Below are 56,115 nucleotides of genomic sequence, written 5' to 3' on the forward strand. Positions count from 1 at the left end.
ATAGAATTGGGGCGGGATTTTAACAAATCCCACCCCAACTATTGACAAAGAGCCAGAAAAAAGACAACCGCCTCCTATTAGGAGGCTAGTTGTCTACAGTCTGAGAATATTTTCCTCATTCTTTTTTCCAGCCGTCCTTTCTAAATATCTTCAAAAACTCATTCAACTATTCCAATTGATTGCACCGATAATGTTTTGCAATAAAAAGATATTTTCTCTTTTATCTCATACTCTTTCTTCCCCTAATTGTTTCTATTCTTCATCTTTTACTTTCGTTTTTTTCACTTTTTATCAAGTTTCTCTGTTGCTTTTTCCGATACTTCTTCAATGATATCTGTAACATCCGCAATCGCCTTTTTTGTTTTTCCCACGCCCTGCTCAAGCCAGCCCTCAGCTTTAGTCACAGTATCTCCGGTGAGATCCCCGACAATCTTCTTAGTTTTTCCTTTCAACTGATCTGTAAGACCTTTATCCACCATATTTTATCCCCCCTTTCCTTATATTTTAACATCGTTAAACATTAATAATATCCTTTACTTCAAGCTATCACCAATGCACTCAATTGAAACAGCCAAATAGCTTCAGAAAAACTCATTATCCTGAGAGAAGCACTGTTCATTTTCAACACTAATCGCTTTTTTCTTTCACATCAGTCTGCCACATATACCTTAATACATTGTTCCCAGTAATATTCCCTACAATCTCTTTTATCTGCTCATTTAATTCATCATAATCAGTCCTCCACTTCTTCCAGGCGGACACCACCATACTCCCAAAGTTCCTTTCTTAATTCATCCATATCCAATTCTCCTTTCTGCCACTGCTCATAATAGGACAAAACATAATTAATAAATTCTGGCATCCGTTTGGTGTAGGATTTGTTCCAGTAATGGTCCATTAAAACTTTCAAAGGCAAAGTTAATAACAGAAGCATAGCAGTATTGATCGCTTCCTCCATCGCCTCTTGCCTCATGTGATCCAGTTCATCCTCAACTCTTTCATGAACCATATGATTGAGCTGTTCCCTCGTCAGATTATATGTAGCTTTCTTTTCTTTCCTCTCATTTTTCGCATTTCGCCGTCTCTCTGCACGCCCCATTTTTCCTTCTCCTAAACTGTATAAAACTATTGAGCAACGACCTAATGATTGAATCAGCCACTCCTGATGTCCCACTCTCCAAGTTGTTCATAAAACTTGTTTGGGATGATTCTGGGCTCTCCCTCTTACTACCCTCGCAATGCAAAAATTTCCCTCTTTCTCTGAATCAATCATTTCTATATCTAACGGGCTTTCCCATGAAATTATTTCTTCCTCCATATCTAAAGGCAACTTTTTGGACCACAGCCCACAGTAAACAATAGAATTAAAACTATTATCTTAAAAATGAATAGTACAATGTTCCGTATTTTGGCTTATATCTAGCAAGGACAACTTGTTTCTTTCACGGCAGAATAGTCCTATAACAAGCTCGTTGTGTTCCCGAATATGATTTTTATAGTACCAGTGAAGGAGCCCTATATACTCGTCCAGCTAACTCACTGTTCAACATGTACAGACTACGTGGATCACTTCCATACAGTTCCATTTTAGTAATCTGTTCTGACGAACTTTTTTCTTCCTCTCCCTGTTCTTTAATAAACCAATTCAAGAATTGCATAGTGCGAAAATCATTCACTTTCTGAGCCTCTAAGTAGATTTCATTAATTAATTCTGTTACATATTTTTCGTGCTCCAGACTAAATTTTAACGGATCTATCAAAGTTACAAATATTTTTTCTGATTTTCCAATCGTCCCCAATGCAACATCCATATCATTATTATGAAGATATTTATACACCAGCATAGCATGGTCCTGTTCCTCGCGCGCCTGTATTTGATACCAGTTTGCAAATCCATCCAATCCCTTCTTCGTGTAAAAATTTGCAATATCTAAATACAAATATGCAGAATAGAATTCCTGATTAATCTGATTATTAAGTAAATCTGCAATTTTTTTGTTCATCATAAATTCCTCCTAGTCTATTTATCATAAATTTGCTTATATATTAGTATTATTCCTCAACAAGAACATGTAATTTCCCCCCAACCTGCCGACACTGTTCGATTGCTTTGGTGATACCTTGAAATAAAATGATATACTCATCCGCTAACTCATGAGAATCTTCCTGATTCACAAACTCTCTTTCTGCCTGGAGCTGTAGCTCGCTTAAGAAATCGCTCAGTTTTACAACTTCCAGGTAGATATCTGAAATCTGTTTTCTTGCATTTTTTGCTCTTTTGTTTGGTTTCATTACAATTCTTCCTATTTTGTTGTCTATTAAAAAACACTTTACACTTGGCTTCTAGCTACTTCTCTACCATACTCATCATGCGCATTAATTCCAGTGCACTTCTAAAATGTACTGTAATCCCTTTTGTAAGTTTCCCTCTCACACTTCACTGCAAACTGGCATTCTGCCTGTATTTCACCCAAATCACAAGCAGTTCTTTAGCATTTGCTACCCGTTCGTAAGCAATCCCTCCTCCACCAACCTCACCATCTGCTTTCATGTTTTGCTCAGGAGGGTCTGAATAGGATTCCCTATACTGTTTCTCCATTTCCCTGCTAAAAAAACGGAGTTCTGTTGTCGCTCTCGGGGTATTCAGCCAATTGCATATTTGATCTATTTTTAATACCATATCTCCAATCCCGTTGAACGGAATATTCTCCTTGAAATTATGATTATAAATATCTCCATACACGCCATGCGCCGACACTCCATGGATGCAGAGCAGAACAATAGCCGCTCTGTCAAACTTATCTAAATCTTTCATCTTCAGCGTTTCTAATCTATCCCGCAATATTCTTTCTCCCATCCCTTCGTTCCTCTCACTTACCCGACTTAACAGTCTTCTTATCATCCCTTATAGGTTATATCTGACGCTCCAAACAGCAATCCTGTAATCTCTTTACTTAACTGTTTCTCCAACTGCTCTTTACTCGATACGGTGATCATACTCCCCATGTTTTTCACATTCTTGTGTTCCTCTCCAAAAAAGAAGACTTTTGTATGATTGGGATCTTTTGTAATGGTATTGACAAATTCGTCATATTTTTGTTCACAAAAAACATCCGCTACCACAACCAAATCGAATCCGCCTGGCATAAATTTCATTCCGCGAAAGATAACATCCACATTTTTCGTTAATGTAATCCCCAGATTACACTTTGTTTTACCCCTAAAAGCATATAAAAAATTTCTGCAATCCCATAAAAGCTTATTGCTATATGCCAATACGGCTATGTTTATCTTCACTTCACCTGTTGCCTTAAACTGCATTCTTATTTCTCCCTAAATCGCCCAGTTCCCAGCGTCTCTCTCCTTTCAGTTCTTTTGGAAGAAGAGTTCTCTTTCCCTTGCTATCAGATTGTGTTTTTACCTTTCAAATATCCCCACATCCTCTGGGGATATCGCATAAATATGTTCGGATATCTTTAAGATATTTCCATTTTGGCTGTATATCGCCCCTGATAGAAAATCCACAATCCTCTCCTCATTTTTTCCTTCTGCCTGCTCCAAGGATAGAATCACTGCATCTCCATCTAAAAATCGTTCGCATATCTCCTGGACATCATCCATCGTCCTCGGCTTATAGGTTACTATATTCAGCAGGAAATTGCCTTCGTTCTCTTCCATTCTATTTCCAAAAAGTCCCGCTCTCTCTTCCCTGTCATCGGCATCCTCATAATGCCACAGGTTCAAACGATCCATTATCTCGCTCAGCATGTTTTCAGACACCACCTTATATGCCCCCACTTCTCTATCCCATCATGCGATTCCAGCTAAGACAGAGAAACATTTTTATAAAGGAGGGAGTTCCCTGCATTTGATGCTGAGATTCCCTCCCCCTTGATTTCTTAAATCATTCCTAACTCTGCGCACTTTATTTTGCAGATAACGCCGCCATTGTTATGTAGTTATAAGGCTGATTAAAATGAGGAAGGAAAAAGAGATCTAAAAGCTTTAGCTGATCAATCGTCACTTCCTGTTCAATCGCCAGAGAAAACATGTGGATCCCCATTGATATGTCCTCGGTTGATGCCATCTGGGCCCCGACAATCCGGCGTGAGTTCCTTTCATATACAATCCGAACTTTTACCTTCGCATTCTTCTTCATGAACCCCGGTCTTTGCAAATCTTCAAAATCCGTATAGGTAACATCCAACCCGCTTTTTTGTGCGGCCTTTACACTCAATCCAGTAGAAACCATATGATAACCAAATACGGAAATTCCATTGGAGCCCTGAACCCCAGTCTCCTCCAATGCGGTTCCCCCCACATTATGACCCGCTACAATCCCGGAACGTACCGCATTCGTTGCCAATGCAATGTAGGTTTTTCTCTTCAATGCATTGGAATAAATTGCAGCGCAGTCCCCTACTGCATATACATCCGGATCACTCGTCCGTTGATGACGATCCACACAGTATGCTCCATTTTTGAATAACTTCAGATGTTCCATTCCTAGCACGGTATTCGGTCTGAAACCAATCGCGCTGATCACCAAATCCGTTTTATATTCTCCATGGTCCGTTACAATCCGTTCCACCGAGGTTGTTCCCAAAAACGCAAGGACCTGTTCTTTGAAATGCGTCTCAATTCCTTTTTCTTCTAAAAGGCGGTCCATATCTTTTGTGAACCATTCATCATAGTAGCTCGCTAAAGAGGTGTCTGCAATGTCAAACAGCTTAACCTTTTTTCCTCTTCGGATTGCCGCTTCTGCAATCTCAACGCCAATATACCCCGCTCCTATCACGGCTACATGTTGCACATCCATGCGGCCAATTAAGTGGTCTACATTCTGACCGTCCTGAAACAGCTTCAAAAAGCTGATATGTTCCAGATTCTGACCTGGCAAATCCGGAGCAATAGGAAGGGAGCCCGTTGCCAGAATCAACTTATCATAAGACTCCTCAAATGTTCTTCCATCCGTCTTTTCACAGAAAACAACCTTTCTTTCAAAGTCAATCTTCCTTACCGTTGTCTCCATATGGACGGAAGCTCCCTTTTTTTCAAAATCTTCTTTTTTTGTGTAAAATAAATCCTGATAGGAGTCGATCTGCCGGCCAACCCAAAGGGCTGTCCCACACCCCAAGTAACTGATATTGGTATTCTGGTCAATCATAACGACCCGATGATCCGGATAATGGTCCAAAAGTGTATTAGCTGCTGCAATTCCTCCATGATTGGCTCCTACAATCACTGTCTTCATCAAAGGTTCCTCCCGTTCTCTAATCAAACGAAGTCCTGGCTCCGCTTGTGTGGCTTCCATCCTGTTACCTGCTGTTCACTGCCCGTTTCAAAGTTGACCCCGCTTTAAACACAGGGATTTTTCTGGCCTTTACTTCCATTTCTTCTCCTGTTTTCGGATTCCGCGCCATTCTGGCCTTCCGGTCTGCCACAGAAAACACACCAAATCCAATCAACGAGACATTTCCTCCGGAAGATAATTCGCTATGTATGACATCCATCAGTCCATTCAAGGCTTTTTCACTCTGTTTCATTGTCAGACCACTTCCTGATGACATGCGATCCACCAATTGTCTTTTGTTCATTTTGTGACATACTCCTTTCTCACCACCGCCATAATCGCTTTCGTTGCAGCCAATCCATCTCTCGTTCCAAATACCATTCCAGTTTTGCTTTGTTAGCTACAGAGATTACCTTTTTCTCGTATCCTTTAAGGACTTCCCCTGTCCCCATAAAGAACACCTTCGCACGACTTCTGCGCCCTTCCAACTGCTCGATAAACATCTGATACTGATACAGATTCAGTGGCGCTGCTACGATAATAAAGTCAGGCTTTCTGTTAAAAGGCCTGATGCTTTGAAGAAGGGCTCCTTTGCTGGTTGTTAGGACCACCTCTATCTTGTAATGATTGCGCTCCGCGAAATCACACAACTTATCTCTGTAATACCAAAGGGTATCCGTATCCCCCGATAATACGGCGATATAAATACAGCTTCTTTTTAACCATGGAAACACGTTTCTCCCCCCGCACTTCTCTACTCTACCAATTACAGAACCAACCTTGTTTCTCACTCATCTCCTATTTCTTATGAAAAGCATAGGGGATGCCACTGATAGCAGCACCCCCAGCTAAAATCTTACATCTGAATCGGATGGTTTTTAATGGTTTTTCCCATCCCAGACTCCATTCTGATCAACAAAGTAATTGTCTGGTGTCATCTCGTTCTGATACATAGAGCCGTAAGGCCTTCTATTATGATTGTCATAATACCAGTAACCATTCTCTCTCTGGAAATAGGTCTGTTCTGGAACCAGAGGCGCTTCCGTGAAGTAGTAGTACTTTCCTGACAGGGAAACCCAGCCATCAAGCATAGCTCCGGTCTTTTCATCCAGGTAATACCACTTTCCATCCATTGGCTCATGGTACCAGCCCTTATGAAGAATACCAAGATTTCCGTCTGATACGGCATGGGTATGATACCACTTTCCATTCTGGCTCTTGATCCAGCCAAACTCCATAATTCCATTGGCATCAAACTTAAACCAGCTGAATCGTCCTTCCTCATCCTTTGCATATGGATTTCCAATGAACATCCAGCCATCTTTCGCCATGACACCGGAGGACGTTGTATAGGTCCATTTATGGTTCTCTGCATCCACCAGCGTCCATGTTCCTCGAAGCGAGCCAGTCGTCACGCTCATGTCAGGGTTCGCATAAATTCTGTCATTGCTCACATTGCTACCCCTGGAACCAGAGCCTCCACCAGAGCCTCCACTCGAATGTCCACCGCTCGAACCACCTGAACTACCTGAACTACCTGAACCACCCGAACCAGACGTTACCGGTTTTACCGTTACCGGAACCTTTACTTTGTCCTCGGAACCATCCGGATACTTCACAACAATAATAGCAGTATAATCCTTTGTTTTGTCAACATTGTCAGGAGTTTCATCACGGTATTCTGTTCCGTTGGGAAGTTCATCTTTATTTTTAATCGCATCTTCCGGCTCAAACGTTCCCCCTTTATCTATCACGATAGGATTTGGCTTTGGATCATACTTGTCGGCATCTGTCTTTTCTGACCCGCCTGGGCGTACCGTAACCGGAACCTTTACCTTATCCTTGGAACCATCCGGATACGTCACAACAATGATAGCTGTATAATCTTTTGATGTATCTACCTTGTCAGGGGTCTCATCGCTGTACTCTGTACCTTCTGGAAGTTCATCCTTGTTTTTAATCCCCTCTTCCGGTTCAAATGTTTCTCCCTGGTCGATAACAATCGGATTTGGCTTGGGTTTATACTTGCTGGCATCTGTCTTTTCTGCCTCACTATCTGTCGCCTTATCCGGTTCGCTAGGAGTAGCTTTACCAGGTTCACTCGGTGTTGCTGTGTCTGTGTCTGCATCTTTCAAAACGCGTATAGGTACGGTTAGTTCTTTTGTAGAGCCGTCTGGATACTCAATTTCAATTCTTCCTTTATATTTACCAGGTCTATCCAGGTTTACCCCATCTTCTCCATACTCTGTAATGTCAGTTACAATCGTACCTTCTGGCAGTTCATCTTCCAGATTTACCACATTATCCGTCAAATCAGCTAGTTCACCTGCGTAGATGATTTCTGGTACAACTTCGGGATCGTATTTTTTCGCATCCGGTGTTCTTTTCTTAACTTTCACCTTAACTTTTACGGTCTCGCTGGAGCCATCCGGATAAATTACTTTTATAGTTCCTGTGTAATTTCCAGGAGTATCCGGATCAATCTCTCCTTCTGGTGTTACATCTTCTACCGTGGTTCCTGTAGGAAGGCTGCCCATATTTTTTACATTGTCCGTTAAGTCGTAGGTCTGCCCTTCCTCAATTAACTCACGTTCTGTCACCGGTCTGTAACGTTCCGCATCAGTCTTATCAACGACTTTCACTGGTACTTCTACAATATCCTTGCTTCCATCAGGATAGGTGATTTCTACCTTTCCTGTATAATCCCCCGGAACAGACGTATCAATAGGCGTATCTGTTACATCCTTTACTGTTGTTCCAGTTGGCAGTTCATCCAGGTTGGTCACATTATCTGTGAGATCAATATCGCTTCCTGTCTTGACTGTCTCATCTTCTACTTCCGGTTCATATTTATCGGAAGCACTTCCATAATTCACCGTTACTTCCGCTTCATCAACACTTCCATCCACATAGGTTACTTTTACTTTTACCTTCTGGCCTTTACCTGTTTCCGGAATGGTTCCCACTACTTCTTTTGATCTCACTTTATTATCAGGAGCCGTTGTGGTTACCTTTTCTATAATTTCATCTTTTGTGGCTTTGTCACCATATTCCTTATTCAGAACGCCTCCGGACACATCATAGGTTTCAGCATCATTTTTGCTATCTTTGATCTGAACCGTCACTTCTACCTCGTCCTTTGTCTGATCCGGATATGTAACGATAATCCTACCCGTTTGCGTTCCCGGATTTGATGTATCAACTGGCTGCTTCCATTCATAGGTGGTTCCGGTCGGAAGATCGTTCTTATTCTTAATTCCTTCAGACGCCTCCGGTGTGTCTCCCTTTCCAACCGACACATCTTGACCTACAGCGGTATACTTCTCAGTTGCAGTTTCATAATTTACCGTTACTTCTGCTTCGTCAATGCTACCGTCCGCATAGGTTACCTTTACCTTTACCTTCTGGCCCTTGCCTTCTGTCGGAATATCTCCCACTACTTCCTTGCTTTTCACTTTATCATCAGGAGCTGTTGTGGTTACCTTTCCTATGATTTCAGCCGCAGTAGCAGTTTCTCCATACTTCTTATTCAGAACATCTCCGGTCGCATCATAGGTTTGGGCATCTGTTTTTGTATCCTTAATCTGGACATTTACCTCTACCTCGTCCTTTGTCTGATCCGGATATGTAACGATAATCGTACCCGGCTGCGTTCCCGGATTTGTTGTATCAACTGGCTGCTTCCATTCATAGGTGGTTCCGGTCGGAAGATCGTTCTTGTTCTTAATTCCTTCGGACGCCTCCGGTGTCTCTCCCTTTCCAACCGACACATCTTGGCCTACAGCGGTATACTTCTCAGTTGCAGTGCCGTAATTCACCGTCACATCCACTTCATCAAAACTATCATCCGCATAGGTTACCTTTACTTTTACCTTCTGGCCCTTGCCTTCTGTCGGAATATCTCCCACTACTTCCTTGCTTTTCACTTTATCATCAGGAGCTGTTGTGGTTACCTTTCCTATGATTTCAGACGCAGTAGCGGTTTCTCCGTATTCCTTATCCAGTACGCCTCCGGTTGCTTCATATTTCTCAGCATCCCCTTGTTTAAACTCAAACGGCGTTCCCATCGCAGGATTCATACCATTCGGGCTGTATGCTACCAGAACCACTTTCGTTCCTTCTGGAACCGTATTGGCTGGAACGCTCATGGTGAATTCGCCATTAACAAGATTGTCAAACGGAATCTTTGCTGTGCCGTATTCATCCTGCGTATAGCTCTTTGATGCATCATCATATCCCTGAAGCTTCACAATCGCATCACCGGCATCTTGACTTGTAATATTAATCAACTTTGTTTCATCTGCCGGATCTTTTTGCAATGGTTTTGGAACAGTACCAGTGATTGTGACAGCTTTTGTCGGGTCAAAAGAGGTTATATTAGTAGTCGGAATAGAAACCAGATAATCCTTGGCATCACTAGGGTTTGTCTTATCCTCCATAAATTCTTTGCCATCTGGGACACCATCTCCATCCGTATCCACCTTTCGAGTATCGGTTCCTATCTGCCACTCAACAAAATCAAACAATCCATCCTTGTCCGTATCGTTTGTATCCAAATAGGCATTCGTATAGGAATCTTGCAATTGCTGCGGAGTTGCTCCTCCATCCCTGGCATTCAGATAATCTGCCTCCATCCAATGTTCAAACAGCACTCGGGCATTTTTAGCAGTAACATAATCATTCATCTCTCTTGCAAACTGATCTAACGTCACATCATCCCGCAGTTTGTAGGAAATAGTATAATTTCTGCTCTGCCCCAATGTTCCCCAAAAGATTTCATTCGTATTCGATCTTGCCGCACTCAATTGTGTACTGGTATCATTTCCCACAATGCTTAATTCCGGAACCTCGCTGGTATCAATATTTCCCGCATCATCAATGGTTACCCTGAATATCTTTCGGTTTTTCTGAGCTTCCCCTTGATAATCGGAACAGTAGATATAAACCTCATCTCTGTCAATATACTGTAACAGTTCTACCGGTATGCGTTCCTTTACATAAACAACCCAGTTGTAATCTGTCTGAAGGTAATTCTCAATCGGCTTAAATGTATGAATCGATTTCAAGGACATCGTTTTTGCATCAAACACCACTCTTTGAGTCACTCGTCCATTGGTAAAATCAGTCTGCTTTTCATTTTTCACATTCGGATTATTCTGTAGGATAAATCCATTGCTAACACTTTCTTCCGCAATCGCTCCATTGCTTTTAATCCACAAGCTATTAAATGATATTTCTTTATCGGCCAACCCAAGTTTTTCTAAAGTCTGTCCATTCTTTAACATAATTTTTATATCGTGATTTGTGTTAACCCCAATCAGACCTGTTTTAAGGTTTCCTACAGCCGGAATCATCCAAAGGGCTCCGTCATCAACCTTTTCCATACTGGTATCATCAACCGTCACACGGTCAATTTGTTTGTAAAACATATCATTAGAAAAACTCAGAATATACTTTCCTGCAAATTGATTGGAGGCATCTGTCGCAAATTCTGACGCTCCGTTTGTCACAATCCACTTATTATGTACTAAACGAATCGTTCCATCTGCATCCACTTTATCAAAAGCAGTTGTCGCATATCGAAGATTTGATTCCTCAATTCCATTTGCCGTGAAATGGCTGGTTGTGTCCATCCCCTTGTCTCCGATGCTGACACCATTACTTCTGTATGGCACAGCAGCGTAAGACGGCAATCCCATAGAGGGCACCATTACCGCAAGACTTAATGCAAATGCACATGCCTGCCGCCCTGTCTTTTTTAATTTTCGTCTTTTTTGTTCCAGACTGTTCTTCATACTTTTTATATCCTCTTTCTTTATTTTAAATGACTGTTTATTATGGGCCTTTTTCTACCCCCCCCCCCCTAAAAATTTTACATGGAGTTCTTTCTATCGCATGCCTTTTCTTTTGCATCATCTATCATCTCCTTCCTTTTTATTTTTCCATGGTTTATCACATCCTGTAGAGTGGCCTGTCCAAAATAACCTTCCAATGTCTCTTGTACTTCTGCATAATAAACATGCATGGGACACGTTTCATATCGTTCACAACACCCTTCCGCTTCCAAACAGCGATTGATTTTCATCGTCTTTTCAAACAGCAGGATAATATCAAGCAATACAATTTCTTCTGGCTTATTCGCCAGCCAGTATCCGCCCGTCCCACCCTTTAAACTGGAAACGAATCCAGCATCGCGCAAAACACGTAATACTTTTTGGACAAATATATTGTTAATCCCCACCGCTTTTCCTATTTCCGGTGAACTGGACACTCCCTCTTTGCCCGCCAGATATAACAGGCAACGCAATGCATAGTCTGTTGTCATTGTTAACTGCATGTAGAACTCCTTCTCACCTCCTCCCATGTACCCTTGCAATGTGAATCCATACCATACTTTTTTAGTATGCGACATAACAATACCTGTTATGTCAGATTCTTTTCTTTACAGGTGCATTATAACGATATTCGCAAAAAAATGATTGTAAATTCATTGCCTTTTTATGTATGTTTCCATATTTTTATTTTTCCTTAACTTGATTTTAGCGAGGGGCCTATGCTAAACTCGAACCACTTCCTACCATATGCTTAGATTTGGTAATCATTTGAAAACGATTTGTAGACCCTTGCAAACCATACATCCATTTCAAACAAACGATATCCATATCAGGGAGTTTTTTATGAAGAACAAATTACTCAAACTAATAAAGTCGATTCATGTTATATCGCATCTGCCCATCTATGTGTTCAATCAGGATTTTCATTTGGAGCATCTGTTTGTGGCCGACCGGGTTCAGGTGCTTCCTTATGATTTTACTCAATATTATGGTTCCGACTCCTCCTCTACGTTTCTCTTTTCAGGGATACTGGATGAGGCTTTTATTACGTATTCCCATTCGGATACCATTCTTATCATTGGACCTTTTACCACCTCTCGCCTTACGGATACAGTGATTCAAAACCGGGTTTATGGCTATACGCAAGACCCAAACCTGCAGGTGTTTCTTTCTCAGTATTTGGAACTTTTACCTTACTTTTCTCTTGGAGATGTTAGGGATTTTCTGATTCATTTGAATTTTTTATTTAGTGGCAGTTCAGAGTGTCCTTATTCGGACGATCTGCATCTACAGGTCCGCAAAAATAAGTTTTTACTAACACAGGAAAAACTAAAAGAACATGATTGGAGGGCATTCCAGCCAGACTACTATACCTATCGGTATGAAGAACAGATTCTTGCTCTCGTTCAAAGCGGCGATACACAACAGCTTCGCGAGAGCCTGGCAGAGTTGAGCAACAGTGTGATTCCAGACAATGCCCAGTCCCCTCTTCGCTCTAAAAAAAACTATACCATCATTATTTTGGAGAAATTATCCTCCTTAGCCATCCAATCCGGATATGATATTTCCGATTCCTATCGTTTAAGAAATTTCTACATACGCCTGATAGAAGAAAAGGAAAAATTAATGGATGTTTTATATGTTCGGGATTGTGCGATTATCCATTTCACGGAACTGATGCATCATTTTGTTAACAAGGATTTCTCTCCTTTGGTCAAATCAGTCATGCAGCATATTGGGTTAAATCTTTATACCGTTTTAAAGGTAAATGACATCAGTAAATCTTTCTTTGTTTCAGAAGCGACTTTAAGTTCCCGATTCAAAAAAGAAACCGGGCTCAGTGTGATGGCATATATCCATAAGCGGAAGGTCTCAGAAGCAAAACTGCTGCTTCGCGCTGGGCTTTCTCCCAGCGAAGTCGCAACCACTCTGTGCTACTATGATTACGCCCATTTTTCTCATACCTTTAAAAAGATAACTGGCGTCACACCAAAAGCCTTCCAGCTCCACCCAAAAGTGCTTTATCCTAATTTTTTACCACCACATCAGCAGACATTGGAAGATAATGAAACACCTCTCATTTAAAGCGGGAATCTTATGTAATCAATCTTTTTTCATAACAAAAACGTTCGACAGCCAATTGAAAAAGCGCTATGCCACTCCTCATAGAGGGGAGACATACCGCTTTTTCAATTATATGTCTCTTTTCCAATCGCCGTCTTTGAATCCGGAGTGGCACAATGTCTTAAAAATCAGATTTGTGCACCTGGTATACCTGAATGCCTTTTTCTCTTATGGCGTTCAGGGCGTCATCGAATGCCTTCTCATCCGTGTCATTGAATATCTCTGTGGTCATTCCTAACTCTGCGCTGATACCAGAGCATCCCACAAACGCTTTCTTTGCATATACATGCTGCAAATTTCTCAGAGTAAAGTCCCCCACCATGGCATCCTTGGTATGGCGCAATTTTCCTCCCGTAAGTACCACATTAACACCCGGACAATATTCCCGCCCTATAGCCTTGCCATTATTGGTAATAACCGTCACCTGGAGTGCATTGCTGCTGGTGTTGATAAATATTGTATCATTTTCTGACACAAAGGCTGCCGCATACCTAGCGATAATCTTGCGGTACAGCTGCACCTCGTCCTTCATATTCTTAGGGGCCATAGTTGACACAACCCCTCCATAATTACGAACAAGGAGCTTCTATTCCTCCAGATACTGAAGATCTCTCCTAATTGTAATCAAGGACACCCCCAGTATTTGCGGAAGTTCATCTACCCGAACTTCCGGTTTCTCCTCCATTATCTCCACAATCCGGTTTCTGTGACTTTCCACAAAAGCTCTTTCTCTTTTCATATGTCACACCTCGCATTTAGGAATATATCACTTTGCGGAGCAATTACTGTTTTGCCTCAAGATCAGCGCCTGCTATTTATTTTTTCCCTCATCCTGTTTTTGCACAAACACTATTTTAATGGTTACTTCCCAGTCACCTCTGAATATGCTGCGTTTTTAAATGGTCTTATTCTTTTTTCTGTTTAATAATCTATCTCGCAATGGGATGTTCCCTTCATGCGTCATTGTGGCATATACCATAAGACACCAAGGAGACAGATTTTCCCCTTGGTGTAATCCCATCATTTCAAAATGGTGTATAGTAAGCTGCTCTTCCCTCCCTTTCTCCGAAAACGCTGTTCTGTTTTAATGAATCCGGCCTTTTCTAAATCTGCAACCGCCCGCTGAATCGTTCTCCTCGAAAGGTTCAGTTCTTCTGCGATGGTGCTCATGGCCGGATAACACTGGCTCTTTTTATCTGCCCGCTCTTTTAAATACATATACACCGAAATCGCACGGTGTGGTAATTCCTCCGAATAGACAGAATCATAATATCCCATATACCTCCCCCCTTAGTCTGTCCGGAGTGATTGTCTGGTTCCTGGGGCTGCCGACCGTTTTGGCATCGGTACATGCGTCAGACCTCCGCCTGAAGTCCCCTCTATTCCTGACGGTTCATTAAAGTCTGCCTCACCATCCTCATCAAATTGTCTCCGGATAATCTCCTGTTCCACTTCCAGCCGATCCGCATAAGACACCGGCCGCGCTACATGCTGTTCCACTTCATATTCTTCCTCAAATTCAATCCCCCATTTAAAAAATAAGCGCAGTTCTACCCGCATCGGATGACAACCGGTCTTCGCCAGGATAAAGTGTCCCTTTGGCAGCGACTTAAGTTCATCCGGGGTCATGAGCGGACGCCCAATCATCTGCAGGCTCTGGCTGGGATCATTTTTCCCCCGGCTGATGGAACCGGACAACACCGTTTTGTTTCCCAATGCCTTTGACAGAATCTCCGCACTTTCCGAGTTGGGTGCAAACCCACCAAATAAAACCCCCTGACAGTTATCCACGATAATTTCACTGCCCTCTTTTCCATAGTTTTTCTGCAGTTGGGCGAAGCTTTGTATGATGGGTACCATACTGATCCGCCTGGAGCGCCCGGCTGAAAAAAGCATCTCCAAGGACTCAATCTTGGGAATGGTACCTATCTCATCTCCAAAAACCACCACACGGTTCGGAAGTTTCCCTCCATGCTCATCTGCAATGGACAGCATTTCCCGGTAGATCTGCTGTAAAAACAGGCTTACCATGAAATACTTTGTGCTGTCTTCCTCCGGAAGCACAATGAAGATAGCTGATTTGGAATTGCAGAACGCCTCCGTATCCATCGTGCTGTCGAAACACAGAATCTGCTCCATCTCGGAATCCAGAAATGCATTCAATCTGGACATAGCGGTGGAGAGGACCGAAGCCATGGCCTGTTCCGCTGTGTTAAGTGCCGCGCCGGCAAACCATTTTGCCTTGTGGTCGGCTGGCAGCTTCTGCATGAGCAGCTGGAACTGGTTCTTCCCTTTTACCGGTGACGGAGCCAACAGATCCTGGATTAATTTGAACACACTTACGATATGACGCTGTTCCTTAGGACAGTATTCGGAGATCAGTAAAATCACACTTGTCAGAAGCCCCTCCGCTGCGTCATAGAAAAATGCGTTCTGTCCATAACTGGAGGAATCTCCGCCTCCGGAACTAATGATGGTCTTGGCTGTGATCTTTGCATATTTCTCTGCCTTGGCTTTCACAGCCAGATTCTCCGGATTCTCTAAGTATAGATCCATGTATTTATTCACCATGCCGAGGATGTTATCGCCATCGGAACAGGTCGGATTGCGCAGATCCAGGATGGAAGTCTGATACCCATAATACTTCTGAGCTATTCCCGCGTAGTTGCGGAACAGATCTCCCTTGGTGTCCGTACACAGCCAGCTCATCCCGCTGGCACAGGCATACTCAATGCAGGGATATAAAAAGTTGGCAGTCTTACCAACACCAGCCGCGCCGATCATCAGGAGATGGATGTCACCGGAGTCAACCAAAGCCGTCACTCTGGTTCTGGAAAACAGCCCTCCGACTACGATCCCCTGTACCTTGGGCAGATGTTTTCCCTGCCGCCACAACACCGGCTCATAGGGAACCTGTGCAAAGGTCCGTTTGATTTCTGCCTCGCTGGCAAATCTGGCCGTGCCATATTGGCCGTCCCCTACCGTCTTTGACTTAATCCCATTCAGAGAATAGTGGTTCGCAAGCAACGGGATCACCCCCATCAGGATAAACATCCCTGCGCCGGCACAAATGAGCAGCACCATCTGAATTGTTTCCATGATACCTCCTTTCTGGAACCGGGTACGATAGATGAAAGTTAGGAACTGACTCATTCCATTTTCAATAATTCCTGTTTCGTTTCCTGCTGATTCCCCGGAAGTTCTTCAGCTGGAATCGCAAGCTGCCCATGAAGGGCTTTTAAATCTTCATTCCAGTCCTTATACTGGGACAAATCCGTTTCCGTATCTCCATATCCCATTTCCAGAAGCTGTTTCTTGATCCGTTCTGCCGCTTTCATTCCTGAGATATCATGATCCAGACACAGCCGTATTTTTTTCATGTTCGGAAAATCCTGCAATAATTGAAAGATCGGCTTAGAGCCTACGCAGCACAGTGCAACATAGCTATGCTGCTTCCAGTCTTCTTTGTGTAGGGAAACATAGGAGAGTAAGTCAATAGGGGCCTCAAACACATAGAGCGTATCGCTGGTTCCTACCCACTGGAAGCTATACTTCGGATCACTGCTCGTTAAGTTTCCCCGGAAGCTCGAACCGTAGGTATAGATTCCTTTTTTGTGCGCGTGCCTGGCCACTCCCTCCTTATCTCTCCCGACAAAGATTGCATTATGGTACTGCCTCGTTCCGTCCTGAGAATCCTCCAGGCTTTCATACAGCAGGTCTGCCTTTGCAAAATCTGTTACAATCTGTTTGTCCAGATACCGCACCTTTAACAAGTAGGCAAAGGTCCGGCGCATATCACGGTTCTTTGGCGGAAGTGAAAATGATGCAGATGGTTCTTTCTCCTGTTTTTGACTCTGGCTGTATGGAATCCCCTGTTCTCCGCCAAGCAGCATCGACACTGCATCCGGATACGTTTTCCCATAGAAGTATTTTACAAAATCAATGGCCAGCCCTCCTTTTTCTATCGCATGGTCATACCAAATGTTCCCTCTGACCGTGATGCTGTGGTCGCTGCTTAAACGTTTGTCCCTCCCGGATGGAAGCATTTTTTCTCCCTGGCGCTGTAAAAAGTCCACCAGGTCGATGGAATTCGCCCGCTCCTTTTGCTCTTCTGTGAAATAAACATATGACATATCCGATACCCCCTCATGATAGATTCTGACGCGGAGTTTCATCATCCGCTTTATGCCCCATTGCTTTCTTTTTCTCCCGGATTCTACTACGGAGTTTTCCTTCCACCTGCATGGAATTACCTCCTGCTTTCCATTTTTCTTCTTCAAACATCTGTGCCAGGCGGTGCATGAGCCTCGTTGTCGCAAGAAAAACAGACGGCTCATAGAACGAATCCAAATGATCTAACAGAAACTGCGCATAGATATTTCCTTGGACTGCCGATGCTTCTAAGTACTGAAGGGCTTTCTCCTTATTCCGCGGCACTTCATGTCCGCACAGGTACAGTTTTCCGAGGGCATATTGAGCATACTGATTTCCCTGTGAAGCAGACTGCTCCAGCCACTGGACGGCCTCTTTTACATCCGCTTCCACGTCCTCCCCCAGCAGGTAAAACCGTCCCAGACGGTATTCTGCAAACGCATTGTTCTGGGCAGCGGATTTTTTCAAGTAGGTGATTGCTGTCCTAATATCCTTTTCCACTTTTTCTCCGTCCAGATATAATTTTCCCAGAGAATACTGGGCGTACTGGTTATTTGCAGCGGCGGATTGCTTCAGCCACTTTATTGCAGCTTCCACATCTTTTTCTGTCTCTTCCCCCTGAAGGAATTGTTTGCCCAACTGGTAGGCTGCGTAGTCATGGCCTTGTTTTGCCGCTCTCGTAAACAGCTCCGTGGCTTTGGTAACATCTTTGGCAACGGCTTCGCCTGCCAGATAAATGTTTGCGAGAGCATACTGTGCTGACGCATGTTCTGCTTCTGCCGCTTTCTCAAGCCAGGCAACCGCCTGTTTCTGATCTCCTGTTCCATGTTCCAGCCAGAGCTTTCCCAATGCATACTGGGCATTCATATTTCCAAGCTGTGCGGCCCGTTCCCAGTATGCTTCCGCTACTCTATCATCCTTTACCGTACCGGTTCCTGTATGCAGCATCTGCCCCAGGCGGTACTGCAGCTTGTCATCATGGCTCTGCGCTTCCAGTCTGCAGAAACCGGAAAATGCCTGTTCAAAGCAACTTTCCGCATTTTCCACGTTAACGGCAACTCCAATTCCGTCCCGGTACATCTTTGCCATTTCATAACTGGCATAGGGATTTCCCTGCTCTGCGGACCTCTGATATAAGTTAAATGCTTGACTGTAGTTCTGTGTGACTCCCTGCCCCCGGTAATAGAGACCTCCAAGTGAATACTGGGCGTATTTGTGATCGGCCGACACTGCACGGGAAAACCACGCAACCGCTTTTTCATAATCCCTTACTGCTTTCCCGTCCCCGCCTTCTTCATCCGGCACTACAGGCAGCTCATATCCCAATCCAGCCGCATACATTTTTCCAATCCGGTACTGTAGATAGGGACGCTGCCTTTCCTCTGCACATTGCTCCGCTGCAACAAATGCAGTCAGCGCTTTCCCATACCATTCATGCGCTTTCGCGGGATCTGCTTCCCTTCCCAGGCCATCTGCATACATACGTCCCAGATCAAACATGGCAAGTGCATTTCCCTCTTCTGCCTCTCCCGAAAACAGACGGAAGGCTTCCTTAAAATCCGGCTCCTTCTCATCGCTTCCATAGAGACATTGACAGGCTACTTTATAGGTATCACTCCACTCTGCATGTAAATCTATATCATTGTCACCTGGAAGTTCATTGTCCTCCGGTTCATCTGCCGCATCTCTTCTTTCTGATTCTCCTCTTCGTTCATCTCCCGCTATGCTACCCATCTCGGTTACCGCTCTATCGATCCATATATCAGTCTCTTCTGCAGATGATTCTTCCAACAAAAAATGGTGACTCCCGATCTTCATTGCCTCGGTAATCACCATATTTTTAATCCGTTTCAGTTCTTTTTGCTGGGAGAGTGGTGCCAGCGGTATTGGCTGATCAGAATAGGTCTGCCAGATTTTCTCCCGGGCGGTTCCCCATGACTGATACAGTTCCTTGATATGGGGTTCCTGTTCCAGCTCATCCACGATTCGGTCCACCATCTGTTTCAAGTCTGCTTTCAGATACCCGTACACCTTTTTTCCATTTGTTCTCTGCAACCGCTTGGACAGCCGATGTATCTGTTTTTCTATTTTCTGATTCTGACAGGTTCCTGACTGGATTTCCTGAATCAGCCGCTTCACGGTCTGTTCTGCTTCTTTCTTGAGTCCTTCGCGGGCTGCATTCTGCACTCCATAGAGATTAGCAAAGTCCTGGCGGAAAATATCGTGAGCCAGCTCGGAGCGCATCGCTTCAATCGCAGGCTCGGTCAGGAATCCGTCATGATCTTTTGCAGAATACACCATCACATGGACGTGCGGGTGGTAGCTCTCATTGTGGAATGCAGCGTACCATCTCAGGTTCTCGCTGTCTATTTTCATCTGCTTACAGAACATCGCCCGCTTCGACCGCAGCAGCTCCATCCATTGCTTTCCGGAATCATAGCCCAACCGCGCCGCGTCCTCTCTTTTTAAACTGACCACATGCGTCCACACCGGCCCCTTATGTGCTTTCACCTCCTCCTGCACTCTGGCAATCACCACCGGCTTCCCTGCATCTGTGAACAGTCCATGCTCTCCGATCCGCTCCACATGGGGACGGTTGGCCAGATAGTCCACATAGTTTTCCCGTTTCGACAACAGATCCAGATTCCATTCCAGGGCCGTGGAAATAAATTCAGAGGCGTTTCGTCTGGTTGGATGAAGCCGGTAATCTTCATATTCCAGCATCGCCCTTGCCTTCGGCAGATCACGAAGCAGCTGTACAATCAGCTTCTTCTGCGCCGCGGTTGCGGGCAAGTGCCCCTTGCTCTCATCAATCTTTTCCACACCCTCTCTGGTTCCGATGTACTTGACATAGTTCCCAAGCTGCTCCGGCGGGGCATCCCGCAGATAGCGGCTGGTAAAAATAATTTTAGGCATGGAGTTCTCCCTCCATCATCCTTCCTCTCTGGGTGGACAATAAAAAATCAGTAACTGAAATCCATGTTTTATAGTGGTTTCATCTTCCGTTTCATAATAATCACAATCCACATAAAAATCATTAGAGATAAATGCTTTCACATTCTCTTCCAGCAACCAGCTCTTCCAGGTCTTAAAGTTTATAACACTAAATGAAGGTACATATCATCATGGTGCTGATTTAACATTCATTCAGATACTCCGTGCAGAGAAATTTCGAGACTTTTCCAGCTCCAATCCTTTTTCATTTCTCATATGAGCTTTCCCAGAGTAATATCCTCTACTGCTGTCCTCACTTTCCCACACGGTCATTCCATCTTCACTCGTACTCAAATAACTTGTACTGGATCCGCGTCTCGTTTTAACATTTTCTGTTCTGCTTCACCGGTCGTCTCCCTGTGCTCCTGCAGGGCCAGTTCCGTCAGGTCACGAACTGCATCTTCCATAATTTGTTCTTTTCCCATGTTATACTCCTTTTTGACACACCATAAATAAAATAAGGGCGGTTGTCCATACGCAAGATTCATAAATCGTTTTGGCTACTCTTGTACTCTATACTTCACGTTTTTGATATTTGTATGCATCTTCAAACTCAACCGCCCCATTGACTCTCTTCACCTCATCCACGCATTTCAGATGTAGCTTTTTCAGGGCATCCTCATCTACCTCATGGGAATAGGCAATCACATGAGCCAGTTTGGAAATCTCCACTGCAAGCTTAAAATCCATACGCGCCAGACGGTTTTCACTGTCATGTACGGTACTGGTGAGCACGGAGGATAAGGACTGGAGCAGATAGTTTTCTGCCTTTTTAGAATTCAAAAATCCAATATAAAATTTAACCGCTTCTGCCACAAACTCATTACGGGAACGAGCTCCTACATAGCTCACCATCTCATCTGCCCGCTCTACCAGCTCTTTCTCCATATAAACGCCTATACGCTGTTTCTTTGCCCTGCCCGCCAATGCCTTCCCTCCTTCGGTATTCATAAAAAAGCCCGCAATCGGCGTTTTCTTTGCATCTTTTGGCTCTACCAGCACCACTTTCTTCTCTCCCTGCCAATAAAGTATTCAAACCAGAATCCCCGGACGGCTTTGCCGGCCGGTGTTTTCCGGGGGTGTGCTGCGAAAGCAGCATAACCCCTTTAACCTGCACCACTTTCGACCCAACCTGACCTGCATCTGCCTGCCCGTATAACGTTCGGTCACAAAGGCCGGGGAAGGCCGTCATTCCTGCCAGGGGTATCCCAGTCCCACTCCGCCTGTCAAAGCGGCACAAACGGCCAAATACAGGCCCACGTTCCCGGAATAGGCGCTCTATCCCATCATGCCAAGCTGCCAGGGGTCCATCTCCGGCTCGCAAATCTCCACTTCCGACAGGTCAAACTCGGAAAGCGGGTATAATTCCTGGGGAAACTCCCCCAAACCGTGAGCTTGCAGATAGGCTTCATTGCTGGCATTAATCCCAAGATTGCTCTCATCTCCTGTCTGCCAGGCATAGACCTGCTCTACACTGCCATCCTCAAACCGGAGATACATTCCCTCGGTAATCTCATTTCCATGCTTATCCTGATACCTCATACACTGCCCGCCTGTCCCATCTCCTGACCCGTCTGGCTTCTCACATGGCTCTCTTCTGCCTGCCGTCTCGGCTTGGCCGGCTTTGCCGCTCCCTCCCTGGCAATCTTATCATCCAGGTACTCCCGGGTGGTCTGCGGCACATATTTTTCATACATCTTCTGTAAGTAATCGCTCAGCTCCTCCTTCAAATCCGCTTCCTTTTTGCCCATGTGATAGGCCAAAGCATCCAGGCGCTCCGTATTAAATGTCAGTGTCAATGTGGTATTTTTCATCCAGCTCTCCCCTTTCATGAATTATTTAGCTGTGGACTGACCGGCTCTCTCTCCGGTTCATTCACCCATGTTTCGTATTCCTGTTCGCTGCAATAACCTCCAAGCATGCCGGAAAATGCCTCCAGACGGCCGGGCTTTACTCCGGACAATTCCATCTGCAATCCATAAAGTCCCTGATACACCCGCTCTACTTTTGCATTCAGAACATCGGCCCAGGCTTTCTTTCCCGCCTCTGTCAACGTCCCTGAATCCAGTTCTGCAATGGTATGCGGCACGTTATCAACCTCTGTATGCACCAGATGGATGTTCTCCCAATGGGTACACAGGATATCTTTTAATCGTGGGGACTTTACATCTGCTCCTGCTTCCTGAACCGCCGCCTCTCCTTCTTCCGGAATATAGTTGGGGCAGAAATCCAGATAATAATAAATATCGAATCCCTCTTCCATACAATCAACGAGAGATACCTCCTGCCGTTCGCGCAGCATATCCTGCAACAGCTTCCACAAACGAGGATTCTCCGACTGCCCTTCTCCCAACAATGTTTCTACCTTGGAGCGGTCTGTCATCCAGTTGCCAGTGGTAGTCTTGTTCGTTCCTTCCTCTACAATCTCTTCCACCGCTTTGGCCAGAATCCCATTTACCTTTGAAAGGGAATCATAGCAAAGTGCTGTCGCATCCGGCACATAGGAGGCATATCTCGCATAGGGATATCCTTCTGCCTCCACAAACACACCGTCCCGATACCCTTCGCCAGTCACCAGCATGCAGTAAAATACACCGTTCTTTTCATCCATAAGCATCGGCTTTGAGTTCTTCTCAATAAACTCATAGCTATCACAGGGACTACTTAAGAACTGCTCATACTCCTCCTTCGGCAGACGTATCACAGTTTCAATCACTACATCCCGCAGCCGGAAATCCGGCTTACGTTCAAATACTGCTTGTATCAACCAATCCCTCCTCTATCCATGTTCGCAATCAGAACAGGCCGCCATGCTGTTACCCATAACGTACCTGTTCCGGTTCATATTCCGTTTTCTAGAGTCCTACCGCCATGATCAGGCGCATGGCATCCCGAAAGCCGTTCATGTATAACTCCCGACATTCCGTCTCAGATATGCAGAACTTGTCAACCAGCTGATTGTCCAGCCATTCCCGGTCCTCCTCTGACAGTGTGTGCAGGATCCGGTCCATCCTGGCCACATACTCTTTCACCTCCAGGTCATAGGTCTTGGACCGGCTCATTCCAAACTCATCCCGGAGTTCCTGAACACGCTTCACCATTAACTCTTCTGCCTGCTCTGCAAGCTCTCTCATTGTCGCTCACCTCCTTACACCAGCCAACATATCCTATGGTCGGCCACAAGTCGATACCTAAAATTACCAAAGATTTTCGTTGAAACCAATCAAACCTAAGCAGCTGGAAGTCGTGCAAATGCATAAAAATGGCTGCGCCAATAGTTGGAATCAATGTTCGCATAACCGATGGGATCCCCACAATGCAGCATCTGGTTTCCACCAATGTACAGCCCGACATGGCTGACCGGAGTGGATGAAGCATAGGTTTTTGTAAAGAATACCAGGTCCCCTGGCTTCGCTTCCTCTCTGGGGATTACAGCACACTGGTCAAAAATTCCCTGAGCAGATGTCCGCGGCAGCTGATAGGTCCCGGACTGGGTATAAATCCAACAGATATAGCCGCTGCAATCAAAGGACGTCTGTGGATTGGAACCGCCCCACCGGTAGGGAAAACCAATGTATTTTGTTGCCTCCGTAAGCAGGGCCTGATAGCTTCCGTCCCCCATGGCGGAGCCGGCTGCCATCCCTCCCGGAACAGCCGGGCCATAGACAGCTACCGTATAAATTCTCTGAGCATTTGCCTCCTGATCCACCCCAATTTCTAGACCTAAACGTTGCCTCATATTGGCATACACGGTGCCAAGGTCCGTGATAGGAATGGCCGCTGTGTAGGAATCACCATCTCCGTCTTCCCGCTCCTCGTATTCCACAAAGCAGTCCACAAACTCTTTTTGAGCCAGAAGTGACGGCTGCGCGCTGCCAAAATACATGGCATAAAATACAGACTTCACCCATTCAATATCCAGTTCCCGATCCTCTACATGGTCAATATCTGCAATCAAATCCTCCAGGGAGGCGAAGCTGGTCTGCATATCCACGATGTATTTCCGGTACTCCTCCGGCACCTGGCTGGAGATCGCTCCTTCCCAAAACACCTGAGCGACCGCAGATACATTATGGGAGCTGGCCCCATCCATGATACTCAACAACATTACAATTACTAAAATAAACGGCAGCAGAACTGCCGCCACCACCGAGGCAATCACCGTTCTGCCTCGCTTATCGGTTGCTACAGCGATTGCCGCTTTGACGGCAAGAATTGCTGCTGGAGCTGCCATATTTCTTCTCTCCTCTCTGTCCGCACCTCTGGTTCTTTGCCTTAAGATAGCAGGGATATGGCCTGTCCTTTACACCATGTGTCGCTATATCTGTTCTCTATTATACATAATATCGGTTTTTATTCAACCGATTGGAACGCTGTATATACACTATAAAGTAGGTTAAACTGTTGATATCGTGTATGAAACGGGGTGAACACATGACTGAACACAACGCAAAGGAAATTGGCCTGCGTATCCGCCGCCAGCGGGAAGCTCTTGGCTATAGCCGGGAACGGCTGGCTGAACTTTCTGAAATATCCAATTCTTTTCTCTCAGATATTGAGCGCGGTGACCGGGGATTTTCCGTTGCCTTGCTTGGAAGACTCTCCCGTGTGCTGGGGCTCTCCGCTGACTATATCCTGTTTGGAACAGAACAGGCCACAGATATCAGCGACATCACAGACATGCTTTCCGGTCTGGATGGGAAGTATATTCCTAAACTCAAGGAACTTCTGGGTGCCTATCTTAAAACGATTACACTTGCTGAAAAACAGAATCATTAATGCAAAAAGCTGCCGCTGTATGAGCAGCTTTTTGTTTAACTTATAAATGAAAACCGTCCATATCATCAAAGCCCTGCTGGTGATACTGGGAGTTCTCCTGCTCCATCATCTCCTCCGTCCGCGCCAGGGCATGTTCCAGCACAGCCGTATCAAATCCAATGCTATGGTATCCCTCCTCAATTATCCTGTAATAAACTTCCGAAGGCATCCCAAGTGAGCGCACGTCATTCATCACGTAAACCATGGCAGAAACAGTTTTTCCTTCCAGTTCCACATCTATCATCTCCTTCCGGTACAGATGAGGCCAGCCCTCATACCGGTCCAATGCCGCCTCATCAAGGGGTTCAATCTTCCATAACAGAACCGGAACAGTCGCCCCTTCCTTTGGTTCCACGGTGGCAACACCGCGGAATAACAATTCATAATTTTTAATCTCACTGGCCCCTACCACTTTTGCATACGGGCAGCGCTGCTCCATCTGCGGAAGATTTAAATTGCTGCCATACGCAATATACAGCCGGTCTTGTGCTGCTTTTTTTCCTGTCCTTCTTGCCATCCCTGTTTCTCCTTTACATTCCTGTCATCATAGAAAAGGCCGGGGACTGTGCCTCGGCTTCCACATACATGGTTTCTTCCTGTTCTCTGGTTTCTGATTCTACTGCGGGGACTCGCCCTTCCTGCATCTGCAGCTCCTTCTCCCGTTTCATACGAAGCCGCTCCTTCTGCGCCTCGGCCTGGGCCGGATCCTTCCAGGCAATACAGCCATCCAAATGTTTCAGCAGGTGAAGCCGCGCCGTCTTAAACTCATCCCCGTTTAATCCCAACCGCAACAGCCAGGTCCGGAACGTATATTTCTCATTGGTTGTCTGCGTTTTCCTCCGGCTGGCACTGGTCTGGTTGAGAGCCTGGGCCCCAATGGCCAGACAAAGTTGGATGTATGCCTTGATTTTACCTGCATGAGTTGTCCCATTAAACAGCCTGAACTCAATGGTTCCTTTCTGAAATACACTATGCAGGTTCAGGCAATGATAACGGCTGTTATTATAATGCTCCCGCTGCCGGCTGGCTCCGTTGTACCAGATCTGCCTCACTTCCTCCAGAGTCCCCGGTTTCTTCTGGTTGAGTTCCTCCAGAAACCGCTCCTCCACTGGCTTACACCAGCGGTTCTGTCTGGCCACCGATACCTGCAAAGCCTTATAGATTAAATCCTCCTTTGCCGCCATGATGTTGGTGATGTTGCGGAGGGTCCTTGCGTCAAACGGCGAAGCATCGATATGCACATGGATCCCGCAGCTGGAATTTGCCAGGGCTCCTGCCTCCCGCAGCTTCCGCACCAATTCCTGTATGGTCTCGATATCCTCATACCGGCAGATGGGACTCACCATTTCAGTTTGGAAGCTGTCACTGGCTCCCACACGGTTCTTTCCTTCTTTTCTCTCCGGTTTAATGCTGGAATCGCTCATGAACTTCCATTCCCTGCCCTGGGGATCCAGCGCAGCATAGATGTCATAATAAGTTCCTGCATAGTAGGACTGGGTGCCAAAATAAGCGGCTACAATCTCTGCCCCACGCTTCCTGGCAATCCCTGTCAGCTCGATCTCAATCCCAAACCGCTGCTGTTTCATATCCATGGAACCACCTCCTGGTTCATCGACCGCCTGCCTTTCCAAACAGCTTCGCCTTATAATCCGGTACCGTCACCATCAGGTTGTAACGCTCGTTCCCGCATTTATAGAGACACACACCGCGCTGTGGATAGCGGATCAGTCTGAATTCACTCGCTTCCAGCTGCAAGGTGTCCGTATAAAACTTCTCATCCACAGCCCCTGCATTGAACAGAAACTGGTGGGTGGGAATAGAAAACAGCGGCTTGGTATATTCTCGAATCCCCTCAATATTAAAATCCTCCAGATTCTGACTGGCAAGAATCACAGAGGAGTTTTTCTTTCTCACACGTTTCATGAAATTTCGGACATACTCCACTGCCGTCAGGTTGGAGAGGAACAGGTAAAATTCATCCAGTCCCGCCACTGTATTGCCCACGGTCAGAAGCCGGTTGCTCATAAAGGAAAGGGTATTAAACAGCAGTGCATCACGTAGGTTCCGGCTGGCCTGCAGAACCCCTTTCACTCCAAAAGTGACGAAACTGGAATCCGTAATATTGGTATGACCGCTGAAAAACTTTGCCTCCGGTCCCCTGCACATGGAGTGGAGCCCCAAAAGGATGTTCTGCAACAGCTCTGCGGTATACAGCTGCCGCTCCCCGCTGTCAAACCCTTTATATTCCGCCTCAATCAGCCCGTACAGTTCAGAAAGGGTAGGATAATCTTTGGATCCCAGCATCTGAAAATCCGTCTCATCCGTAAGACCGCACCTGGCATAGAGGCGTTGGACCATAATCTCAATCACGTCAATCTCCCGGTCCGTGAAGTCCTTATACGAGCGGAAAAAGTCTTTTAAAAAGCTGATATGCTGGCTCAGCCGGCTTCGGATTCGGAAGGTTTCCGGCGCATCCGGATCTTCCAGACCTTCCCCTTCGTCCCACACCTTTGGCTCCAGGGGATTGATCAAAAAACGGCCGCCCATCAGATCAATGAAGCAGCCCCCAAGATTGTTGGTCAGATCCTCATATTCCATTTCCGGATCCAGGCAGATGACATTCAGCCCGGCCTCCCGCAGGTTGCACAGGATCAGCTTTAACAGATAGGATTTTCCCTGTCCGCTGTTGCCCAGGATGAGGATGGAACCGTTGGTCTTATCGTCTGCCCTCTGGTTAAAATCCACCAAGATATTGCTCCCGAACTTATCCCGTCCCACATAGAAACCACGGGGATCCGTTTTCCCGCTGTAATTAAAGGGATAAAGGTTCGCCACACTGCTGGCCGGCAGAACCCGCTCAAACTGATCCCGGAATACATTTCTCCCGCTTGGCATCACACATTGAAAGCCCTGCTGCTGGCGCAGAAGGAGCCGGTCCACGTTCAGTTTTGAACGGATCAGCTCGGTCAGCACCTCCGTCTGTAACAGCTTCAGGCGGTCGTATTCATTTGCAGTCAGTTCCATGTAAACAGCCGTATGCAGGAACGGCTCCCGGTTGCGGTGGGTCCTTGCCACAATCATCGCCACATCCTGGAGATTGCTCTCCGCCTGGACCGTCTGCTGTAAGTCATTGGTGCTGGACTGATTCAGCCGGTTCTTGCTGGCGGCATTGCTGATGATTTTCCGCTCCTCCGCCGCACTGACATGGCGGGTATAAATCTTTAAGGTGACCCCATCCTTTTCCCCCAGCCGTTTTAAGATCGCCTGCTCCTCTGTGGAAGTCGGGTACTCCCTCAGTGCCCACACACATCGGTATGTGTTTCCGCAGATGAAGTAGTCAGTTTCAAACTTCATGACGGAGGGCGCAATCATATCCAGAAATTCCTGGATGCGCACATCCTCCTTTTCCGCCTCCGGGGCGGTTTTTGCATGTTTCAACGTTCTCCCTCCTTGATTTTGGCGCAAAAAAAGCGCCGGACACATCTCTGCATCCGGCGTCATGCCGTTTTCGTTCTTCTGTTGTTACATCCTTGGATTTTGCTGCATGTTCTGCGAAGGTACTATCATGCCCAGGTAACGGTCCATCTGGTGGTCGACCAGGTCTGCAACCATTTCTGCAAATGGGGCCAGATTTCCCTCTACCGCATAGGCTTCCAGGGCATTGAAATAATCCAGCCGGCTCTCTTTTGCGATAGACACGGCAGGGAATCCGTTTGCTAAAAGCTGATAGTTCATAATCAGGCGCGAGGTCCTCCCATTGCCATCCGGGAAAGGATGGATACGCACAAACTCAGCGTGGGTCCATGCCGCCAGCTCAATGGGGTTCATTTCTTTCCCCTTCCATGTGAGGTCGGCATAAAAATCTTTGACCTGCCGGTACATCTCACCAGGTGATGGCGGGGTATGCTGCGCTCCGGAAATGTACACGTCTACGTTCCGGTAAATCCCTCCCACAAAAATATTCTCCATCAACAGTGCATGGATTTCCTTAATGATTTTTTCATCCAAAGGCTGTTCCTTTGCGATACACTCCTTCACATAGCGGTATGCCTTCTGGTGGTTGACAGTCTCATAAATCTCCCTCAGCCTCTTCCCGCCTATGGTAATCCCATCCTCTAAGAGCACCTTTGTCTCCATGAGGGTCAGGGTATTTCCCTCAATAGCGGTAGAGTTATGGGTATATTCTATCTCAAACGCCTGCTCGTAGGACTGCAGCGTCAGCTCCGGGATGGACGCCCTGCCAGACTGGTATAAATCCCTTTTTCTCAATAATTCCGGGTAATTCAAGCAATCCACTCCTTCCTTCTCATAATGATTGCATCTTTTTTACAGTATACCACAGTTTGATTAAATCGTAACCACCAATTTACTGTTCCCATCAAGGCTGGCTTTACAATTCCTATTGAAGTTTCTTCAGCCTCCTGCATTTAATCATCAGGAATGATCCACCGAGCCCCGTCAAAATCCTCGAACTTCTCACTAGTCACGTTCTGCTCATAATACACCGCCAGAATCCGTTTGATATCTTCCTCATCCGCCCGCCTGGAATCAAATCCTTGTTCCTTCAGGGACTTTTCAATGCGGTCCAGATACGAAAACACATCCTTTCCCTTCTGGTTCCGAAGACGGATCAGGATTAAAAATTCACGGGCCGTTGCCATCTGTACCTGAATCCGGTCTAAGAAAATCTGATCCCGCTCCAGCAACTGGCGGATGACCGGATTGCGTTCTTCTTCCGCCCGCCTGCGCAAAAATCCCTTGTTCTCCTCAAAATTCTCCCGGCTGTTTAAGCATAGCATCTCAATCTCCGCCACACCCTTCAGCACATTCATCAGAGCATACACCCTCGCTCCTACACTGGATTCTGAAAGAACTGACAGATTGGTAGGCCGGATCATAAAGTACACCAGCTCATCGCCGTCATAGGTCTCCAGGCTGTACTCCGTAATCCTCCTGGTGTTCATCAGCTGCCTGGTGGAGAGCCTTTGTTTGGCTGTTGTCTTTCCTTCCCGTTTCCCTTTTCTGCTCATCTGGTCATCCTCCATTCAAAAAATTGCTGCCTGAAAAAATAAGCGCAGGCATAGCTGATAAAATCCAGGATACTGGTATCCTCAAAACGGATGGTCAAAAAGGCATAGGCAGCCGTAATAAGCGCCGGGATAATCACCCCAGTCTGGACCGCCGCAAGCACAGAAAACAAAACTCCTACCCCAATCACGGTCAGATCCCGAAGCTGCCACAGCCACATGACAGCCCTTGCCTTCAAATGTTCCGGGTAAATATACATCCTCCACCTCCTACAGTTCCATGGACATACCGGACGTCTGGTCCTGTCCACACTCCTTTTCATTTGTAAATTCCTGCTGCATGGCCGCCAGTTCCGCCTTAATCTGCCCCAGCTTGTCAAGGACCTCACGGCCTGCTTTCTGGGCCTCGATGGATGTTTTCAAGTCCATTCCCTGATCCAGATTTACATAGAAACTGCCGGCCAGCTCCCGCTCCGCCCTGCTTACAATCCGAATGGCCCGTTCATAAAGGGACGGCGTCTCCCTCATAGTTTTCTTTGGGTCTCCCATCTGATACACGCCTCTTCTCAGACGGCAGTAACCGCTTCCGTCCGTATTCGCCAGCCGCCAGAGGGCCGAAGATATGACCGTTGCGCGCATCGGCTCCCCCATCACGGCATGGCCTTTACAGTTTTCCATCACATAATCATAGATTTCCGACATGGGATGCTCATCCCCATCCCGCAATAACGCCTTAATGTAATACAGTGCCATCTCTGTGTTGGTATGAAAATATAAGTGCAAGAACTCCACCTCCTTCCCGCGGTTACATCCCAAGCTGAACATTCTTCTGGTACGATTGGCTGGTTTCCGGCCCTTCCCTTATGCCTTTCCCCAGCTCCTGAACCGTTTGATTCCCCATGATCTCACATACAGGGATCCGGCGCACCGGAATCCCCCTGGCTTTGGCATACGCTGTTTCCCGCTTCATTCCTGCCGACATCCGGTCACCGCATATCCAAAGTTCCTCACACCGCTCCAATATATCCAGCCCAAGACGGATTCCTATTTCCCGTTCTTCCGGCACGGAATCATTTAGTATCTGGGGATATAACAGGTGCGGAGCCAGAGGAACCGCTCCCTGCCGGATGGCATAACCGCATGCCTGTCTTGCAAATGCTGTATTTTCTTCTGTATTCCCCGCATAGGGGGAACAGATATAAATCATCCTGGTCTCCAATCCGTCCCTCCTATTTCACCGCTGCCTGTACAATGGTCCTGGTCAGGTTTACCGCGCTCTGGGCTGCATACACACTGCTCATCAGGTTCGCCCTGGTACTGGTATCCAGCCCAAACTGTCCGGCAATCCTCGGCACCTCCCCTGCCGCCAGCATGATCCCCAGTCCCAGAAGGGCGTTCTTGCTCAGCACCATCAGGCCGGCAATCAGCATCGTGGCCTGTAAAAAGGCAGTCAGACAGATACCGATTACCTGCTTGCACCAGTTCGTAAAGCCATCCATATATCCTCTTGGAACACTGAACAGGTACAGACTTCCCACCGCAATCTGAATCAGCAGGATCCCGCCCCGTTTCAGGTTGGCAAAAAACACTTTGATGGTGGAATACCCCATCATAAACAGGATAAAAATCATCAGGATCGGATTCGTGATTGTATTGATTCCACCGAACACCCCGCTGACCATTGCATCCTGCAGGGTTCCTGAATTCTTCAGGCTGTCAATGATGTTCCCTGCCATGGAACCAAAATCACCACCCAGCCCGGTGATTCCTCTGGTAATCTCTCCCTGGAGGGACACACTGAATTTGTAAAGTTCTACCGGCACAACGGAGAAAAGGCTGGCCGCCATAAAACCTTTTAATGCATTCAGCGCCGTATCACGGACGCTTCCCCTGCCGCTCTGGCATTCAATCGCACATTCAAATACCGCCACTACAAGTCCCACCACATAGAGCACCCAGGCAAGCTGTGAGAAAAACAGGACGATCGCCTGGATCCATTCCAGCTCGAACAGCTCTGCCCCCATCTGCCCCATGAGCGAGAAAAAATTTCCCAGAAACCCAATCATCTGGCCATAGATCCAGTCCACGATCTGGCCAAGGACCGTATCCGCTACAAAGTCCCAGATAAACATCGAACCATCACCTCTTTCTTACTCTTAATCCTATTTCCTCAGACTCCCTTTTGCAGGCTGGGCATCCGTCATTCTTCCCACAAGCAGATATGCCTGATAGACACCACCTTCAAATCCAGCGCTCCCATGCAGAATAGCGTGAACTCACCTCCGACCAGTCCCCGACTTTCTCCCTCTCCACCGTGTTCATAACACTCAATCCTGACTTTCAGCTTCCTTGCGTATTGATAATCCCGGCAGAGCTGTCGCATAAACGGTGTTTCTAAAAATGCCAGATCCAATACGTGATCCGGATAGAGGGAGGCTCCTATTACTTTTCCATCTGCAATAACAGATACCCGGGAGTACCGGAGCGTTGCCTGATCCTCCGGCAGATAGCGCTCATTGGACTCCCTCATTGGGTCATAATACGCCAAGTATTCGCTTAATGATTTCATAAGCATCCCCCTCCCTGCCTGTGTTACATCTGAAGTCCATCCTGCATTTGCAGGTTTTCTTCTCTGCCCTTCCATGCTTCGATCGCATCCATCAGTTTGAATACTTCTGGATAGGGGTGGTACAATAGACTTCCGCTCTCATCGACCTGCGCCACACGGCTCCCCTCCAGATACAGCTGCAGCAATCCATTCTTTACTCCTTTTACCTCAAATCCCATTTTCTCAGCAACGGTTGAAATGTCTTTAAAAAAGCGGCTCTCTTCCCTGGTTTCCGATGGCTGCTGTTCCTTATTTCCTACCATAGTCCCAATGATAGAACAAAGATGCGCCGCCTATTCTTTATCCATGCCCCATCCATCTGCCAGTTCCCGGATAACCGATTGGACCTCTTTAATCCGGTCTGCTGCCTCCGCACCTTGTGCGGAAATCATTTCGCTCGCATAACGGTATAATCCATTCACAGCTGCAATTTTCTGTTCCTCTGATACCCCGTTCGTCCTTCCCGTCTGAACTGCACGCCGCAGCGTTTTATCAAACTGCTCTACGCGACCCTTTCTGTCGCTTAAATTCCAATATGCCTCCATCTCCCCGATTATTTTCCTCAACCGTCCGATGCTCTCATCTCCTTGTGCTCCCCGGCTAATTTTGATCGTGGCGGCGTATTGGATCAAATGCTTAATGCACGTTTCCATCAGTAACTTATCCTGTCTGTCGTTTGAAGCCATCGTTTTCTCCTGATTTTCTACCATCGACATTCCGTATTATGTCTCACAGTCCAAATTGATTCTGTAAAGGATGTTCCGCCTCTCTGTTATTTTCCATCTCCTGATACTTTGGCCTTTGTAATGTTATCAGCTCTATTTCTGCTTCTGAAGATTCAAGAAGTGTATCCAGACGGCTGACCAATTCTGTCATATGCTCCTGCCAGCCAATCCAGTTCTTTTCCTCAAACCAGCCACCCCATTTCCCGCCATCTTCAGTCTGAGATCCGGCATGTTTCTTTACATGATGGAGCGTGTCAAATAGATAGTTCCGAATCCAATGGACCGTTTCCTTGGATGCGGTGAAAGAAGTGACTGAACAAAATTTATGCTCCTCCCTATTCCAGTCCTCCTCAGAGTCCAGGCTCTTCACATCTCCGTCCACAAACTTTAGCATAAGTTCTGCCAGCACCATCACACTGGTGTGGGACCCTGCCGTTTCTACCTCAGGGGGTGCGTTCCATGAATCCCGCTTCAAAGTTTCCACCAGTGTTTCAAGTTCCAGTTTACCATCCTCCGGAATACTCTCCCTAATAAACTCTACCGCATCCAGACCTTCATCCGACTCAAATGCCGTGATTCCCCAACATCCCATTCATCTTCCTCCCGTATTCTTATTCCAAAAAAATCTTATTTCACTTCTTAGATTCCAACAATCTGCCACACATACATTGGCGCGAACAGACTGAAAACCAACCCTGCAAACAAAATGGCAGCCGGTGCCCACTCAATCTGACCATGCTTCCGGTAATCCATATAGGCAGTGGCCACCTTGACGAAAAACAGCACCGCCAATACCAGATCGATTGCCGGGAACACTACATTGTTAACCACCGTCTTGATCTGGGACGAGGCCGCTTTCCAGGTGCCTTCCACTGCGCCTGCTACATTTCCAGTGTTGGTTGCAAAGGCAGTCATGCTAAACATGGCGGTCAGAAGTAATACAACAATCAGTGCAATCATCCATTTAAACTTTTTCATATGGCTCTCCTTTCATATGGCGAAAGCCACAGAAATCCTGCGGCCCTCACTTTATTTACCTTTTTTCTGTTCTAAAACAACCGTTACCCTACCTCGGTTTCTGAGGCGAAATATGCCAATCCTGCCAAAGATTCCCTTGCACCCGGACCGAATCTGTCAGATTCATGGACAACATCCCGGCCGGCGTCCAGCAGTCAATCAGCCATGTATAGGGCGTATAGCTGCCATCGGGATACCAGATTGGCAAAAAATGTGTCCTTCGTTCATAGGTGCTGAATGGGTTCTCCTCAAACTCAAACCGGGTCTGATATCCCCGCCCCATCCGTTCCAGTACACGCCAGTAGCTCTGATAATCAAATTCTGGAAAGTAGGTGATGGCGTTCTGGGCTTCTGTCACCGCATGGCTTTGATTGGTGCTCACCCCTGCTGTCACGATTTCCTGGATGCCATATCCGGACTTCAGTGTATTTCCGGAAGCGGTCGGGGATTTCTCATCCGGATGGATTTCCATCTCAGCAGTTAGTCTGGCATGGTAACGGTCATAATCAAATTCCCACCAGCCGTGATCGCACCAATATCCATCGTCATCATCATCTCCACTGTGCCAGACCCAGTAGGAATACCACCATGGCCTCCACACCCCCCAATCGGCTCTCGTCACCTGTTCCCTGCCTGGAACTGTCGGGATGGTAAAACCGTCATTCCGATCATCCGCATTGGGATCTGGAGGAGGATTCTTACTCAAGTCTACGATATTAGCTGTAATCGTATTTTTGTCGGTCCTTCCCCCGCCGGAAACCGTGACATGTATGGTCATGGTCTGCGGTGTGGAAGGTGTGGTCCAGCGAATCCAGGCAATCTGACTGTCCCCCTCCGGATAATATACGTGATCCACGCGCATCGTCTTTCCGGCCACCCGAAAGGTTACTGAGACCGGGTGGTCCGGATCCGACTGGCCTCCCCTTACAGTCACAGCGGTGATAACTTCCGTATTCACCCGGTACTCATAGTCAAAAGCATCCACGGCTGGCGGCGTGGTTATCTCATTAAAACGCACAATTCCCAGACCAAGGGACGTGATGATTTCCTGGTTGGAACGCACACCAGACTTTGGTCCGCTCCAGGCAGGATATCCTAAATCTGCAGTCTCCAAAAACATGGATAGCGGCAGATTTTGAAATGCAACCGTAGGAAGCATTGCCCGCATAGCGCCGTTTATCGTCTGATCATACAGGGCAGCTTCCGTGGCAGTCATTGCCACGTTCACCCCCTGAAACACAACATAAGCAATCGGTTCCAGCATCAGCTTATACTTGCCGTTTGTCAGCACTTCAAAGTCCATTCCTGTCAGGTTCGCAATGCTGCGGATGACCTGCTCGTCAGTAAAATAGCTTTTTATTGCCTCAATACTGGCCGCGCCAAGACTCTGGGAGCTGATGATCCGCGGCAGGGACTGTCCCGGATTTATGAACGTATAAGCCTCACCGCTTGCACTCAGCGCAGTCCCTTTGTTATAGGACAGCTTGCTAACCTTCCCAAAATGCAGCTGGATATTGGTCGGCCTTTTATTGGTAAAGTCAATGGGCTGTGTTACCGGGGTCCTGGTATCCGCCAGGATGACCGTCACCCTCACGCCCTCCATGCCGGGCGTCCACTTGTTCTGTGAGGTTCCCTGTCCCATGGACCCGCCGCCTCCATCCAGATTCCCTTCCCCGACTGCGTATGCAGTGAGAGGAGACATAAGCATCAAGGCCATTGCCAGCACAGCCAGTATCTTTGCCCTATCCCTGCACATCCTCAAAGAAAAAACACCGCCGAAGCGGTGTCTCGTCACAATCCTTTTAATCCATAATGCCAATCTTATTTCCATTTTCATACATATCCTCAGCTACCGTTCCCTGCCCTTCCCCAATCTCATCAATCCAGCCAAATCCCGGCACATAAATCTTTCCGTTTTGTGTGTCTCCATACTGCGGCTCCCCTGCTTGCGTGGGCGCCTCGCTGGGCTGTACTACCTCCTCATGGGGTATGGCCTCCGGCGTTCCTTCCACTGTCTCTCCATCCGGCTTTTGTGTAGGATTCTTCAACACCTCTTCTGGGGGAGCAGTCGGTTTTTCTGGAGCCGGCTGCACGGCCTGTTCCGTCCGGTCCGTCTGTGCCGGCAGAGCCTCTGTTGGCTCCGTTGTCCCTGTCCTGGAAGGTTCCGTTGCCGGTTCGGTTCTCACCACGATATCCGGTTTGGTTGGCTCTGTTTCTTCCTCTGTTGTTGCTGCTTCTGTTGTCTCAGTCGGTATTTCCGCTACTGTCACTTCTTCCGTCTGTTCTGTCCGCGCCTCCGCATGATTGCTTCCCTGTGCCTCTCCTCTGAATTGGCTGCCGATTGCTGCAATCAATACAGCTCCCACGACCACGCAACCAAGGACAGCCAGCCGCCGCTTCATCCGCTCATTCAGTTTCATTGATTACGCCTCCTCATGCTTTTATCTTTGTACGACATAACATACCGTAACCCTCCCTAAAAGTCCAGCGACTTTTCTCATTTCCCCCTCTTTCTCCCCTATTTTTCAGAATACTTCAATATAACCGGCCTGAACTTTAAGTTTCATCTTCATCGAAGGAAATGTCTTCCCTGCAAACCGTACCGGAACCTCCAGCCAGACCACGGCATCTGCTTCAAACCGCTGGGCATTTGCAGGGTCGGAGGGTGCCAGAGGCGCATTGCGTATTTCAACGTCCAGCCCGGTGATTTTATACTCCAGAACGCCTCCTGTATATTTCACCCGGTTTCCTCCCTCCCGCCGTGTTCCCAGCGTTTCATCCAGGTGGTAATAAATATCTCCGGTATCCACCGCTTCCTCAAAGCCGTATCCTTCCGTATAATATCCACCCGAGTATCCTTCCCGTACTCCGTGGTAGACATTGGCGTAGTTGTCATTTACCACCACAACCACTGCATCCTGCAGGGCTTCCTTCACCCCGGAGGCAATCAGGCTCAGACGGAAAAATTCCATGATTCCGCACAGAATCAAAAGGCAGGCCAGCGTCACAGCGATTACCAAAGGGAACGCAGTCCCGCGTTGATCTTTTAAACATGCCAGCCATTTTTTCATTTCCAATACACCTCAGACTTTCCGGTTGCCGCAGCACGGAGGGTGATGGGGAAGGAACCAAATCCTCCAAACAATCCCAGATTATAGCGGTAGGTCAGCTGCACCGTTACTTCCTCATTGAGTTGAATCCGACCGCTGGCTGACCAATGGATTTCGGGATCAAGTCCTGTCTTTTCTCTGAGGACAGCCGCCCTTCGGTTCGTCTCACTCCCGATCCGGCCAGTAATCTCCGCCTCCCGGCAAAGCTCTGTCGCAAAGGTATCCAGCTGCTGTTTTGCGATAAACACAGGCAGAATCTTTACGGACAGAGCCAGTACCAGCATCACACACAGGATTAAAATCGCCACATCGATGTATCCTTCCCCTCTTCGTCCGGCAAGAATCTTCCTTAAACGTGACACACCATTCCCTCCTCACTGGTTCTGGCAGGAATCACTTCCGGCTCATTTAACCGCGTCAACACATACCAAGTGCCATCTGCATGATTCATTGACTCCACCTTCTGCTGTAGAAGCTCCTCCGCCTTGATCTGGACACATTCCCTCCAACTGTACGGGCTTCCAGAGACGGCTTCACCCGCCAAAAGATTCCCAACCTGCTCCGGGACCAGATACACATATCCGCCGGGCGTCATCATAAACACCGGTTCTTTGGGATGTCTCTCCAAAAACTCCCGCACTGTCCCCGATAATTTTTGTCCACTCCCGTATTTAACTTCTTTTTCTTTCGCTCCTGTCTCATTCTCCACACTGCTCATGTCCTCGCGCCTCCATCTTTTTCTTTTCTAAAACATACTTCCCATGGACTTTAGAATCTCAAATACGATAATCGCCAGGTAAGTGACAATAAAACACACCAGCATGAGGAAGCTAAACACCCGGATCTTGGGCGGGATCTTCTGGGCTTCTTTTTTTAGATGCTGCAACTCCATCTGTTTGAAATCATGGGACAGCATCTGAAAATACATGGCCCCGTCATCACCGCGAAGCACGCCAATCAGCCCCCTCACCACATCGGAGAGCATGGGAGAGTTAATTCTGGCTTCAAACCGGGTGAGCGCTGCCTCATAGCTGGAGGAGCGCATATCCGCTGCCAGGATTTCCAATTCATTGGCAAACTCTTTCCCGGCGTTCTTTTTATAGTTCTCCACAATGGACAACACATCCCGGCTGTTCTTCAGTTCCTGCTCAATGGTTGACACAAACCGGGGTAGCTCGCCTTCCAACTCTCCCCTCTTCTTCGCCAGCAGCTCATCCGCCCGCTCCTGTTCCTTGAAATACACCATCACCGCCAAAACCACGACAATCACGGCCAGCAGCGGGAATACCAGCAAGCAGGGAATGACCCCCAGCAACACAAGCCCCGCCTTGGAAATAACATAGGCCTGATACACCTCCGGCTCCATATTCAGCCCACTGGCCTTCAGGATATTCTTCTGCCGCCCCCTTTTGTACTCATCCATATGGATATAAGGTGCCAGCTTCACCGCCAGGGAAAGAAGGTACGTTTCCAGGCTCTTTGCTGCCTTTCGGTTCTCTCTCCCTGTGTTAATCATCGCCTTTGATGTCTTTAAATACGGCAACCGCAGCAAATCCGCTGCCAGGAAAAATAATCCGGCCGCCAGCAGTCCGCCAAAACAGACCAGTAATCCAATCATTCCCGTCACCTCCTGTATTCCAGCGGTTTAGTCAGCCGGATCACACATGCCGTGCTGACAAAGATAAGAGCCGCTGTTCCTGCCAGAATGAGCTGCCCCATATAGGAAAACATCAGCGTCTCGTACCAGCTGCGGTTTAAGAAATACATCAATGGGATATTTCCAATGACAAGGATCATCATGGTAATAAATTCCTTCCTGGGTTCCGTCACCAACAGCTCCAGTTCCGCATTTACAATCCGCATATCCGACAGCTTACTTACAATCGGCGTCAGCGTGGTCTTTAAGCTGCGGTCATACTGACAGTCGCACAGTGCATTACACCACTCCTCGAACACATCGTTCTCAATCCGCCCTCTCAGTGCCTGCAGCCCGGCTTCCACATCAGGATTCACCATCCGCACCTGGGTCGAAAATTCCTGGAACACGTTGCGGACCGGCGGATTTAAGTAGTGCAGGTTTTCCTCCACCGCGGTCAGGATATCCTCATTCCTCAAATACGCTGTGGTAATGATGGACAGGGCTGTCTCCAGCTCCGCCGCCACGTTCTTCTTGTAATGGCCGGCCGTCAGGCGCACATACCAGAAAGGGAAGAACAGGAAGCCCACCGCCAAAACCGGGGCCAGAAAATAGTTCCCCATCAGGATTGCCAGGGAGCCGCCAACACAGAACAAGGACAGGCTGGCTGCGCAGATCATGGAAAAATGGCTTTCCCGGCCCGTCATGGCCAGGATTTCCTGGGCTGTACGGATTTCCCTGCGAAACACCCTCGGTTTCTTCCGGCTGGTGGCCTCGTTGATTTCCTCCTTTAACGTTCTGGGCTTTTGCATCAAAAAGCCAAACAGACCGTCTGTAAATTCCATCGGTTTTAATCCCAGAATTAAAAAAGCACCGGTTATCATACCGGCACAGGCTAAAAGCTGCATCAATGTCATACATTCACACCTCCCCTCAACTTCTTCAGCGTCTCACCCGGCATCCCGTTCTCCAACAGCCGTTTTGCCAGCCCGTCCGATATGGCATGCACCTGCTCATGGTAACCTTCAATGATGAATTTCCCGTCTTCCACCCGGTTTTCCGTGATCTTGTACTGGAACAGCGGCCGGTAGCTTCTGGCTCCATCTGGTCGGATTTCGCACTCCTGGATTTCCATCAGACGCCGTTCCCGGTTTTCCAGCTGCTTACAGAATGCCACGATTGGATAGGCCTCTGTCACATAGGATAGGAGAGTCTCATCGCTCATGTCCACCGCCCGTTTGCACAGGGACACCATACGCCGGTATGTGGCTTCACAACTGTTGGAATGGATGGTGGTTACCACCGCCACTCCGGTCCTGGCCGCCTCCTGAGCCGCATTGGCCTCCGGCCCGCGCATTTCCCCCACCACAATGATATCCGGGTTAAACCGCAGCGCCATGTCCAGTAAGGCAATCTGATCCACTCTCTGGCGCTCATTCTCACTGTCCCGTGTCAGGGTATGGATGACAGAATTCGTTACCGCACCTTCCTTCTCGCGCACCAGCGCCAGCTCCCTGGAACCACTCTCAATGGTGTAAATTCGCTTGTTATCCGGTATGGTTGTCAAAAGCCATCCAAGCAGTGTTGTCTTTCCTGAGCTTGTCGCCCCTGCCACACAGATGGAGATCCCATACCGCAGACACTCGGTCAAAAAGTCCATCATCGGCTGGGTGGCCGTTCCCCCGTTTATAAAATCCTCCTGCTTCATGGATTGTGGATTCACAATACGAATCGAGGCTGCAATCCCTACGTCCTCATCCACCAACGGCGTTTTCATGGCTGCAATTCGGATGTTCTTGGACAGATGCCCAAGCACAGCCGGGCTGGCATTGTCCAGAACCATACCGGACGTGTGAAGCATACGGCGGATTACATTGATTGCGTGCTGAGGACTCTCAAATCGTTCGGTCAGTTTCTTCGTGACGCCCCCGGAATACTGGACTTCGATATCCCGCCAGCTGTTGATGTCGATCTCCTCAATCCCTGTCCCAAACACGTACTTTGTGAGGAAGGAGAACTCCGCCATCTCAGTATAAATGGTATCCACCAGTTCCTGGCGGTCCATCCCCTTAACTGCAATCCGGTAGTCTTGCACATACTTGGTGATATAACGCTTAATCTGATCCTTCACATCCCCACTTTCCTGGTCAATGATCAGCGTGGAATATTTGCTGGAAATGTACTCCTGCACTTCTTTTAAAACATCCGTAAACTCCCGGCCTTCTCCCTGTGGGGAAAAGAACAGATTGTGGGCGCGGGGAACCTGCGATTCCTGAAAGAGCAGCCGTTCTCCGGCCTCTTCTTCAGCCCTGTCGATTTCTACTAAACTCATCCCATCCGAATCTGGCTGCCTTTCGGGTATTACGACCTGTTCTTTTTTCTGCCTTAATTCGTGCTCATTCTGCGGTTCCACTTTTGGGGAATTAACAGCCTCTCCTGCCATTGCCTCCTGTCCGCCAGTCTCCCGCTTCGGTCCCGGCCCAAATATATCCCCGGAGCGCTTTTCCCCTAACATCCAAACACCTCCCTGCTGATTGCTTCAATCGCCTTACGAAACCCTCTGCTCTCCCGCAAAGACAAATCCGCCAAGAGGTCACCGGCCAGACTCTGCGCCGCCAGTTCTGCAGAGTAAGGCAGCTTAAACGTCACGCTTCCAAGCACCTGCTCCACATGTTCGCTGGCCTCATTGGGCTTGATGTTGCTGGCTATCTTGTACTGTTTATCCGCATCCCATTTGTTATCCCGCAGCAGGGGCAGCTGGCTGGAAAGATAGCTAATGCTCTTCAGATCGCAGTTTACCAATCGAAGGACTGCATCGGATTCCATCAGTGCAATGGCTGACAGGATATCATTGGCAATGTAGCTTCCACAGTCGATAATCACATAAGGGGTCATTTCCCGAAGACACGTGATCAGCTCCGTTGCCTGTTTCGCGTTGTATGGGGGATAGGTATATTCATTCTCTCCCCGCAACATCCCCATCAGGGTCAGATAGTCATACTTTTTATGGGTAATCAGATTATGGCGAACCAAGGATTGTGTCACCTGGGCGGCTGCCAGCACACTTCCCAGGGAATGTTCACCTTCCAGGTCCGCCGGCGGGCAGATACAGGGCAGCATGGGGGCAGTCATATCGCAGGTCAGGAGAATGACGTTTCGCTTCTTCCCGGCCAGGTACTTTGCCAGCTTCACAGCCACCGTAGATTTACCGCTGCCCGGACTCCCCCAGACCGCCAAAACCTGATTCCCCGGCTCATCCATGAAATCCTCCTGCGCCTTTTCCGAGCGGTCGAAAATACTTCCTTTTTTGAAATTCAGCATTTATTCCACCCCGCTCTCGCTTCCTGCAGTTGCCTCCGTCTCCTCTCCTTGTACTGTTTCTTCACCGGCTTCTTCTACTGTTTCTGTTTCTTCGGTTCCGCTTTCCTTCTCCGTATTCTCTTCCGTTCCCTCACCCTCTGGCGGATATAGTTCTTCCAGCATGATTTCCTGGGCTTCCACAAACTTCCGGGCATTTTCCTTTGTTCCCCGGTACACCAGGGATAAATGCAGCTTCCCGTCCGCCTCCAGTTCTGCAAGGACCCTTCCCTGATCCGGCGTAACCAGAAGTGTCACGGTTCCCGGCAGTTCTTTCTCCGTCTCCTCATCGCCCCGTTCCCCGGTATTGGCGTCATATCCGCTGTTTGCCGTTACTGCAATGACCTCCACATACTGGAGTTCCGGCGGTATCACCGTAGAACCCTGTTTCCTATAATCCGGTGCAATCACAGAAACAATGTCACCGCTGACCAATTTTCCGGATAACCCATTGGCAAAGGCTTTCACGCTGACGGAAATGGCCTGTTTTTCCCCATTCAGGTTATAAAGATAGGCATTCTCCGCAGCCGGTTCCTCCGCCACCTTGGAACGGATGATATAGTCACCCGGCGCCATATCCGCCGATGCATACTTACCAATCACTTCATCTATGTTTCTCACAACAGACTCCGGCAGGTTGTAAGCGCCCACCTCCACCGGTTTCACCATATCCTTTGTGATCTCATCCCCAATCCGGATGTTTTTGGTAACCCGGACAATCTCTGTTTTCTCACTGATCGTCCGGTTAAACATCGGCGTGATTGCAAAGCAGATTACCAGGGACAGTACAATGCACAGCAAACCAATCACTGTTCTGTTCTTAAAAAAGTTCATATCCGTCTCCCTTCTACTCTATCCTTGGACCATACAAAATTCAGCTGTCTCGGCTGCTACAGGACCATCTGCCTTCTGCTCCAGAAGCCGCTCTAAAGAAACCAACGGCTCATCATCCAAAAACTGAATTCCTTTCATCGACATCTGATTTTCACCATGAAAGTCAATCGATTCGTCTGAAATGACAGCACCGCTTATATTTTCTGACAAAGGATTCCGGCTGATGAAGATATGTTCCTCACTATCTTCTATCCCGTCATTCCATACATCGTAGCAATATAAACCTGCCGGGACCGTATCATGATCCACGGTGTATCCGGTTCCGTATAGCCGCTTTCCCTCCAGCTCAAACGGTTCATAATACATGGTAAATGCATTTGCTCTCTCAACTGCCATATTAATTCCCCTTACCGCACTGCAGATAGCCTGCCTTTTTCCTGAACCGAAGACAGAAAACACTCACACAGCCAATCAGCACTAACAAACTAAGAATCTTTTTCTTCATTTCCTTACTCCTTCTAAACATAATAAGCGACAGCGTATCCAATGGCCAGGAACGGAGCCATTGGATATGCAGACCACACCTGCCTTTTAAAAAGTGGCAGCACACACAACGCGCCCAAATGAAACAGAAGCTGGAGCAACAGTCCCAGTATGGTTCCCATCAAGGCAGCCGGCAGCCCCAGCACAAGGCCGCAGGCTGCCGCCAGCTTCACATCTCCACCGCCAAATCCTCCTCTTACTGCCGCTGCCAGAAAAAACAACGCCGGGATAAGCCCCAGCAGATATTCCGGCCGGAAATGCAGGAGGGTGAGGGCGGCGATACTGCCGCTCACCCAGTCCGGAATCTCCCGCCGCTTTAGATCCACAAAGGAGGAGGCCAGCAGCAGAAAGAAAAACAGGACTCCCTGCACCTACATCTGCAGGCCGGGTTCTTCCCCCGCCTGTTCCGGCGCTTCCGGCTGAGGCGCGGTCTGCTGAGCCACAGACTGCTCCAGCGCCTGCTGGTAGGACGATAACACTACATTGTGAAGCTGCTCCCGAAACTCCGCCGTTACCGGAAAACACACTTCCTTATATCCTTCCGTTGTCTTCCGGCTGGGCATGGAAACAAAGAGCCCACGCTCTCCTCCCTCCACTACTTTGATTCCCCGGATTGCAAGACAGCTGTCGATGGTGGCGGATGCATACCCCCGGATACTTCCCACCTCGCCGGGCGGGTACATGGATGTAATTCTTACGTCTACAGTAGGCATATAAAGTTCCTCCTTCTTTCTTTTTCTTTCTGCGTTTTCTGTCAGCCTGCATAGTTGAACATCTCGGTAATGCGGCGGGACAACGTGGGTAACACATTTTCAGAGAATAATGCGTATAGACCCGCCAGCAGCAAAGCGCCGATCACCACAGCCATCAAGATCTTGATAGCACTATCGATGAAATTTTCACCAGAACGGTCTACAAGAACTGCCCGTACCTTCCACATTTTCTGCTCCGCTGCATGTTTCACATGTTCCATTTTCTCTCTCATGAATTACTCCTCCTCACATGATAAAAGGCAGCCATTCGCTGCCTGATTTCCATTGCTACAACTGAAGCACCTGGGATTGGACCGGTTCCGGTCCCCCAAATACAACTGGTTTAAAATCCCTATAATCCACGTAATAGAATTCACTGGCTTCCTCATCATATAGCTCAATCACATCTGACATCGAGAGGGAGTGCCCCGTATAACCCGGAACCTCCTGCCCGCCATCGAATTTATCATAGATCCGTTCCAATTCATTGGTCTCTATTTCCCCGTCATAAACCATGTGGTAATTCTGTGGGTCCGGTTCCCCGAATCTCGTGACCAGCGTATCATAACCAATGAATTTCATATGGATATTGACATCGGGCTTTAACTGCCAAATCCGGCAGTTCTTCAAGGGTTCACAGCCCTGAGTCTCCGCCTGTCCATTCATCAGCCGGTCGTATACGCCGCCCTTCCATACCACGGCTTCAATCCCGCCCTGCCGTTCCAGATAGGCTTCCAGTTCCTTTCCCTTAAAGATCGGGTCCACCACCGCCTGGCTCCCGGCAATATATCCGGCCGGGTTTCCAAAGTATACAATTCTCCCGTTTTCCACCCGAATCCCACGCATGGGCGTTCACTCCCTTCTTGTTGTTTCATCCACTTCTTTACAGCCAGCAGCGTCTTTCCCAAACGTTATTACTCCCCTTTGGAGCGTCCCTGGCCCAAAATCCGTGCCACATCTCAAATTCCTCCTCATACCAGTTACAAACTCATGCCCTGTAAAAAGGCGGCTTCCCCCGCCTCCTGTTCCAGCCTGTTTTTCCCTCCTGACTGGTTCATCCGATGAGCTGACTGGATCCCTTCATATTTCTCCTTGTGGATGATAGCTGCTTTCACATAGACGGTTTTCTCGTTCTTGTATTTCCGGTAATGTCCTCTCCTGGTGTGAGGCAGCATTTCATACCCCGTCCTCCTAAATCCGCCTCTTCCGCTATTCTTCTTGCTAAAAAAATAGACAGCTCCGATGGAATCCGGGGCTGCTCCTTCCTGCTTCATATCAAACACCTTGATACTGTTTTTATCTACAAACCGCTGACTTTGAATCGCCTTTCCTGCATACTCTGACTTTCTCGGATGTTCTTCCAGATACTTGCGCCGTCTCTGTTCCGCCAGTTCCATCTCCTGCAAATAGTCCAGGAGACTTAAGAACACCGCTGTCACACCGTCCGTCTTTCCGACCAGGTTTTCAATGGGAATTTTCCCGCTTCCCTTCAACCGGTCCAGGAGCTTAATGCATAGGTCCTCATCCTTCTCTACCAGATAGGCACAATCTACGCCACTGCTTCCCTGAATGTTGATAATGTAATGCACATCATCTGCCACCAGTCGGTCCAGGTTCTCCTGGTCCGTTTCAGTCATCTCATAGCAACCGTACTCTTCATAGAGCCGCTCATTGATCAGCAGCAGCTTGGGAACACAGTCATATTCGGTATAATATTTTCCCTTCTCCCTATCGTATAGAAAGCGGCGGCTTCTCTGCTCTGGAGGAATGGATGAGATGGACTTTTCATCCACATACCGCCGTTTCTTCTCGGACTGTCCTTGAAAGAATGGAATCATGAGCAGAATATCCAGATAATGGTCCAGACGTTTCCGAAACTGCTTCATGTCCCGCCCTGTCAGATCCTTCAGGCAGCGTTTCCGGTCCTCTTCCTGACTGTAAATGAAATCTGCCAGACGTTTTTTCTTGGTTGCCAGCGTTATTAACGCCTGGCTGCGCTCCTTCTTGCTTCCCCTCTCCAGTATCATTTCCGCCGTCAACAGGTCGCTGATCAGTTCTTTTCGCTCCTCCCCATCCCCCACCATGTGGTTGTAAAACCGGTACTGGGGAAGGTTCATTTTGTCCACGTATTTAGACATCCGCTACCCTCACTTTCCTTTTTTATCTACTGTGTCAGTTCAACACCATACCACACTGCACGCTGGAAAGCGATTCATAGAAACCAACAAACATCGGGGCAGAACATACAGCAAACACGACAAAATGGAGGACCTGTCTCTCAACCACCAATGCATACATCCCCCTATAATTGCATGGGGCCAGGATTTTCCACCAATCCTTCACGCATCTCATCCAGTTTCTCCTGCGGAGGATAGACCTGCATGCCGCACCGCACCTCCCAGACACAGAAATCATTCCGGTCACAGAGCATGATCCGGTGCTGATAGGGCTTCTGCATTTCCACATATTCCATGGCTTCCTTTTCATTGCAGAGCCACACCCCGGCCGCATACCTTCCATCCTCCAGGAAACTGTATCCGCTGTACTGGGGTTCATGGTTCTCCAACGGCAAGGCCCCGGGCGGACGGATCTGGGAGAGCTGTAGCTTCTCCTCATCCGGCAGAAGTTCCGGCTTTAATACTCCAAGCACATGATCCCGGGTACAGCGTTCAAATTCTCCGTTCTTTAAGTTCACCAAAAACACAGACTTTCCCAAGGCATTCCCATTGGCTCCATTCCCGCCCGTACAGTAATAAAGCTGCCGGCCAAAGCCAGCCTCCAAGGCAGATTCTTTCAGGACAACTACCTTCCCTTTCAGAGAACAGCCACTGCCTGTCTCCACGCAATCCCTGTCTGTATAAATCCGATTATCCGACATGGCTCCCCTCCTTCTCCCGGACCAGCCCGGACAGGTCTGAAATCAGGCTTAACCTGACTGCATCCGGCATGGTTTTAATGGCGGCTCGGACATAGGCTTCTACCGCTTCCGGTGACTGATCCCCCACCTCCACAATTTCCACCTTACGCACGGATACCTTCCCTTCCTGGAGCTGAAGGGCCAGGATATCCCCGCCGCACATACCGGCCGCCAGACGCAGTTCCCTCGGAATCAACACCCTTCCCTTACTGTCCATCACCTTATATACCGGCTTACTCATCGTAGTACCCTCCTTCTTCGATTGCCTTGTACGCTTCCTCCTCAGATATCCCAAACAGGGACAGGATCTCCAGAAGCGGCGCCTGGACCGCCGCCATAGGATCCGTATCACCGATTAAGATCGCCCCCGGAATCGTCTGCACCACCAGCCCGGTATCCATTGGGATATGGGCATCGTTCAGCAAATCATGAGGGACTACTAACGCTGCTTCCTCCTCATCGGCAATGATATCCGTCTCACAGCCCCCCGTTTCCACCTGAAACCGTGGCCCATAACCGTTAGCCTCTTTTACCGGACTGGTTGGGGCAAACTCCAGCGTTACCAGATTCCCCGGGTTCAGGCACATACTTTCCAATACACCTGGCGGCAGGATGATGCTTCCATCCTCCGCCACTCTCCCATTGATTTTCACGTTTCTCATCACGCCTTCCTTTCTGCTCCTTCTACTGTCTCATCCTGCTGTTCTAACTCCCGGATGAATTCCTGAAGTTCCTCTTCACTCACGCTAAGCTGTGCGGCCTCCAGTTCCCTCACAAGCGCCGACAGCCCGCTTATCTCCTCCGACAGCTGCTCCAGCCGTGTTCCATTGCAGTATCCGCTGAACGTCCGCAGATAGCCCTTTACGTCCGCATGATACTGTCCGGTTTTCTGATTCCTGACCATGGCAAAATAACAGGCCGCCAGACAGCTGTCATCCACCTTCACAAAGAGATGTCCCCCGGTCCTGGTGATCAGGCGCTGTTTTCCTTCTGTCTGTTCCTCCAGCTGGCGCTTTGCCCACCAGAGTTTCTCAATCCCCTCCATCTTCCGTCTCACCTCCCAACAGCCCGGCAGAAAACAGATCCATCTGCTGTGGGCCCCATTTCTTCCGCTCCTGGGGATCATAGTTGGTAATGATCACCTCCGGGAATTCACACCCACGGTCATAGCGCTGGGCCAGGTTATTGATCCGACTGACCGCCGTAATGTGGCAGCCCTCGTATAATCCCCGGATATAGTCACAATCGTTATAGCTGACCATCCATTTTCCCTGACAGCCTGCCAGGGTTTCCCGAAGCCTCACATGGTCCTGCCTTGGAAACTCCACTTCATAATGATCCTCCGTCATAAAATAAGGCGGATCGCAATAAAGAAAGGCGTTCTCCCGGTCATACTGCCGGATGAGCGCCTCAAAGTCTTTATTCTCGATGACCGTATTCGCCAGACGGTCCGCCGCCTGCCAGATCAGATGGAAGGTCTTTCTCACATCAAAGGGCTGGCAGCCAAAGGATGTGCAGCCGCTTCCATAGCTGTACCGGATTACTTTGTAAAATGCAGCCGCCCTCTGGACATCCCCCGGCGCTGCACGTTCCAGAAGGAGGGAACGCAGTTCCTCGAACTCCAGGGGCGGCAGGTTATGCATTGCCAGCTCCAGTTCCTGTGCAAGGAAAGTTCCTGCAAACTCCTGTCCCTCTAAAAACCTTCGCAGCACAAGAAATTCATCCCTTCCGTTTAAAGGCAGGAATCCCAGCTGGCGTAAAAACTCCATGGTGTGGTTCTTCACACAGGCATATAAATTGGTCAGGTTGGAATTGAAATCATTATAAACCTCCATCACCTTCGGATCCGGTGGTCTCCCGAACAGCACCCAGCCTCCGCCTCCGAATACCTCAATATAGCGTTCAAAACTGGCCGGGGACAATTCATACACCGTGTTCCGCAGCGCCTTTTTGCCTCCCACCCAGGAAATAAAACTATTGATACTTCCTCGCCTCCTCTATCCCATTCCCTGCGTCATCATGGCATGGTCCTCCGATTGAACTTCCTCCAGGACGGGCTCCTTTGAGACTGCTCCATAGGCCGTGAGCTTCCTCCCGGTCTGGGCATACAGCTCTTTCCCATAGCCTTCAAAGTCAAATCTCCGAAATGCCTGTGCTTCCAGGTCCGCTCCCATCTGTTCCAGACATTCCCTGCCGTAGGTGGCATAAGTCACCTGTACCGGGTCAAACGTATACTGTTCCAGCATATCAGTCAGCTCGGCAGCCTGCTCTATGCTGGAACAGCCTTCAAACTCCGACACGGCTTTGTATTTCAGCAGCTCCTTTTCTGTCATAGACGCTAGCTTCTTAGCCAGGTGGTTCCACCGATCTATGTCATGATCTTGCCCTGCTAACTGCTCAAACAGCGGGGCCGCAGCGTGTATTTTGGCGATCCCGCAATGGCTGAATAATTCCAGTCCAAGCCTCTCTAATACCTGATTTTTTGCCGCTTCATCATATGGAAGTTCCAGCCAGGCTCCCACCCCTAAATCTTCCGTATTCGTTCCCGCAGGGACAAGATACAGAGAAAACAGGGCGCGATGAATCTCCACCTGTTCCGGAAGCTGCTTTCCGTCATAGACTTCCTGCCACTGGTCTGAAACACGGTAACAGTAGCCCTTGGATGTAAACACGCCATTTTCCTTTTCCCTTATATACGCTCCAACCTTTTCGGTATCCAAAAGCGGGTAAATGTCTCCCGGCAAATCCTTCAAAATCGGATCCAGATCATTGTCAATGGTCATTTCCCCGATTTCATTGTCGCATTGAATTCCCGGAAGGAATTCAAACCGCTCCAGGTTATACAGGCCATTGATAACCTGTTTCATGTTTCGTTCCGGAAGGGCCTTTAGAACACCTTCATAAACCTCGATCTGCTTCTCAGTCATCTGTGCCAACTTATAGACTAACAGATTCAATTCTTCCAGCGTATGATTGTAGCGGTCCAGAACCGATTCGATAAATCCCGGCCAGCCCCGGCCGCGCTCTAAATGATAAGGCTCCCCTTCCTTTAACCTTGCCCTCTGAAACGCATCCCTCACCGCCTCCCGGTGAGCCGGTAGAGATAGGGCACTTCCCTGATAGGCAGGATCATCTATAAACTGGCAGGCATAAATCCATACCTGCATAGATTGATTCACATCTCTCAACCTCCTTTTTCACCGTCCTTCTGAATGACTCATTCCCTGTGAAAATATTTTCCGGACGGACTCAGCCTGCGCCAAGCGGCATTTTTCCGCTGCCTCCTGTACCAGATTGAGCGCTTCCTCCAGCGCTCTCTTTTCTGTCTCTGAAACTATATTTGATCGCAATGCCATGCTGATCGTTCTTTCTGCCTGCTGCAAATCGCTGCGGACACGTCCATAATGCATCATCCCCCCGCCTCCTCTTTCAGATTTCTAGTTTCACAGCTGTTGGATGGCTCCCTCCCTTCTTTTTATGAGATGCCGCCCATCCCCTCCATGCCTGTCAGTTCCTGCTCTTTTACAATCCCCTTCAGTTCCTGTTCCGTCTGTACGCGGAATTTAGAATGGCCAAAATAGACATACAGATCACAGTCCGAATCACACTCGATGCCTTCCTGTGAAAAACATTCTCCCCAGCCATCACAAGCTTGTCCGGCCCATTCCCGTTTGAGGACCTCTAACTCCTCCTGGTTCAGCTCCCCATGGCTCTTGATTTCCAGCACTCCCCAGAGATTATACTGATAGCGTTCCACGGTTGGGCACATACTGATTACCCTTTGCTTTAAAAGCTGATTGTCCAGGTAATCTGCAAGTCCTTTTTCTGTTTTTAAGATATCATCTGCAGCAATCGCGTCCCGGATATCCTCCTCATAAGAAATCAATCCAACGGAAGAGAGCGAGGAGGAATACCCATCTTCATCCACCAGTTCTGCCAACAGCGGACTGTACAGTCTGATAACGGAAGCGTTCTCGCTCAGTTCATTGCAATGCCACTCATCACGCAGCACGGTTCCCTGTTCCGACCATCTGGTTCCATCCCGCTTCATCAGCGCCTTACCCAGACTGTTCCAGTCCAGGTATGCTTCACAAAACCGTGAAACATAAAGCGAACCGTCATCCTTCATCCGCCACCTGGCATAGTCTTCTGGTGTCCGAAATTCTGAAAGAACCTGATAATGATCCAGGTCATTTAAAATACCAATGGCCTCATCCAGGCTGCGGGGGCATTCCGCAGTTAACACCGCTTTCAGCTTCTCCACGATTTGCTCCGTGCCGTCCAGCACCTTTTCTTTTAAAAACCAGGCAAACCGGTTCAGTTCGTCTACCTTACCCCCTACCGGAAGATAATGACGCAGCTCATCAAGCGGTCCGCCGTACTGATTCCATTGACATTCGGAAAACTCCTGTATCCCCAGTTCCTTTTTTGCCAGCTCCATTTGTTCTTTATCTGTCGGGATTGCCAGGGAAACGTTTACCATTCCATTTTGCGAGGGGCGGCGCAGATGAAGCAGAAATAGCGAATTTTTATCATATCCCGGATCCGGAAAGTGGTTCTGATACACTTCTGTATAAACAGTATCCTCACGCTTTAAGACAAGGCCACTTGGGCAGTAATCACCTTTGTGGTCTGCAAAATAGGAATCCCGGATGCGTTCAAAATCCAGCATGGGGTACAGTACCTCTGGTATCTCAATCTGTTTTCCCCTGCGTAACAACTCTGCCGCAGTTCGCCCCGGGTCACTGATATCCTCCAACAGATCGTAGGAGTCCAAGTTAAAGGAAAGATTGATGATCTCCTTCAGCGTTCCGGGCGCTTCCAATTTAAGCGCCACGGAAAAAATATCCTGCTCTCTCCTTGTCATATGCCGCAGCCGCGAATCCAGGAAGTCCAGTTCCTTCCGCCTCGTCTCATCTCCGTAATCCAGCCCTGTAATCATCTCCGACAGCGGCTGAACCGGTGAAACCAGAGAACGGACCGTCACTGTCTGATTCCCGGTTTTCCCCTCGTCCAGTATCTTTTTGACAGCCTCAGAGTCCGAAGCCGACATAGGAATTCTCATCAGTTCTGAAACCATATCCCCATAGCCAATCCGGATTTCTAACATTCCACTTCCTCCTCATTTAAGACAGTCCCTATTCCATGCCGGCTGATTAAGATCGCATGGATAATCAGACGCAACAGCCCGTCATGGAACAACTCCGGATCCCCTAACTCTGATAAAGACACATAAGGTTTTCCAGTACATAATTCCTTTGCCACACAGAACGTTGCATAGCTGTCCAAATCAGCCCCGCGAAGGCGGAATCGGCTGTAGTCAATCGTGCGCTCCTGCACAAATGGCCCGGCCTTTTCCCAAAGCCTCTCCTCGCTGCTCAATAGAAACACGGCGGCAGCGAATCCCGGTTCCGTCACAAGCCCCGGATATAAACCGCAGCGCATGAGCGCCCGAAACCGCCGCCTGTGTTCCTCACTTTTAAAAAGCATAATCCCTTTCTCCCCTTCCTCCCGGAGCTTCCCTACCCGGACCGTCAGGGCTGATCCCGGCAGCTCCTCTGTCAACAGTCTGAGTAAAATCTGATAGAATGCAGAAGGCATTTCCTCATCCGCTGCGGTATACAGATGGCCGTCCCTACCCTGTTCTTTTTCTGCTCTCCACACATTGACATACCGGCAGCTTCCAATCCCCGCTGTCTCTCCAGCCTGCCGGCTCCGGATGATTCCGCTTTTACGCGGCCTGAACCCTGGCACCTGCTGCATTTCCCGCTCCAGCTCCGCGATTGACGTCCCTTTCATAAATCTTACAGTCATGATTCTCAGTCCTTTCTTTCAAATCAGTGGGATTTTGACATAAAAAAAGCAGCTATGCCCTTATTTAAAAAGACATAACTGCGGTTCCACGGTCTCACCAGCCATCAACACGTTCCTATAAAAGTCCGGCTGATTAAATTTCCAGCTCTTCTCTCTAACGGAATACCATGGATTCCAATTCATCGAGCCACCCCATACCCATCTCTTCTGCTTTTGAACTGATACTCTCTATACGGTACCCCAGTTCTTCCAGTCTGCTCTGGACTCCTTTTACACAGTAGTTGGAAAATCCTTCTGCCTCCTGCTTATTTTCATCGTAACAGGAAAACTCATACTCCACCCGTACCTTGTAGCCATCCAAGAACCGAAGCGTCAGATCGCTGGTGATATAACCCTTAAGGCTTTCATCACTTAAGAATGCGGTCTGGATATCATGTTTAATCTTTTCCTTCATCCCTTCATACATCAGGCAGTTACACTCCCTGTCATCAAATCCGGTATGAAAGGTTATGGCTGTGTTCACTGTATAATCTTTCAATTCATGATTCACCATCTTTTTTTGATGTATTGACCTTACGAAAACCAATTAATTGGTAATCCCCCTACCCATTTACTGCTTCATCGACATCCCGCCCAGACCAGCTTCCTCGCCTTCCCATGCAGAATGAGACGGGTGTTCACCCGGCTGTTGAATCTCCTCTGTCTTTTGTGCAGGCGCCTCGTCCAGAAAACCTCCCAACCGGTTCGGAACATAATCAGACAGCCAAGTACCCCCAAACGTCTCATGGCTCTTAATTCTCCATATCGCCAGCTTTCCAAGATCGAGTTTCACATCCTCAAACGGAAACAGCAGGTTGGTCAATCCCTCATGACAAAATGACTTCACATGCTTAAACTCTGTCCCCTCCAATAAAATGCCTTCCTGTGTTAACAGTTCGTTGATTCCGTCTATCCACTCCTGCGCATCCCCTCCGCAACCCTGGAGAATCAGTCCTTCCTGATTTGTCATTCTGCGTAACTCATCGGTTGTGATCTGCATGAAATTCCTCCTTCATTTTTTATAATCTATTTAAAAAGGCCAGCCATTTTCTAATCTGGCTGACCTGGATTTTTTATTCTATGACCTTTTCATTTACATCTCCAATACTGGCGCCTGCTGATTCTCCATGCTCTGACAATGCTCAGTCACCAAATCATTCAACTCCTCTATGGAACCATACTCCGGCAGCCCATCCCACAGCGTTGGCACTCTGCACTGGATGGCTAACTGTTTACATTCGCTCCAGTTTGAAATTCCCATAGCGCTCTTGAGCGCATCCATTTTGCTTTCGGTTGCCGGAAGGCTCAATGTATAGTTATCATAAGGATTCCCTTTATAAATCCATACTTTAAAACTACAAGTCTGTTTGAAATCCGGATCTGGTAACTCCTCCCCTCTATAGATGGGCTCCAGTTCTTCTTGAATCCCGCTGGTATAACCAAATGCATGAAACATACCACCGTGTTTTTTTATATAATCTTTTCCAATCCCTTCATAATTAGATCTGGCTGCCTGCTCCTCCATAGCCATATCAGCGTTTCCCTTCAGCAGATATTCTCCTAATTTTACTTCTGTAGTTGCGCTCGGCAGATATCTGAATTTATCCATGTTGCAGGAAAGATTGATCATATCTTGGAGTGTCTCCGGTTTCATCATCTCAATCACGGTTCCGAATACCGCCTCATCCTGGCTGTCCATCCATTTCACACGATAGGCCAGATAGTTCAGTTCCTCCAATCTTTTTTCTGACACAGGGACCTCATACAGGTACTGGCGCAGATTTGGAATGGACGATTCCACATAGGCGGTAGCTGTTTCCAATGGAACTGTATCCGTTCCATTCAGAAGAGAATAGGCTTCTCTCATTTCTTCGATCGTAGCCGGCAGACTGATACCTACACCAGGGCTTACTGTCCGGCTCAAATAAATCTTAAACATCTAAATTCCCCTCTCTGTCTCTTCACATATAGCCGTTTCTATTTTTGATACTCTATTAAAAAGGCCCGCCATTTTTTGATCTGGCTGACCTGAAATTTTACCCCATATCCTCTTTTACCCGTCTCACATCTATGAAAAGGCCAAAAAATCGAGGTCAAAAACGGCCATTTTTTGCCCGATTTTTTCCTCGATTTTTCGCCAAAAACCACTATATCTTGTGGTAAACCCCCTCTATTTTCCTTCCAAACCACAATTCCGCATCATTATCACCACCTCGACATTCCCTGTCCCCGGAAACATATCCACTCCACAAACTTTCTCCACCCTATACCCTCTATCCTGCAGCACCACCAAATCCCTGACCAAACTGGTTGGTTTACAGGATATATATACAATCCGGTCCACTCCGAAATCAATGATTTTTCCCAATGCCTTTGGATGTATCCCATCCCTGGGCGGATCCACTACAATCAAATCCGGCTTATCCTGAAGCTCATCAATCACTTTGAGCACATCGCCGGCCAGGAACTCGCAGTTCTCCAGTCCGTTGAGCCTGGCGTTTACCTGGGCTGACCTGACTGC

General features: G+C 48.0%; 70 protein-coding genes (1 of these 70 only partly in view). 2 read left to right on the top strand and 68 right to left on the bottom strand.

Annotated features, from left to right (window positions below):
* Positions 1–281: 281 nt before the first annotated feature.
* From LI015_RS16290 to LI015_RS16345, 12 genes are all read right to left on the bottom strand, one after another.
* Complete coding sequence (locus LI015_RS16290; protein WP_002565970.1) at positions 282–479, bottom strand: CsbD family protein; 198 nt, start codon at positions 477–479, stop codon at positions 282–284.
* Between the two features lie 254 nt (positions 480–733).
* Positions 734–1,099 carry a hypothetical protein gene (locus LI015_RS16295; RefSeq protein WP_002565968.1) on the bottom strand — a complete coding sequence of 122 codons (366 nt, stop codon included), beginning with the start codon at positions 1,097–1,099 and terminating at the stop codon, positions 734–736.
* Between the two features lie 394 nt (positions 1,100–1,493).
* A complete protein-coding gene (locus tag LI015_RS16300) occupies positions 1,494–2,006 on the bottom strand; it encodes a ferritin (RefSeq protein ID WP_002565967.1) in 513 nt (170 codons plus the stop codon).
* Positions 2,007–2,052: 46 nt separating this feature from the next.
* Positions 2,053–2,292 (bottom strand): hypothetical protein, encoded by a 240-nt coding sequence (locus tag LI015_RS16305; protein ID WP_002565966.1) that lies wholly within the window; start codon positions 2,290–2,292, stop codon positions 2,053–2,055.
* 145 nt (positions 2,293–2,437) lie between these two features.
* Positions 2,438–2,857: a hypothetical protein gene (locus LI015_RS16310; protein ID WP_002565965.1), complete on the bottom strand. Its 420-nt coding sequence runs from the start codon at positions 2,855–2,857 to the stop codon at positions 2,438–2,440.
* Between the two features lie 41 nt (positions 2,858–2,898).
* Positions 2,899–3,321: a hypothetical protein gene (locus LI015_RS16315; RefSeq protein ID WP_002565964.1), complete on the bottom strand. Its 423-nt coding sequence runs from the start codon at positions 3,319–3,321 to the stop codon at positions 2,899–2,901.
* A 96-nt stretch (positions 3,322–3,417) separates the two neighbouring features.
* The gene (locus LI015_RS16320; RefSeq protein WP_002565963.1) at positions 3,418–3,768 is read right to left on the bottom strand and encodes a cell division protein SepF; all 351 of its coding nucleotides are present in this window, start codon (positions 3,766–3,768) and stop codon (positions 3,418–3,420) included.
* A gap of 157 nt (positions 3,769–3,925) precedes the next feature.
* Positions 3,926–5,254, bottom strand: a complete 1,329-nt coding sequence (nox, locus tag LI015_RS16325) for a H2O-forming NADH oxidase (RefSeq protein WP_080548738.1) — start codon at positions 5,252–5,254, stop codon at positions 3,926–3,928.
* Positions 5,255–5,318: 64 nt separating this feature from the next.
* Entirely contained in the window at positions 5,319–5,597 is a 279-nt protein-coding gene (locus LI015_RS16330) for an HU family DNA-binding protein (protein WP_002565961.1), read from the bottom strand.
* A gap of 19 nt (positions 5,598–5,616) precedes the next feature.
* Positions 5,617–6,084 carry a hypothetical protein gene (locus LI015_RS16335; protein WP_002565960.1) on the bottom strand — a complete coding sequence of 156 codons (468 nt, stop codon included), beginning with the start codon at positions 6,082–6,084 and terminating at the stop codon, positions 5,617–5,619.
* 87 nt (positions 6,085–6,171) lie between these two features.
* Complete coding sequence (locus LI015_RS16340; protein WP_227125660.1) at positions 6,172–11,088, bottom strand: Rib/alpha-like domain-containing protein; 4,917 nt, start codon at positions 11,086–11,088, stop codon at positions 6,172–6,174.
* Positions 11,089–11,165: 77 nt separating this feature from the next.
* Positions 11,166–11,630 (bottom strand): RrF2 family transcriptional regulator, encoded by a 465-nt coding sequence (locus tag LI015_RS16345; protein WP_117451814.1) that lies wholly within the window; start codon positions 11,628–11,630, stop codon positions 11,166–11,168.
* Positions 11,631–11,970: 340 nt separating this feature from the next.
* Here LI015_RS16345 and LI015_RS16350 point away from each other — a divergent pair, with 340 nt between their 5' ends.
* Positions 11,971–13,212, top strand: coding sequence for a YSIRK-targeted surface antigen transcriptional regulator (locus tag LI015_RS16350; RefSeq protein ID WP_227125662.1), 1,242 nt, complete (start codon positions 11,971–11,973; stop codon positions 13,210–13,212).
* A 160-nt stretch (positions 13,213–13,372) separates the two neighbouring features.
* Here the strand turns inward: LI015_RS16350 and LI015_RS16355 are convergent, their stop codons facing one another.
* From LI015_RS16355 to LI015_RS16410, 13 genes are all read right to left on the bottom strand, one after another.
* Positions 13,373–13,798 carry a hypothetical protein gene (locus LI015_RS16355; RefSeq protein WP_227125664.1) on the bottom strand — a complete coding sequence of 142 codons (426 nt, stop codon included), beginning with the start codon at positions 13,796–13,798 and terminating at the stop codon, positions 13,373–13,375.
* Positions 13,799–13,837: 39 nt separating this feature from the next.
* Complete coding sequence (locus LI015_RS16360) at positions 13,838–13,990, bottom strand: DeoR family transcriptional regulator (RefSeq protein ID WP_227125666.1); 153 nt, start codon at positions 13,988–13,990, stop codon at positions 13,838–13,840.
* Between the two features lie 281 nt (positions 13,991–14,271).
* Positions 14,272–14,529, bottom strand: coding sequence for a helix-turn-helix domain-containing protein (locus LI015_RS16365; protein ID WP_002571396.1), 258 nt, complete (start codon positions 14,527–14,529; stop codon positions 14,272–14,274).
* Between the two features lie 12 nt (positions 14,530–14,541).
* Positions 14,542–16,350 (bottom strand): type IV secretory system conjugative DNA transfer family protein, encoded by a 1,809-nt coding sequence (locus LI015_RS16370; protein WP_227125668.1) that lies wholly within the window; start codon positions 16,348–16,350, stop codon positions 14,542–14,544.
* A 50-nt stretch (positions 16,351–16,400) separates the two neighbouring features.
* The gene (locus LI015_RS16375) at positions 16,401–17,384 is read right to left on the bottom strand and encodes a DUF3991 and toprim domain-containing protein (RefSeq protein ID WP_227125670.1); all 984 of its coding nucleotides are present in this window, start codon (positions 17,382–17,384) and stop codon (positions 16,401–16,403) included.
* Positions 17,385–17,397: 13 nt separating this feature from the next.
* On the bottom strand, positions 17,398–20,319 hold the full coding sequence (gene mobP3, locus LI015_RS16380; RefSeq protein WP_227125672.1) for a MobP3 family relaxase: 2,922 nt from the start codon (positions 20,317–20,319) through the stop codon (positions 17,398–17,400).
* A 368-nt stretch (positions 20,320–20,687) separates the two neighbouring features.
* Positions 20,688–20,822: a hypothetical protein gene (locus tag LI015_RS28270; protein WP_002565950.1), complete on the bottom strand. Its 135-nt coding sequence runs from the start codon at positions 20,820–20,822 to the stop codon at positions 20,688–20,690.
* An 88-nt stretch (positions 20,823–20,910) separates the two neighbouring features.
* Complete coding sequence (locus tag LI015_RS16385) at positions 20,911–21,402, bottom strand: CopG family ribbon-helix-helix protein (RefSeq protein WP_002571400.1); 492 nt, start codon at positions 21,400–21,402, stop codon at positions 20,911–20,913.
* Between the two features lie 273 nt (positions 21,403–21,675).
* Complete coding sequence (locus LI015_RS16390) at positions 21,676–21,939, bottom strand: hypothetical protein (RefSeq protein WP_227125674.1); 264 nt, start codon at positions 21,937–21,939, stop codon at positions 21,676–21,678.
* A complete protein-coding gene (locus LI015_RS16395) occupies positions 21,936–22,211 on the bottom strand; it encodes a DUF6103 family protein (RefSeq protein WP_227125683.1) in 276 nt (91 codons plus the stop codon). Before LI015_RS16395 ends, LI015_RS16390 begins: the two co-directional genes overlap by 4 nt.
* A 14-nt stretch (positions 22,212–22,225) precedes the next feature.
* Positions 22,226–23,161: a DUF6329 domain-containing protein gene (locus LI015_RS16400; protein WP_319638728.1), complete on the bottom strand. Its 936-nt coding sequence runs from the start codon at positions 23,159–23,161 to the stop codon at positions 22,226–22,228.
* 91 nt (positions 23,162–23,252) lie between these two features.
* On the bottom strand, positions 23,253–23,531 hold the full coding sequence (locus LI015_RS16405; protein ID WP_002571403.1) for a DUF6809 family protein: 279 nt from the start codon (positions 23,529–23,531) through the stop codon (positions 23,253–23,255).
* 95 nt (positions 23,532–23,626) lie between these two features.
* Positions 23,627–24,631, bottom strand: a complete 1,005-nt coding sequence (locus LI015_RS16410; protein WP_002565944.1) for a C40 family peptidase — start codon at positions 24,629–24,631, stop codon at positions 23,627–23,629.
* 170 nt (positions 24,632–24,801) lie between these two features.
* Between LI015_RS16410 and LI015_RS16415 the strand changes: the two genes are divergently transcribed.
* Positions 24,802–25,176: a helix-turn-helix domain-containing protein gene (locus LI015_RS16415; RefSeq protein ID WP_038282591.1), complete on the top strand. Its 375-nt coding sequence runs from the start codon at positions 24,802–24,804 to the stop codon at positions 25,174–25,176.
* A 40-nt stretch (positions 25,177–25,216) separates the two neighbouring features.
* On the opposite strand, the gene LI015_RS16420 is transcribed toward LI015_RS16415, so the two are convergent.
* The 43 genes from LI015_RS16420 to rlmD all read right to left on the bottom strand — a co-directional run.
* A complete protein-coding gene (locus LI015_RS16420) occupies positions 25,217–25,732 on the bottom strand; it encodes a gamma-glutamylcyclotransferase family protein (RefSeq protein WP_002565942.1) in 516 nt (171 codons plus the stop codon).
* A 13-nt stretch (positions 25,733–25,745) separates the two neighbouring features.
* Positions 25,746–26,807 carry an amidoligase family protein gene (locus tag LI015_RS16425; RefSeq protein ID WP_227125693.1) on the bottom strand — a complete coding sequence of 354 codons (1,062 nt, stop codon included), beginning with the start codon at positions 26,805–26,807 and terminating at the stop codon, positions 25,746–25,748.
* Between the two features lie 16 nt (positions 26,808–26,823).
* Positions 26,824–28,653, bottom strand: a complete 1,830-nt coding sequence (locus LI015_RS16430) for a VirB4 family type IV secretion system protein (RefSeq protein WP_227125695.1) — start codon at positions 28,651–28,653, stop codon at positions 26,824–26,826.
* 84 nt (positions 28,654–28,737) lie between these two features.
* Positions 28,738–29,502, bottom strand: coding sequence for a Fic family protein (locus LI015_RS16435; RefSeq protein ID WP_002565939.1), 765 nt, complete (start codon positions 29,500–29,502; stop codon positions 28,738–28,740).
* 140 nt (positions 29,503–29,642) lie between these two features.
* Positions 29,643–30,245, bottom strand: a complete 603-nt coding sequence (locus LI015_RS16440) for a hypothetical protein (RefSeq protein WP_002565938.1) — start codon at positions 30,243–30,245, stop codon at positions 29,643–29,645.
* Positions 30,242–30,502 carry a hypothetical protein gene (locus tag LI015_RS16445; protein ID WP_002565937.1) on the bottom strand — a complete coding sequence of 87 codons (261 nt, stop codon included), beginning with the start codon at positions 30,500–30,502 and terminating at the stop codon, positions 30,242–30,244. The genes LI015_RS16440 and LI015_RS16445 overlap by 4 nt, the downstream gene beginning before the upstream one ends.
* Positions 30,503–30,512: 10 nt before the next feature.
* Positions 30,513–31,025, bottom strand: a complete 513-nt coding sequence (locus LI015_RS16450) for a hypothetical protein (protein ID WP_002565936.1) — start codon at positions 31,023–31,025, stop codon at positions 30,513–30,515.
* 22 nt (positions 31,026–31,047) lie between these two features.
* On the bottom strand, positions 31,048–31,449 hold the full coding sequence (locus tag LI015_RS16455; protein ID WP_002565935.1) for a DUF7768 domain-containing protein: 402 nt from the start codon (positions 31,447–31,449) through the stop codon (positions 31,048–31,050).
* 22 nt (positions 31,450–31,471) lie between these two features.
* Positions 31,472–32,374, bottom strand: a complete 903-nt coding sequence (locus tag LI015_RS16460) for a conjugal transfer protein TrbL family protein (RefSeq protein ID WP_002565934.1) — start codon at positions 32,372–32,374, stop codon at positions 31,472–31,474.
* Positions 32,375–32,442: 68 nt separating this feature from the next.
* Positions 32,443–32,811, bottom strand: a complete 369-nt coding sequence (locus LI015_RS16465; RefSeq protein WP_002565933.1) for a hypothetical protein — start codon at positions 32,809–32,811, stop codon at positions 32,443–32,445.
* A gap of 23 nt (positions 32,812–32,834) precedes the next feature.
* Positions 32,835–33,113, bottom strand: a complete 279-nt coding sequence (locus LI015_RS16470) for a hypothetical protein (protein WP_002565932.1) — start codon at positions 33,111–33,113, stop codon at positions 32,835–32,837.
* Between the two features lie 30 nt (positions 33,114–33,143).
* Complete coding sequence (locus tag LI015_RS16475) at positions 33,144–33,536, bottom strand: hypothetical protein (RefSeq protein ID WP_002565931.1); 393 nt, start codon at positions 33,534–33,536, stop codon at positions 33,144–33,146.
* A gap of 43 nt (positions 33,537–33,579) precedes the next feature.
* Positions 33,580–34,167: a DUF4259 domain-containing protein gene (locus LI015_RS16480; protein WP_002565930.1), complete on the bottom strand. Its 588-nt coding sequence runs from the start codon at positions 34,165–34,167 to the stop codon at positions 33,580–33,582.
* 47 nt (positions 34,168–34,214) lie between these two features.
* Entirely contained in the window at positions 34,215–34,553 is a 339-nt protein-coding gene (locus LI015_RS16485) for a DUF3852 domain-containing protein (protein WP_002565929.1), read from the bottom strand.
* An 88-nt stretch (positions 34,554–34,641) separates the two neighbouring features.
* Positions 34,642–36,429 (bottom strand): hypothetical protein, encoded by a 1,788-nt coding sequence (locus LI015_RS16490; RefSeq protein ID WP_227125699.1) that lies wholly within the window; start codon positions 36,427–36,429, stop codon positions 34,642–34,644.
* Positions 36,395–37,012, bottom strand: a complete 618-nt coding sequence (locus LI015_RS16495) for a DUF6550 family protein (protein WP_002565927.1) — start codon at positions 37,010–37,012, stop codon at positions 36,395–36,397. The genes LI015_RS16490 and LI015_RS16495 overlap by 35 nt, the downstream gene beginning before the upstream one ends.
* A 105-nt stretch (positions 37,013–37,117) precedes the next feature.
* Positions 37,118–37,663 carry a hypothetical protein gene (locus tag LI015_RS16500; protein WP_002571410.1) on the bottom strand — a complete coding sequence of 182 codons (546 nt, stop codon included), beginning with the start codon at positions 37,661–37,663 and terminating at the stop codon, positions 37,118–37,120.
* Positions 37,660–38,064, bottom strand: a complete 405-nt coding sequence (locus tag LI015_RS16505; protein WP_002571411.1) for a DUF4320 family protein — start codon at positions 38,062–38,064, stop codon at positions 37,660–37,662. Before LI015_RS16505 ends, LI015_RS16500 begins: the two co-directional genes overlap by 4 nt.
* Positions 38,052–38,420 (bottom strand): hypothetical protein, encoded by a 369-nt coding sequence (locus tag LI015_RS16510; RefSeq protein ID WP_002571412.1) that lies wholly within the window; start codon positions 38,418–38,420, stop codon positions 38,052–38,054. The genes LI015_RS16505 and LI015_RS16510 overlap by 13 nt, the downstream gene beginning before the upstream one ends.
* Before the next feature lie 27 nt (positions 38,421–38,447).
* Positions 38,448–39,320: a hypothetical protein gene (locus LI015_RS16515; protein ID WP_002571413.1), complete on the bottom strand. Its 873-nt coding sequence runs from the start codon at positions 39,318–39,320 to the stop codon at positions 38,448–38,450.
* Positions 39,321–39,325: 5 nt separating this feature from the next.
* Positions 39,326–40,255, bottom strand: a complete 930-nt coding sequence (locus LI015_RS16520) for a type II secretion system F family protein (RefSeq protein ID WP_148510909.1) — start codon at positions 40,253–40,255, stop codon at positions 39,326–39,328.
* Positions 40,252–41,853, bottom strand: coding sequence for a CpaF/VirB11 family protein (locus tag LI015_RS16525; RefSeq protein ID WP_002571415.1), 1,602 nt, complete (start codon positions 41,851–41,853; stop codon positions 40,252–40,254). Before LI015_RS16525 ends, LI015_RS16520 begins: the two co-directional genes overlap by 4 nt.
* Positions 41,847–42,659 carry a ParA family protein gene (locus LI015_RS16530; RefSeq protein ID WP_227125702.1) on the bottom strand — a complete coding sequence of 271 codons (813 nt, stop codon included), beginning with the start codon at positions 42,657–42,659 and terminating at the stop codon, positions 41,847–41,849. The genes LI015_RS16525 and LI015_RS16530 overlap by 7 nt, the downstream gene beginning before the upstream one ends.
* Complete coding sequence (gene cpaB / locus LI015_RS16535) at positions 42,660–43,529, bottom strand: Flp pilus assembly protein CpaB (RefSeq protein ID WP_002571417.1); 870 nt, start codon at positions 43,527–43,529, stop codon at positions 42,660–42,662.
* Positions 43,530–43,547: 18 nt separating this feature from the next.
* A complete protein-coding gene (locus LI015_RS16540; protein ID WP_002565918.1) occupies positions 43,548–43,925 on the bottom strand; it encodes an LPD28 domain-containing protein in 378 nt (125 codons plus the stop codon).
* A 122-nt stretch (positions 43,926–44,047) separates the two neighbouring features.
* Positions 44,048–44,443 carry a prepilin peptidase gene (locus LI015_RS16545; RefSeq protein WP_002571418.1) on the bottom strand — a complete coding sequence of 132 codons (396 nt, stop codon included), beginning with the start codon at positions 44,441–44,443 and terminating at the stop codon, positions 44,048–44,050.
* Positions 44,444–44,785: a SpoVG family protein gene (locus LI015_RS16550; RefSeq protein WP_002565916.1), complete on the bottom strand. Its 342-nt coding sequence runs from the start codon at positions 44,783–44,785 to the stop codon at positions 44,444–44,446.
* A gap of 41 nt (positions 44,786–44,826) precedes the next feature.
* Complete coding sequence (locus LI015_RS16555; RefSeq protein WP_002565915.1) at positions 44,827–45,057, bottom strand: DUF6133 family protein; 231 nt, start codon at positions 45,055–45,057, stop codon at positions 44,827–44,829.
* A gap of 55 nt (positions 45,058–45,112) precedes the next feature.
* Positions 45,113–45,670 carry a YodL domain-containing protein gene (locus LI015_RS16560; protein ID WP_002565914.1) on the bottom strand — a complete coding sequence of 186 codons (558 nt, stop codon included), beginning with the start codon at positions 45,668–45,670 and terminating at the stop codon, positions 45,113–45,115.
* A 134-nt stretch (positions 45,671–45,804) separates the two neighbouring features.
* Positions 45,805–46,962 (bottom strand): hypothetical protein, encoded by a 1,158-nt coding sequence (locus LI015_RS16565; RefSeq protein ID WP_227125704.1) that lies wholly within the window; start codon positions 46,960–46,962, stop codon positions 45,805–45,807.
* A gap of 164 nt (positions 46,963–47,126) precedes the next feature.
* The gene (locus LI015_RS16570) at positions 47,127–47,702 is read right to left on the bottom strand and encodes a hypothetical protein (protein WP_002565912.1); all 576 of its coding nucleotides are present in this window, start codon (positions 47,700–47,702) and stop codon (positions 47,127–47,129) included.
* Complete coding sequence (locus LI015_RS16575; RefSeq protein ID WP_002565911.1) at positions 47,692–47,982, bottom strand: AbrB/MazE/SpoVT family DNA-binding domain-containing protein; 291 nt, start codon at positions 47,980–47,982, stop codon at positions 47,692–47,694. Before LI015_RS16575 ends, LI015_RS16570 begins: the two co-directional genes overlap by 11 nt.
* Complete coding sequence (locus LI015_RS16580; RefSeq protein ID WP_002565910.1) at positions 47,975–48,403, bottom strand: hypothetical protein; 429 nt, start codon at positions 48,401–48,403, stop codon at positions 47,975–47,977. The genes LI015_RS16575 and LI015_RS16580 overlap by 8 nt, the downstream gene beginning before the upstream one ends.
* A complete protein-coding gene (locus LI015_RS16585) occupies positions 48,403–48,786 on the bottom strand; it encodes a hypothetical protein (protein ID WP_002565909.1) in 384 nt (127 codons plus the stop codon). Before LI015_RS16585 ends, LI015_RS16580 begins: the two co-directional genes overlap by 1 nt.
* Positions 48,773–49,702: a DNA adenine methylase gene (locus LI015_RS16590; protein WP_007038643.1), complete on the bottom strand. Its 930-nt coding sequence runs from the start codon at positions 49,700–49,702 to the stop codon at positions 48,773–48,775. The genes LI015_RS16585 and LI015_RS16590 overlap by 14 nt, the downstream gene beginning before the upstream one ends.
* 36 nt (positions 49,703–49,738) lie before the next feature.
* A complete protein-coding gene (locus LI015_RS16595; protein ID WP_002565907.1) occupies positions 49,739–50,920 on the bottom strand; it encodes an antirestriction protein ArdA in 1,182 nt (393 codons plus the stop codon).
* An 18-nt stretch (positions 50,921–50,938) separates the two neighbouring features.
* Positions 50,939–51,154, bottom strand: a complete 216-nt coding sequence (locus LI015_RS16600) for a hypothetical protein (protein WP_002565906.1) — start codon at positions 51,152–51,154, stop codon at positions 50,939–50,941.
* Between the two features lie 62 nt (positions 51,155–51,216).
* Entirely contained in the window at positions 51,217–52,851 is a 1,635-nt protein-coding gene (locus LI015_RS16605; RefSeq protein ID WP_002565905.1) for a hypothetical protein, read from the bottom strand.
* Complete coding sequence (locus LI015_RS16610) at positions 52,845–53,555, bottom strand: hypothetical protein (RefSeq protein WP_002565904.1); 711 nt, start codon at positions 53,553–53,555, stop codon at positions 52,845–52,847. The genes LI015_RS16605 and LI015_RS16610 overlap by 7 nt, the downstream gene beginning before the upstream one ends.
* A 154-nt stretch (positions 53,556–53,709) precedes the next feature.
* A complete protein-coding gene (locus tag LI015_RS16615; protein ID WP_002565903.1) occupies positions 53,710–54,141 on the bottom strand; it encodes a hypothetical protein in 432 nt (143 codons plus the stop codon).
* A gap of 24 nt (positions 54,142–54,165) precedes the next feature.
* On the bottom strand, positions 54,166–54,594 hold the full coding sequence (locus LI015_RS16620) for a hypothetical protein (protein WP_002565902.1): 429 nt from the start codon (positions 54,592–54,594) through the stop codon (positions 54,166–54,168).
* Positions 54,595–54,687: 93 nt separating this feature from the next.
* Positions 54,688–55,533: a hypothetical protein gene (locus LI015_RS16625; RefSeq protein ID WP_002565901.1), complete on the bottom strand. Its 846-nt coding sequence runs from the start codon at positions 55,531–55,533 to the stop codon at positions 54,688–54,690.
* A gap of 231 nt (positions 55,534–55,764) precedes the next feature.
* Positions 55,765–56,115 carry the 3' end of a 23S rRNA (uracil(1939)-C(5))-methyltransferase RlmD gene (rlmD, locus tag LI015_RS16630; RefSeq protein WP_227125708.1) on the bottom strand. Its footprint extends 1,050 nt past the window's final position, so 351 of the gene's 1,401 nt are visible here — the last part of the coding sequence; its start codon lies off the right edge, out of view — the gene reads right to left on this strand; the stop codon is at positions 55,765–55,767.

Origin of the sequence: Enterocloster sp. 210928-DFI.2.20 (assembly GCF_020554465.1) — a bacterium.
In the GTDB taxonomy this organism is placed as follows: domain Bacteria; phylum Bacillota; class Clostridia; order Lachnospirales; family Lachnospiraceae; genus Enterocloster; species Enterocloster bolteae.

What these genes read in the sequence shown, in the direction of transcription:
- LI015_RS28270 (WP_002565950.1), bottom strand. Translation starts at nt 20,822, where the DNA reads ATGGGAAAAGAACAAATTATGGAAGATGCAGTTCGTGACCTGACGGAA.
- LI015_RS16405 (WP_002571403.1), bottom strand. Translation starts at nt 23,531, where the DNA reads ATGAGAGAGCTTGCAGAGCAGGCAGAAGAGTTAATGGTGAAGCGTGTT.
- LI015_RS16360 (WP_227125666.1), bottom strand. Translation starts at nt 13,990, where the DNA reads ATGAAAAGAGAAAGAGCTTTTGTGGAAAGTCACAGAAACCGGATTGTG.
- LI015_RS16390 (WP_227125674.1), bottom strand. Translation starts at nt 21,939, where the DNA reads ATGAGGTATCAGGATAAGCATGGAAATGAGATTACCGAGGGAATGTAT.
- LI015_RS16510 (WP_002571412.1), bottom strand. Translation starts at nt 38,420, where the DNA reads ATGAGCAGTGTGGAGAATGAGACAGGAGCGAAAGAAAAAGAAGTTAAA.
- LI015_RS16610 (WP_002565904.1), bottom strand. Translation starts at nt 53,555, where the DNA reads ATGACTGTAAGATTTATGAAAGGGACGTCAATCGCGGAGCTGGAGCGG.
- LI015_RS16575 (WP_002565911.1), bottom strand. Translation starts at nt 47,982, where the DNA reads ATGAGTAAGCCGGTATATAAGGTGATGGACAGTAAGGGAAGGGTGTTG.
- LI015_RS16525 (WP_002571415.1), bottom strand. Translation starts at nt 41,853, where the DNA reads ATGTTAGGGGAAAAGCGCTCCGGGGATATATTTGGGCCGGGACCGAAG.
- LI015_RS16530 (WP_227125702.1), bottom strand. Translation starts at nt 42,659, where the DNA reads ATGCTGAATTTCAAAAAAGGAAGTATTTTCGACCGCTCGGAAAAGGCG.
- LI015_RS16605 (WP_002565905.1), bottom strand. Translation starts at nt 52,851, where the DNA reads ATGTTAGAAATCCGGATTGGCTATGGGGATATGGTTTCAGAACTGATG.
- LI015_RS16580 (WP_002565910.1), bottom strand. Translation starts at nt 48,403, where the DNA reads ATGAGAAACGTGAAAATCAATGGGAGAGTGGCGGAGGATGGAAGCATC.
- LI015_RS16500 (WP_002571410.1), bottom strand. Translation starts at nt 37,663, where the DNA reads ATGAAAAAATGGCTGGCATGTTTAAAAGATCAACGCGGGACTGCGTTC.
- LI015_RS16395 (WP_227125683.1), bottom strand. Translation starts at nt 22,211, where the DNA reads ATGAAAAATACCACATTGACACTGACATTTAATACGGAGCGCCTGGAT.
- LI015_RS16555 (WP_002565915.1), bottom strand. Translation starts at nt 45,057, where the DNA reads ATGAGAGAGAAAATGGAACATGTGAAACATGCAGCGGAGCAGAAAATG.
- LI015_RS16370 (WP_227125668.1), bottom strand. Translation starts at nt 16,350, where the DNA reads ATGGAAACAATTCAGATGGTGCTGCTCATTTGTGCCGGCGCAGGGATG.
- LI015_RS16420 (WP_002565942.1), bottom strand. Translation starts at nt 25,732, where the DNA reads ATGGCAAGAAGGACAGGAAAAAAAGCAGCACAAGACCGGCTGTATATT.
- LI015_RS16345 (WP_117451814.1), bottom strand. Translation starts at nt 11,630, where the DNA reads ATGCAGTTAACAATGACAACAGACTATGCATTGCGTTGCCTGTTATAT.
- LI015_RS16540 (WP_002565918.1), bottom strand. Translation starts at nt 43,925, where the DNA reads ATGGCAGTTGAGAGAGCAAATGCATTTACCATGTATTATGAACCGTTT.
- LI015_RS16375 (WP_227125670.1), bottom strand. Translation starts at nt 17,384, where the DNA reads ATGTCATATGTTTATTTCACAGAAGAGCAAAAGGAGCGGGCGAATTCC.
- LI015_RS16480 (WP_002565930.1), bottom strand. Translation starts at nt 34,167, where the DNA reads ATGGGATGTTGGGGAATCACGGCATTTGAGTCGGATGAAGGTCTGGAT.
- LI015_RS16355 (WP_227125664.1), bottom strand. Translation starts at nt 13,798, where the DNA reads ATGGCCCCTAAGAATATGAAGGACGAGGTGCAGCTGTACCGCAAGATT.
- LI015_RS16310 (WP_002565965.1), bottom strand. Translation starts at nt 2,857, where the DNA reads ATGGGAGAAAGAATATTGCGGGATAGATTAGAAACGCTGAAGATGAAA.
- LI015_RS16320 (WP_002565963.1), bottom strand. Translation starts at nt 3,768, where the DNA reads ATGCTGAGCGAGATAATGGATCGTTTGAACCTGTGGCATTATGAGGAT.
- LI015_RS16465 (WP_002565933.1), bottom strand. Translation starts at nt 32,811, where the DNA reads ATGAAATCATTAAGCGAATACTTGGCGTATTATGACCCAATGAGGGAG.
- LI015_RS16470 (WP_002565932.1), bottom strand. Translation starts at nt 33,113, where the DNA reads ATGGTAGGAAATAAGGAACAGCAGCCATCGGAAACCAGGGAAGAGAGC.
- LI015_RS16315 (WP_002565964.1), bottom strand. Translation starts at nt 3,321, where the DNA reads ATGCAGTTTAAGGCAACAGGTGAAGTGAAGATAAACATAGCCGTATTG.
- LI015_RS16460 (WP_002565934.1), bottom strand. Translation starts at nt 32,374, where the DNA reads ATGTTTATCTGGGACTTTGTAGCGGATACGGTCCTTGGCCAGATCGTG.
- LI015_RS16520 (WP_148510909.1), bottom strand. Translation starts at nt 40,255, where the DNA reads ATGACATTGATGCAGCTTTTAGCCTGTGCCGGTATGATAACCGGTGCT.
- LI015_RS16490 (WP_227125699.1), bottom strand. Translation starts at nt 36,429, where the DNA reads ATGAAAATGGAAATAAGATTGGCATTATGGATTAAAAGGATTGTGACG.
- LI015_RS16330 (WP_002565961.1), bottom strand. Translation starts at nt 5,597, where the DNA reads ATGAACAAAAGACAATTGGTGGATCGCATGTCATCAGGAAGTGGTCTG.
- LI015_RS16305 (WP_002565966.1), bottom strand. Translation starts at nt 2,292, where the DNA reads ATGAAACCAAACAAAAGAGCAAAAAATGCAAGAAAACAGATTTCAGAT.
- LI015_RS16495 (WP_002565927.1), bottom strand. Translation starts at nt 37,012, where the DNA reads ATGAAACTGAATGAGCGGATGAAGCGGCGGCTGGCTGTCCTTGGTTGC.
- mobP3 (WP_227125672.1), bottom strand. Translation starts at nt 20,319, where the DNA reads ATGCCTAAAATTATTTTTACCAGCCGCTATCTGCGGGATGCCCCGCCG.
- LI015_RS16585 (WP_002565909.1), bottom strand. Translation starts at nt 48,786, where the DNA reads ATGGAGGGGATTGAGAAACTCTGGTGGGCAAAGCGCCAGCTGGAGGAA.
- LI015_RS16485 (WP_002565929.1), bottom strand. Translation starts at nt 34,553, where the DNA reads ATGAAAAAGTTTAAATGGATGATTGCACTGATTGTTGTATTACTTCTG.
- LI015_RS16565 (WP_227125704.1), bottom strand. Translation starts at nt 46,962, where the DNA reads ATGTCTAAATACGTGGACAAAATGAACCTTCCCCAGTACCGGTTTTAC.
- LI015_RS16290 (WP_002565970.1), bottom strand. Translation starts at nt 479, where the DNA reads ATGGTGGATAAAGGTCTTACAGATCAGTTGAAAGGAAAAACTAAGAAG.
- LI015_RS16350 (WP_227125662.1), top strand. Translation starts at nt 11,971, where the DNA reads ATGAAGAACAAATTACTCAAACTAATAAAGTCGATTCATGTTATATCG.
- LI015_RS16570 (WP_002565912.1), bottom strand. Translation starts at nt 47,702, where the DNA reads ATGTCGGATAATCGGATTTATACAGACAGGGATTGCGTGGAGACAGGC.
- LI015_RS16445 (WP_002565937.1), bottom strand. Translation starts at nt 30,502, where the DNA reads ATGTATATTTACCCGGAACATTTGAAGGCAAGGGCTGTCATGTGGCTG.
- LI015_RS16425 (WP_227125693.1), bottom strand. Translation starts at nt 26,807, where the DNA reads ATGGATATGAAACAGCAGCGGTTTGGGATTGAGATCGAGCTGACAGGG.
- LI015_RS16300 (WP_002565967.1), bottom strand. Translation starts at nt 2,006, where the DNA reads ATGATGAACAAAAAAATTGCAGATTTACTTAATAATCAGATTAATCAG.
- LI015_RS16340 (WP_227125660.1), bottom strand. Translation starts at nt 11,088, where the DNA reads ATGAAGAACAGTCTGGAACAAAAAAGACGAAAATTAAAAAAGACAGGG.
- LI015_RS16365 (WP_002571396.1), bottom strand. Translation starts at nt 14,529, where the DNA reads ATGGGATATTATGATTCTGTCTATTCGGAGGAATTACCACACCGTGCG.
- LI015_RS16440 (WP_002565938.1), bottom strand. Translation starts at nt 30,245, where the DNA reads ATGAGCAGAAAAGGGAAACGGGAAGGAAAGACAACAGCCAAACAAAGG.
- LI015_RS16410 (WP_002565944.1), bottom strand. Translation starts at nt 24,631, where the DNA reads ATGGCAGCTCCAGCAGCAATTCTTGCCGTCAAAGCGGCAATCGCTGTA.
- LI015_RS16600 (WP_002565906.1), bottom strand. Translation starts at nt 51,154, where the DNA reads ATGATGCATTATGGACGTGTCCGCAGCGATTTGCAGCAGGCAGAAAGA.
- LI015_RS16295 (WP_002565968.1), bottom strand. Translation starts at nt 1,099, where the DNA reads ATGGGGCGTGCAGAGAGACGGCGAAATGCGAAAAATGAGAGGAAAGAA.
- LI015_RS16455 (WP_002565935.1), bottom strand. Translation starts at nt 31,449, where the DNA reads ATGATTTATATCTGTTCCCCCTATGCGGGGAATACAGAAGAAAATACA.
- LI015_RS16515 (WP_002571413.1), bottom strand. Translation starts at nt 39,320, where the DNA reads ATGATTGGATTACTGGTCTGTTTTGGCGGACTGCTGGCGGCCGGATTA.
- nox (WP_080548738.1), bottom strand. Translation starts at nt 5,254, where the DNA reads ATGAAGACAGTGATTGTAGGAGCCAATCATGGAGGAATTGCAGCAGCT.
- cpaB (WP_002571417.1), bottom strand. Translation starts at nt 43,529, where the DNA reads ATGAACTTTTTTAAGAACAGAACAGTGATTGGTTTGCTGTGCATTGTA.
- LI015_RS16625 (WP_002565901.1), bottom strand. Translation starts at nt 55,533, where the DNA reads ATGTTTAAGATTTATTTGAGCCGGACAGTAAGCCCTGGTGTAGGTATC.
- LI015_RS16475 (WP_002565931.1), bottom strand. Translation starts at nt 33,536, where the DNA reads ATGGCTTCAAACGACAGACAGGATAAGTTACTGATGGAAACGTGCATT.
- LI015_RS16620 (WP_002565902.1), bottom strand. Translation starts at nt 54,594, where the DNA reads ATGCAGATCACAACCGATGAGTTACGCAGAATGACAAATCAGGAAGGA.
- LI015_RS16560 (WP_002565914.1), bottom strand. Translation starts at nt 45,670, where the DNA reads ATGCGTGGGATTCGGGTGGAAAACGGGAGAATTGTATACTTTGGAAAC.
- LI015_RS16550 (WP_002565916.1), bottom strand. Translation starts at nt 44,785, where the DNA reads ATGCCTACTGTAGACGTAAGAATTACATCCATGTACCCGCCCGGCGAG.